This is a genomic window from Pleionea sp. CnH1-48, assembly GCF_024124665.1.
Taxonomy (GTDB): Bacteria; Pseudomonadota; Gammaproteobacteria; order Enterobacterales; family Kangiellaceae; genus JAMXSB01.
The window spans coordinates 1-57,671 of record NZ_JAMXSB010000011.1; the positions used below are offsets into that span (position 1 = coordinate 1).

Genomic DNA, 57,671 nt, shown 5'->3' on the forward strand with positions numbered 1-57,671 from the left:
CAACCTTGCATATGCCTTTTGACTTCCTGATGTCATGCCAATTGCAATAAAACATCCGGTCTTATTGCTGGGCCGAAATGCTACAGAATGGATAGAGTTTTAAAAAGGAAAATATGTAAATAATTTATAATAAATCCACATAGGAGATATATCTGCGAGCAGCTGTCGACAAACTGAGATATACCACTTAGTAGTAGTTATCTTATTGATTAATCGGTCACTTTTTCAAGCGCTTCTGCAACGTGCTATCAATTATCCCACGAAGTAACGAACGAAAGCCCAACGTGTCGATGAAGAGTCCCGCGAGCAAATACCAGTACCATTCAGGCGTTTCTGCAAGGGCCTTAAAGCCTTCTTTAACATACGGCTGCATATCTGGAATAAATGACAATACAAGCGGAACTGTACCAATCACCAGCAAGTATTCATCTTTCCAACCTCGTGTTTTCAATGCAACTAAATCAAGATTGATGTCTGCGGCTTCCTGATTTTCTGCACGTCTGATTTTACTTTGAGATTCAGCCCTTAAAACTGCTAACTGTGTCTCTGTTTTTATTTTCTTGATTTCTTTTTTGTGAGTTAACCATGAGGTCAACGGACCCACAGCCAACTTTAAAACTTCAAATAACATTCCTTTATTTTCTCCTTAAGCTTCCCTAGCTGTTTTATAGTCATGACATGGATAGCAGAGCGATTGCAGGTTATCAGGTTCATCGGTCCCGCCTCGCGATTTCGGTGTGATATGGTCAACGGTTTGCGCTGCTTGTATTCGACTTATTGCGAGGCACATCTGACACAAGTATTTATCACGCGCTAAGATTTCCTTGCGCAACCTTTGCCACGACGAGCCATAACCACGTTGTGAGGATGTTCCCCGTTCGCTCTGCCATTTACCCCAACTAGCAAGGCTTGCGTGTTCCTGACAATATCCATGTCTTTCTATTGTTAATTGTGTGCAGCCTCTTTTGCGACATCCTCTAGGCGCTCTCTGCGGCACTTGTAAACCTCCCTATTGACTGTTAACAGCCCTAACAATCGCGATTTCCTTTTGATTCGTTAATGCTGTTCTATTTACTTCTTTTAATTGGCTCTCTGTTTGCGAAAGCCTCTGATTGATTGCGGCAAGTCTTGCGGCTGTCTCGATAGACATTTCTCGCGTTTCATCAAGCTTAACCACAATCTGATTTAAACGTGCATCGACGTTTCGCGTGTAATAGGTTGTGAAGCCTTGGAGAACCGTGAAGATAATCCCCAAGCATTGACATTAGCCATGCTATTGTTTTAGATTTATTTTTGGTATTCATTATACAAGTTTCTTATGCGCTATTGGTTTATTGAAGGTTATGATGGTCCCCTAAAAGTTTTCGAGAAGAAAGTTAAGTTTGGCTATATTACAGATAATCAAATGAGAGAATTATTGAAGGCGCTTACAGCAAAAGCTAGCTTAGACGATGATGAGATCATCGGCGCGTACTGTAAAAGAAATACAAAGATTGCAAACAACCTGCTTATAGTAACTTGTAACTCATCAGAATCTCACTACACCCTAACTTGCGGCACCAACCCTTTTTTTATGGCAAATGTTATTGAAGGTTAATGCGGAGTCATCTAATAATATTTTTAGAAAAGTAAATAATCTTACTCACATCATAATTGACACTTACGCCTGCTTTGCCTCTCCCTTGGCGCGCCTCTGAGGTTCTGCGAGTTGCCTTCACGATATTCCCTAAATCAAAAACATTATTGACCATGCAACGGATAACATCATTACAAGTCACTTCTAATGACTCGCCTTTTTGATTTGTAATAGTGAAATCATAATAGCCACTAGAGCCGCCAGAGCTGGTTATAGACGCTCTTTCGTTTTCTAACTCTTGTACCCTTAGTGATTCAGGATAGCCGTTAATTGTGTCTGTTCTGAACTATTGTTGGCTGCATGCTCTAACCTGTGCTTTTAAAGCAGTATTTAGACAATATTCAAGGATAGACTGTTCAGATCAAGTTTGAATAATTTATTGAAAACGAAATTCGGAGTTTGTAGAATCGAGGAGAAGCATTAATTGTTGGATCATCTATTTGAACTCTACTAGAGGTCTAGAGTGTCTAACTTAGATTAGTAACCACTTTCAACAAATAAGCTTAATTATATTGGCCGAGAGAATAGAAATTATTTAACTCTGTACAGTTGGGGAGTGAAACACTCCCCTCTTTGCTTACGATAAGTACTGTTTTAAGTACTTATAGTTTGGCGTTAACTTACCTTTATAAACAATCACCGCTCGATATAGCTCTGGGTGGAAATCCAAATCATCAAAGTCTTTGGTTAGATCCAACTGCATCAAGTCAGGCGTATAGTTTTCTAAAATAGAAGAAAAATGCTCTGACGCATCGGCCGATAACTCACAAGGAAGGTTATCAATCGACATAACCGTTACACCATCCCAAGAAATACCATTTTTATATTCATCGGAATCCACATCATAAGTAAATGCAGGCTCATCAATGGTGCTGGCAATTTTTGTACATTCTAAAGAACCGTTAATGTCACAGCTAATATCACCAATCACCCAAGGTAACTGCGCTTTATGTTGCTGCATACGTTGACGATCAAGATGCTTTGGGTATTTCTCTGTCCAATAAGGCGTTTGAATCAAGATATTAAACTTGCCAAGCAGTTGATCAAACGAACTTTCGTACGCATCAACGCCTTTAGCTACAAAATGGTCGAACTCAAAGTCACCACCATCTTTACGCACATTAATATGACGGCTACTCGCCACTGCATACCAACTGCCTTCTGGGATATGCCCCATCATAATCGAATGGATGTCGACCTTTGGCAGTTTAAGCCAACGGCAGACTTCTTCTGAGCCTTTACCGACATTACCAGTACCTACGATGATGACACGCAGTGGTTCGCCTTTTTGTAACTCAAGCTGATCGAAAGACTTCTTGATGTCTTCAATGCCAGAATACTTAACCGTCTGCTTAACTTTCGAGATGTCAGAAACCATCCCTTTTTGCGCCAGTTTTTCACCAACAACATTAAAAGTATCAATCGCACCTGCGATGCCAGCAAAACGACCAAAAGCAATGGTACGAGCGCCACGTTCATTCACAATGGTTTCGTAATCAATCAATGTTGCTTTTTGATCGATGAACTTTTGCAACAATGGCATGTTGTAGTCTTGCCCTTTAATAGTATGAGAAAAGGCAACATGCACTTGCTCGGGCATAATAGAATCAACAGGAGGCTCTTTGATGCCCATAACCAGTTGATATTCTGCTGGAGAATCGACCATAGTCGCACCAGCATCCGCATAGCTCTGGTCATTATGAATACGAATATCACAAGCTTCGACTGCTAAACCAAATCCTTTTTCGTTGAGTCGTTTTACAGCATCGGGCGTCAATGGGGTTCGCTTTTCCCACTGATTTTTATGTTCTTTGCGAACAATCGTTTTTAACATTATCGAGTCCTGAATTAATCTTTAACGGGTGTCTTAACGATGATATTTTGAGCATCATCAACCAGCTTCTTAGTCGCTTCGGATTTACCTAACCGAACACTGCCATCACCTTGAACCCGAAATGGCTCATCGCGATCAGGAAAGTGAGTGGCGTCATAGATCATCACTGCCTGAATAGCGATATCCCGCTGTTCATCAGTGATGGGGGATCCATCAGGCCATTTGCCAATCTCTACCGCTGTCTTCATATTCTGGTAGATTTCGGGCGTCATGGTTTGAATTATTTGCTCAAATTCCATCAATTAACCGTCTCATATTTAGTTTCAGGCGCGGATTATAATGAAAAGCTGGAAAGCGGCGCAAATTAGACGTAGCATTTTGCCTTCATTTTTTAAAATAATTACAAAAACCCTATGAAATTAAAGGCAACTTCTCCTCAGGCTTGGTTAGATGCGGTCATGTCTGATTTCGATGCATTTTTATTGGATCATGCCTCCTGCGAGAAAAAAGCGTCAGGTATGGCGATGTCTATTCTCTCTCATTACCCAGATAAACCACGACTGGTTCGTGCCATGACAGATTTGGCACTCGAAGAAATGAATCACTTTCGTCAGGTTACTCATCTCATTTACGACCGCAGCCTGCAACTGGGCGCAGATAGAAAAGATAACTATATCAATGAGCTACGAGGATTATATCGTCAGGGTAAAGAACATTATGTGGTCGATAGATTACTGCTGGCCGCCATCATAGAAGCCCGTGGGCATGAACGTTTTGGCATGATTGCCGAGGCCCTTCCAGAAGGAAAAATGAAACAGTTCTATCAAGCCATCACACGCTCAGAAGGAAAGCATTTTGAGTTATTTTTAGACTTGGCCACTGACTTTGCTGATCAAAATACCTTGGATGAGAGATTAGAGGAATTATTGCAACAGGAAGCCGAAATTATGCTCAAACAACCTCCCGTTGCCGCACTGCATTAAAAATAGTGCACTTAGGGGGCTACTAACCTTTCGTTGATGGCCAAAGCCCATCAACGAGAGAGCTAGTAACCATCAGAGAACAACACTAGCTGCACACCGCGAGTCGTCCAGGGGCAATGTTTGCCTCCAGCGGTAGGCATGGGCTTATATTTAAGCTCACCATTGTCATTTTTTTCGGTATTCAAGAAGTGGCAAATCTTCTGCACTAACTGACTGGCCGCCACTTGAGTATGCCAACTGCGATAACCACCCTGCCACTTGAGCGAATATTCACGAGGACGAGTCCCGCCCCATCCAGGCACTAAGCCGATATGAGCAAAGCGATCACCCAACTCCTCAACACCTGCTTCAACCAGCAAAAAGTCCAGACGAGAGATAATTGAACTGGCAGAACGACTGTTCCAACAAACCATTGGCAATCGCCCTTCTTTGCCCTCTAAATGCGCTGTTGCCAGGCAGGCAAGATAGGTCCAGCCACTGTTCATTTTGGCTTTTGAGTTAACATCAGCGGTGAGTGCTGCTTTTACCGCCTCACGCACATTCTGCCAGGTGACTTCTCGCTGCGGTACACCAGCAACCAGGAACACTTCGTTAGCGACTTTCACCGCCAACTCACGCTCTTGATAATTCCACTGATAATCCGTCTCAACAGATTCCGCCAGCACACCCGCCCGATATAACACCGGACTGACAATATGACTGTATTCCAGATAACCAGTACGAGGTTTGGGCCAGAAAAACGCCAACAAACGATCATGCCAACCGCTTACCGCATCCCCAACGGGCTTACGCTGGTACATAGGCTGGAAGGGATCTTCATCCACCCACGCCACCAAAGCTCGAATAAATTCATCGTCAGAGGAATCCGCAGTAGGAACATAAGGCGGGTAGATATCTTCACCAATCAGCTCAACACCCGCGTCGTCCAGAATCACAGGAGCATCGCATGGCGTTTCGATATCTGCCTGAATACGCGCCTCGGCAAAGTTAAGATAAACATCTTGTTCCAGATGAGTCAGAGAATCCCAATAATCCAATGCCTGATCCGTTAAGCGCGCACCTTCAAGGGTATCGCCCGTATCACCGCAGGTATAAGGCACCAACCGTAAAACTGCAGGATTCATCTTAAGCATTTCGTCAGAGACTTGACGACAATCTCGATAAGACCAGGGCACCATTAATCGGCAAGCCACTTCAACAGAAAAACGCTGTTTTTCAACCAACAACTGGTGCAGTGGCATGGCCAGATTTTGCAACGGCATCTTTCCTTCGCGCCATGCATAATGGTCATCAAAACGCTTGAACCATACTTTCCAGGCCGCAATAAACAATGCTCTGGGTATTTGATAATTACCAGCATGAGGGAAAGTCATTAACATAGAAAATCTACCATCCTGTTTCTGACACCTTCGAACACCGTATCAGTGCTTATCACCGAATCGAGGCGCATTGTTGTATGTAATTTAAGCTATTGATAACACAATTAATTCTGCTTTGGGTTATGCTGCTAAGCAGGTCATGTCATTAACAATAAGACGAAAATAGCTTTGTTGCAATTTTAACCGCTCGAAATCACCTCTGAGGCCAACTTTTCTGTAATATCAAGCACCTAAATGACGAGATTTATCAGCATTGGTTATTAATCCAACGCATTTAACCTCTCTCTGTCTCAAAAAATGAGATATCAGTATTTTTTGGTCATTCATGGGCATTGATTTAGCCTATAATGCCCCCCACTTATGACTGTCGTACGCTTTAGGCTGTTTATTCCATGCAATTATCACTTTCGCTACCCGATATTACTTTAAAAGCCGGGTTTACTAATCGTTGGCATCACCTGCAAGGCTCAAGTACTTCTCTGGCCATTGCCCAGTTGGCGCAACAGCATTCTGGCCCTGTGGTTGTGCTGTGCAGTCAGAGTAGTCAGGTTCAACGCTTCGAACGTGAAATAGCACAATTCAGCAGTCATACCCAGCAACCAGTGATTACTTTTCCTGACTGGGAAATTCTACCTTACGATTATTTTTCGGCCCATGAGAGCATTGTGTCAGAACGTCTTGAATGTCTGCACCAATTGCCTTCTCTTAAGCAAGGTGTGGTGATCACTTCGCTTTCGACAACAGCCACTCGTTTATCGCCGCGTTCTTTTATTGCGGGCAATATGTTGGTGCTTAAACCCGGCGACCAAATGGATCTCAGTGCAGCACGTTCAGCCTTCGAAGCATCCGGTTACCACTGCGTAAATAAAGTCATGGAGCACGGTGAATTTGCAGTAAGGGGTTCTCTGCTGGATCTGTACCCGATGGGTGCAGACACACCCTATCGAATCGACTTTTTTGATGACGAGATTGAATCCATTCGCTTGTTCGATCCTGAGTCACAACTATCGACCGAAACCATCAATCAAATCGAACTGTTACCTGCACACGAGTTTCCAAATACTGATGAAGCCATTGCACGCTTTCGCCAGAACTTTCGTGGACGCTTCGATGTTGAACTAAAAGATTGTCCGATCTACCAAGATGTTTCTAATGGCTTGTTGCCAGCAGGTATCGAGTTTTATTTACCTTTGTTCAACGATGATACTTGTAGCTTCTTCGACTACCTACCAGAAAATACGTTGTTGCTCACCGTTGGTGAGCTTCAACAAACCCAACAACAATTCTGGCAAGAACTCACCCATCGTTATGAAGAACGACGTGGAGATCGTACCCGTCCACTCTTAACCCCAGAAGAAATTTGTTTAACACCAGAGCAAAGCAATCAACACATCAAACAATTTGCTCGTGTTGATTTAAATGGCAAAGACGAAAAATCATCTCATGCACTGGCAACCTCTTTGTTGCCAGACATTGCCATTAACCACAAATTAAAAGATCCTTTGCAGGATTTACGAAACTACTTACAACAGCAACCTAAGCCCGTTGTAATTTGTGCCGAAAGTGCGGGCCGACGCGAAGTGATTTTAGAACTGTGTCAGCGCCATCAATTAACAATAAAAGTTCATGAACATTGGGCAGACATAGAAACCAGCCAATCTCTATCACTGATTGTTGCACCGATTGACGAAAGTTTTGCTGCTGAACATTTTGTCCTGATCGCCGAGTCGCAGTTATTTGGTCAACACGTACTGCAACGCCGACGACGTAAAAGTAACAAAACCGCTTACGATCCAGATGCGGTTATTCATAGCCTGGCAGAGCTAAAAGAAGGCGATCCGGTGGTACACGTCGAACAAGGTGTTGGGCGTTACCTAGGACTGCAATGTTTAACCGTTGCCGATCAACCCGCCGAATATTTAACGCTCGAATATTCTGGTGGCGATAAGTTGTATGTTCCCGTTCAAAGTTTGCATTTAATCCATCGCTATTCCGGCACCGCAGAAGGTGGTGCCCCTTGGCACAAGCTAGGAAGTGAACAGTGGGAAAAAGCGCGTAAAAAAGCCGCCGAAAAAGTACGTGATGTGGCAGCAGAGTTACTCGACCTTTATGCTAAGCGTGCAGCACGACCTGGCTTCCAATATAAAACACAAGATGATGACTATCTAAAATTTGCCGATAGCTTCCCGTTCGAGTTAACCGATGATCAAGACAACTCGATTCAGGCTATTCAAAAAGATATGGCGGCGTCGACGCCAATGGATCGTCTGGTATGTGGTGATGTGGGCTTCGGTAAAACCGAAGTGGCTATTCGTGCCGCTTTTATTGCCGTCCAAAATGGACGCCAGGTAGCCGTATTGGTACCCACCACTCTGCTCGCCCAACAGCATTACGAAACCTTTAAAGATCGTCTGGCAGAATGGCCGTTTCGCATCGATGTATTATCCCGCTTTAAAACCGCCAAAGAACAAGCCGCTACCTTTGACGATGCCGAAGCAGGCAAAGTCGACATTATTATCGGCACGCACAAACTGATTCAGGGCAATTTAAAGTTTAAGCAACTGGGTCTTGTGATCATTGACGAAGAACACCGTTTTGGCGTTCGTCAAAAAGAACAACTCAAAGCATTGCGTTCTGAAGTGGATATTTTAACTTTAACAGCCACCCCGATTCCGCGAACACTGAATATGTCGTTGTCGGGCATGCGCGATCTGTCAATTATTGCTACGCCTCCTGCGCGTCGACTGGCCATTAAAACCTTTGTACGAGAGTACAACATGCCACTGATCCGCGAAGCCATTCAGCGTGAAACCATGCGTGGCGGTCAGGTGTACTTTTTACATAACAGCGTCGACACTATCGAAAAGCGCGCTCGCGAGCTAGAAGAACTCATGCCAGAGCTCAATATTGGCGTTGCCCATGGTCAAATGCGCGAGCGAGAACTGGAGCAAATCATGCAACAGTTCTACCACCAGCGCTTCCATGTGCTCTTGTGTACCACCATTATCGAAACTGGTATCGATGTTCCTAACGCCAACACCATTATTATGGAACGGGCCGACAAGCTGGGTCTGGCTCAGTTGCACCAGTTAAGAGGACGTGTAGGACGCTCTCACCACCAAGCCTATGCGTACTTACTAACGCCTTCGATCAAAACACTCACCAAAGATGCCAAAAAGCGTCTGGATGCCATTTCATCACTTGAAGATCTGGGCGCGGGCTTCTCGCTCGCTACTCACGATATGGAGATCCGTGGTTGTGGTGAAATACTGGGTGAAGATCAAAGTGGGCAAATGGAAGGCATTGGCTTCAGCCTTTATATGGAAATGCTGGAAAATGCCGTGGAGGCCATCAAAGATGGCAAAGAACCCACCTTACACGACAGCCTGGCCACTCAGACACAAATCGACCTGGGCATCCCGGCTCTCATCCCAGAAGACTACATTCCAGACGTTCATACCCGTTTAACCTTGTATAAAGAGATAGCGAATGCTAAAAAATCTCAAGCACTACGAGATATTCAGGTATCTATGATCGACCGTTTCGGTCTTTTGCCGGATCATGTGAAGCAGTTGGTTGCCATTACAGAACTAAAGCTTAAATTAACACCTCTGGGAATAACACGCCTGACCGCCACCGAAAAAGGGCTCACCTGCGAGTTTAACCCAGACACGGTGGTTGACCCGGCAAAGATCATTCATTTGATACAAAGTAACCCTGCACGCTATCGGTTAGAAAAAGGCACTGTATTAAAAGTGAACCGACCACTGTCTGATGTTGTCGCAAAAGTAAATGAAGTCGAATCTTTGATTGAAACTCTAAGCCGCTAACGGTAGGCTAGCGCAGAGAAAAATCGGAAAGTTAATATATGATCAAGTACTTAGTAAACAAGCACTCATCCAAACTCTGGCTGGCTGCTTTACTTGGAGCCCTTAGCCAGACTGCTACGGCTCAAGAAGACGAGCTACGCTGGTTCGAAGTAGAAGTTATTTTGTTCAAGCAGAAATACGCCAATATGAACGAAGAACTTTGGTCAAAAACGACCCCGCTCTCATTTCCAGAAGCTTTTAAGGATTTTGCGACGGCAGAGTTGTTTCCTGCACCAGAACACACAGCAGCACAAGCAGAGCAGGTAACCACACCTCCTGCAGAACTGGTAGACCCAGTGCCTGTTGCCGAAGAAGAAAAAACGCCGCTCCAATTATTGATCGAAGAACATGCCTTTCAATTGCTGTCAAAAGACGACAAGCAACTGAGCGCGATGTTCAGCGCCCTGCAAAAAAGCTCACGCTACGAGCCTTTAACGCACTTAATGTGGCGACAACCGATGGTGAGCGAAGGCAATGCGCCCTGGATACGACTGGTTGGTGGCAAAGATTTTTCAGAGAGCTTCTCGCCAGACGGACGCTCAACCACAGAGACTCAGCAATACCACAACCTGGGGCTGACCTCTGACAACTTAAATAAATTAATTAACCGCGATAACACTACTGCCGTCGATAACACCAATAGCTTTGGTGTTGACCCAGGCTTCCAAGATCCTGCGAATGAGCAGCAAGAAGCCACTCTTCCTCCCCAATATGTAGCAGTTCCAGAGATAGACGGTTCTATTCAAGTTTACTTAAACCGTTATCTGCACATTAACACTCAACTGTTCTTGCGCATTCCAGGCAAAAAGAAAGTGGATGTTTCTAGCATCAATGCCAGTCTGTCTTCATCACTATTAGACATGACCCAGGATGGCATCATCGATAATGATCTGGAGTCCGGTTTTAACTGGAGTTTTGACCTAAGTGGCAATGAAGAACAGCAGCAAGAAGAACAACAAGCCATTGAGCTTGATCACCTGATTGACTATCCGATGCTGCAATCCAGACGTATACGCAGCAAAGAATATCATTATTTTGATCATCCTCTATTCGGAATGATTATCGAAGTCAGACCTTGGGAAATGGAACCTCCAGCGGAGGAGGCTCCAACCGAAACGTCTGACGATCCTTCAAATGCTCAGCTATCAAGTAATAATACGGGAGAATAACTGATGGCACACATTTGTGTATTAGGTTGCGGCATGGTGGGCAGTGCCATGGCGCGCGATATGGCTAAACAACATAAAGTATCGGCATTTGACCGCGACAAACATGCGCTAGCCAAATTAAAAGAATACGACGGCAACATCCAAACACAAATTACGGATTTGTCAGATAACGATGCCATCGCTGATGCCATCGCCGACGCAGACATGGTGATCTGTGCGGTCCCTGGATTTATGGGTTTTGAAACCCTTAAGCAAATTCTTACTAACAAAAAACCAGTCGTTGATATTTCGTTCTTTCCAGAACGCGCAATGGACCTGGACTATCTGGCTCGTCAAAACGGCGTATTTGCACTGGTAGACTGTGGTGTTGCTCCGGGTATGGATAACATCATTCTGGGCCACCACAACGAGCAGATGACCATCAGTCGTTTTGAATGCCTGGTCGGTGGCTTACCCCGTGATCGCAAATGGCCTTTTGAATACAAAGCCCCCTTCTCTCCAATTGATGTTATCGAAGAATACACTCGCCCTGCGCGTTATGTGGAAGCAGGCCAAGAAGTTATTCGCCCTCCACTGACCGATTGCGAGCTGATTCATTTTGATGGTGTCGGTACGTTAGAATCCTTTAACACAGATGGACTACGCAGCCTCATCGAAACCATGTCACATATTCCTAACATGAAAGAGAAAACACTGCGTTATCCTAATCATGCGGAATACATCAAAGTGTTGGCCGAAACAGGTTTCTTTTCGACAGAGCCGCTGGAAGTAAAAGGTGTTTCAATCGCACCTATCGACTTCACGTCTGCCGTTCTGTTTGACAACTGGAAGCTGAAAAAGAACGACAGCGAATTCACTGTTATGCGTGTGACCATCGAAGGTGACGAAAACGGCAAACAAAAACGTTATGTTTACAATCTGTTTGATGAAACCGACAAAGAAGCCGAAGTTTCATCCATGGCTCGCACGACCGGATACACAGCGACGGCATCGGTTGATTATCTGCTCAACAACGAAATGCCCGAAGCCGGTATTTGCGCACCAGAAAAATTTGGCGCCATTGAAGGTGTATACGATCACGTACTGAATTATCTAAAAGACCGTGGCGTTACCTATCGTAAAGAAGAACAACGTCTTGATGCCAATAAAGGCTAATCGAATAGAAAAGAGAAATTCAATGTCAGAATCCAAAATGTTAAACGAAGATAAACTCAAAGAAGTAAAAGATAACTTTAACTTTTTTGATCGCGATGGCAACGGTGAAATTGATTTAAAAGAGTTCACAGAATTATTAAAAGTACTCTCACCTCAATCAAACGAAGAACAAGCCGAAAAAGGTTTTTCATTAATCGATAGTAATGGTGACGGCCATATCGATTTTGAAGAATTTATCGGTTGGTGGAACACCTGCTGGTGGGAATACTAATTTATCGCTGCTAGCAAACTCAAAAAGCCTGACTCTTCGTCGGGCTTTTTTTTTACCTCAAAGTCCCTTCCCTTTACAGAATAAGATTCTCACTTAGAGATTATCAATCATTGCCTTTTAGTGTTAATAATTGCCATAGTTTTATCTCTCCCTGCTTTTTATAATGTTGGCTACTGAGTTAAAGGAATAGTCGCGTATTTCAAAAACCAGTATCCAATAATCAATGGGATGCTATTGGATATAAAGTTCGAATAAGAATATCCCTGTTGTATATTTTATTTTTTGGGAACATATTGTGAGAAAAATATTGAACTACTTTGCAACCAGCTTAATGCTGGTTCTTTGCATGCCTGCGCTTCACGCATTTAAGGTTAACACCCATGTGTGGATCGCGGACGAGATTATTAAAGACTTAGAAGATGGTAAACTCACCATCTATGTTAATGGTACAGCGAGACATATTCCTGTCTCCCACGCGACCAGAAGTTATATTCTTAACCATCAAGATGAATTTCGTGCAGGCTCATTAGGCCCTGACGCTTTTCCTGATCCGATTGTAGGCCAGCTGCTTATTCATCCTGGCCCTAAAAACCCCCCCACTCATTACAAAACCTGGGGAACCGACGAGTGGTTAAAGCATATTCTAAATAATGCTTCGGTACCGCCAGAAAAATCGTTTGCTTATGGGAACCTGGTTCATGCTGCATCCGATGCTTTTGCTCATACCTATGTCAACCTTTATACCGGTGACATATTCGACGTAGGCGCTCATCTAGGTGTCGATACCGAAGCAGACCGCCGTCACTTCTTGCTCGAGTCTTTCATTGGCAATTACACGCCTAATCTGCCATCGGGCAAAGCTTATCAAAATGCCGTTAATTTTCCGGATACTAAAAAGTACATTCGCGAGCAACGCGACCGCGAGTACCAGCAATGTATTCTAGAAAGTCGTCGAGAAAACTTAAACCTTGACTGCAATCGTTTTGTAGAGCGTTTTGACCTCTCTAAACCAGACTACTTAATGCGCACCTTTTTTTATGATCCTAATAAGATAAAAGAGCTGGTAGCTGCTAATGGCTCATCTTCAGGTATTATTCGTCCCGCGCACATTCAGCAATATGGTGACGCAGCCACAGAAGCTTCTTTAGGTGGACTTCATATTCGTTCAATCTATGATCTTCGCTACCGTATTGAACAAATGATTCAATCTCAAGCATTGCAAGAGATGGATATTCTTATCACTCAAGCCGTTGTTTATTATTGGACGGATATTGAGCTTTCTGACAGTGAAGCCGCCGTTCTTGATGATCTGCATAAGCGCATTAAAAACTTAGAGTATGACTCGGTTGAAGAACTACAACGCATTAAAAATCAGATAGAAGATATCGTTCAAAACTCAACGCTTAAGATTCACAAGCATACAGAGAATGTCACTCGCAAGATTGATCAATTAAACCGTTCGGTATTTTCTCTACATAGCCAAGTATTAGATCTAGAACGTAAAATCCATGATCTTGAAGACAAAATTGACCGCATTAGCTGCCCCAAATGGGATCCAATCTGTAATGCTCTCAATCGCTTAAAAAGAAAGCTTCGCGATGCTAAGTCTAAACATGACCGTGCAATAACCGACTTCTTTAGAAATCGAAACTTATTAACTGAAGCGGTTAAGCAATTGCATGAAACCGTACGGTCGGTTGAATTAGTTCGTCGTAACTTAGATGACGCCGTTGTCGACTTTGCTCAAATACTGATGAAAGACGTTAACCCTATTCGTGCTATGTTGATTAACTGGGCAGAAGGTATTGATGCCGCCATGTTAAGCTACCGCACGGTAGGAATGAACATGATGCAAGAAGCTATGAAGACCAATGGCAATACTCTTCAGCCTCTTCAACAATGGGCTTTTGGTGACTGTAATATCGCCAAACTAATTGGTATTGGAAACGAGTTCAGCAACTCAATATGTAAACTCAATCGCAGCCTGGAAGGTGCGTTTAGAGAAATTCAAGAGTTAATGCCTTATATAAACAATGGAGTTTTGCTAGGTAATGTACAGTCTCGTTTAAACGAAATTAAAGATGCCGAAGTTCGACGCTTAAAAGAGAAACTGATTGAGCAACTGGTCGACTACTCTTTGAAAAAAATCAACCCCGAACTTAAAGAGTTTTTGGAGATCATTCGTCAAGGTGTGAATGACACAACCATTAATACCGAGTTTGGAAAAAGCGGTAACAATCCTGGCTACCTGGTTATCTCCGATATGTCTCAGCGTGTTAAAAAAGAAATGCGCATGACTTCGAGCTACGCCAACTGCCGAGGAAAAAGCAGCTGCTTTAACAAAAACACCTACCCTGTCATTCATAATGCATTGCAATTATCAAAACTCGCATTACTTGATAACAACGGTCTTAACACAGTCTCTGGCTATGTTGGTCGCAATATCATGGGAGAGAACCTAAACACTTTTGACAAAAGCTTACTTATCGGTGCGATCAATAGCATTGATGGAAATCATCACTGGTACGGTAAGGCAACACCACCACTGCCAAGAAAACCCTCTGTTGATGGCCAATCAAGCTTCCGCTATGAGTGGAAAAACAAATACTACGGAGAAGGCAGCGGAAAATTATTTGGTGCATCTTCAAGTGCTCGCCAAACGATTATGTATGCTTTATTTAAAGGCCCATTAAACGAAGGATTATTTGTGCCTAAAGCACTCAATAACTTTAACAACTTGTTATCAACAAAATACAAGTTACAGTTTAATGCGTGTAAAGGCCATCCATTCCAATTGTCTCCAAGTGACAGCTACTGTGACAATGTCCAGGATATTTATGAAGGTGGCAACGGCGGCGGTGATGATGGCGGTTCCGGCGGCGGAAGTGGTGGCGGCCCCATTCTTCCACCATGGGATGACTGCGGCGGTAACACAGGTCGAATCTGTCGATAACCATCTATAAAAAAAGCGGCTCTTGCCGCTTTTTTTATTATTTCTATTTTAAACGACGCTGCCTTAGTCGTCTCATTCCCAGCAACGCTAACAAAAAGATACCCATCGAGCCGCTACTATCTTCCTGCTTCTCAGCTTTCACTTCGATAGATTCGCTTTTTGCCGATTCATTGTTAGAAGCATCCTTCGCAGCAATAGCATAAGTGTAAGTTTCACCATTGCTAACCGCTGAGTCTTTGTAGGTTAAATCAGTCACTGTCTTTAATACCTGATCATTACGATAGATCACATAACTCAAAGTATCATCATCGGTTACTGCTTCCCAGGTTACTTCGATATCCGTTTCGGTCGCTTTTGCCGTTGGCTTAGCAGGTACCGTAGGCGCTGTTGTATCGGCAACAATTTTGTATTGCCCTGTCGTACGAATCACTTTACCGACAATGGAAGTTTCATCAGTTAACTCAATATTAAATGCATAGTCACCAATCGTTAAGGTATCAGCAGAACGAATTTCTAAAGACTCCGTTACCGAACCGTCAGCAGCAACAAATACATCATTTGCTAGACCTTCATGACTCAAACCATCAGCAAGAGTAACCGCAGCTTTAAAACGACGTTCAGCACAACCACTGGTGTCGTTATTGGTCACTTTTACCTGAGTCACTAAAATACGCCCAGAGTGATCGGTTTGTAACGTACCTTCAGTCAACTCAACGGTTGGCTCTCGTGCGATACAATCTTCTTTATCTTTATGAATGATTCGGATCTGAGCAGAGTCACCGCCAGTTTGTAATGCTTCAAACGTTACGCCACGGTCAGCATCATTAAAACTTTCACCTTGCCCCAAGTCTTTAACAAAAACAGACTTACGCCCTTCTAGTCGGTGCAGTGTAAAACGATTATCAAAGCGATCGTCCATACCAAAAGCGCCAACGTCTTTGCGGTAAGAAACATAGTAATCGTCATTTTGCAGTGTTGGTACTTTAATAACCTGATAGCCTTGAACAGATTCTTCTCGCAGATCCGTTTCTGTCGACATAACAAATAACTCAGCACTTTGATTCAGTGTTAACATGTGATCCGAGTGATCATCATACCAACCTAATAAATCTCTGTGAGCGGCATTCATCGGACGATAACCAGACCCCATGTAATCGGTTTTATCACCGTACTCATTGAGAGAACCATCATCTTTCAATGTACTTGCATGACTTGATCCAAGGTTATGGCCTAATTCATGAGCTAGTACATACGCCATAGAACTAATGCGCGTTTCAATCCAGGCGCGACAAGTGTTGCCACATCCAACATGTGCCAACCCAGCCCAACTACAACCCACATTGGGTGGAAAAATATATACTCGGTGACGGTATTGAGAAAGATTAGTGCCACTTTCAGACAGTTTATTGTCGGCTGCATTCGCCCAGTCGCTGTATTTACATTCTTTGTTGGCAGCAATACCTAGCTGTATTGGACCAAAGACATCGGGATTGTTATCCCCATCGACGTCAGTATTAAAACGCGCTTGAAAAAATGAGCTGTGTTCGGTAGCAAGGTTTGCAGACTTATCACTATCCACATTCGAGTACATGGCTTTGATGATTTGATCACGATTAAAGTAAGAGCCCGTTTGTTCATCGGTAAAATCAACCAAAACCACCAAAGCATTGCGCTCATCTAACGCTTTGGCATTGGCTTCCTTTTTGGGTTTAGCCACAGATACTTTTTCAATATCATTTACCTGCAAACGAATAACCGCTGCCTTTTTGGCTACGTCTGATGCATTCCAGTCGCCTTTAATTAGGACTGAATCGCCATTTAAAAACTGGCTGGCCGTTTTTTCGGAAATAATAAGAGGAATCGTTTTTTGCGTGCCACTTTCAATTAGATTCACTTTCAACTGGCTTTTGCCTGCCTCAAAGTGATCTTCGATAAGCACTTCTAACGTACCTTCAAGGGTACTTTCTGCTTTAATAGAAAAAGGAGCAAATAATAAAATAATCAGAAAAACTCGATACATAAGGTATCACCGCAATTAACACTTGATGAAGGTTTATTTAAACAGAATTTATTCAATCGCCCTATTAACGACATCACAAAACGCAGGGTTAATAGTTACATCTATTACTGATGAGGTAGTTCAAGTCAAAGCGAATAAGGGATTAAAAACGCGAGAAGTCTCATAATCAATGCTAAAATAGCGATCTATATATAAGAACTGACTGAACAACTATGTCTCCTGATGAAATCCAGCAAGCGCAAACCTTAATGAGCAATGGTGAGCTTCAAGCGCTGTATGATCTATTGCGTCCTTTTATAGAACAAAACGAACCTAATGCCTTATTGTTTTATTCCAGTTTTACGTTAGATGACTGGAACGAAAGCGATGAAGTTTTTATGCAGCGCAGTTTTAGTAATTTGCAACAGGCGTCCAAGGCAGGATTGGCAGAAGCTTCTTATCAACTTGCTGCCCATTATCTGTATGGTGAAGACACTTTCGATTTACAGCAAGCAACACACTATTTTGAAAACGCCATAGAACAGCATCATCCATTAGCAGAATTTACTTATGGTTATAGTCTTTACTACGGTTTAAATGGATTAACAGCGGATCAAGAAAGAGGATTACGCCTGTTAAAAAGCGCTTCTTCGCAAGGCGTCGAAGGCGCTGATGATGTACTTGCAGATATTAAAGCCAGTTAATTTTTCTTGAGAGCTTCAGTGCAGAGAAAGCAGCTTTTATCGCGGCGCAAAGAGTAGTGCCGCTTCAGGCTTCTTCCCACAGACATTGTTCGTGATGAAGCACTAATAAGTCCGCAGCGCTTCTTACCCACTTCTCCATGCGTTGCTGTTCTTTTAATTGATCCAGATCGATTTCGTCCTTCATTTGATTGGCTCTCAACTGATGTGCTTTATGCAAATACTGTCGAGAAAAAGCACACAGCGCATCGCGAGCATGAGTCACTTGAGGTTTTACCAAAACATCAACTGGCAAATCACCGGTAATTACCCAACCGCATTTCACTTCACTATCTTGAAAAGTCACATGCCACACAGCAAGTACAGGTGGCAAGATACGCGACTGAGCGGCACTGACTTTTAACAGCGACCAGCCTCGTTGAGAACAGGCAGACACAACGTCTCTTAATTGTTGTTGTGTCCAATCGTCGAGCGCATCCCACTCAATATCTAAATGTCGACACGCATAAAATTCGTAAGCAGATTGTGATTGCATTGATAGCTTTCTCTATAATTATTCCGCTCAATGCAACCTTATCCAGTTAGGTACTCACACAAAGGTGGTATACGACTCAGGTACAGCGATTGTTACCGACCATTTTAACGTATGGCGGTCAATTGTTGCTGAAAGCGGTGGATCTTCTTTATGTATATCTCTGCTGAATATTCCAACTTTTTGCGCTCGTCGTCTGTGAGTTCCCTCACAACTTTTGCGGGTGATCCCATTGCCAACACGCCAGAAGGTATTTCTTTGCCCTCCGGAACCAAAGAATTAGCACCTAGCAACGAATATTCGCCAATATGGGCACCATTGAGTACCACCGAATTGATACCAATTAAACTGTAGTCACCCAATGTACACCCATGCAACATCACCTTATGACCAATAGTGACTCCCTCACCCACATCTAATACATAACCAGGATCAGTATGCAGTACCGAGCCGTCTTGCACGTTACTTCGGTTGCCAACAACAATGCGATCCGTATCTCCACGCAATACTGCATTAAACCAGATACTGCATTCTGAACCGATTTCTACCTGCCCAATCACATCGGCACTTTCGGCAATAAAGGTGTTTTCTGTACTGATAACAGGGCGATGTTCACCCAACTGATAAATCATAAGTCGCTGACCTCACTGTAATTTTTTGTAATCTCTATTATTTAACACGTTTTATGCAGATTTCCTACGCCGAAAATATAAATCTCAAATAGCATCTCAAAACTCAGAAAGCGGAAGGCAGGCCTCCTCGCAATCCCTTGCGTTTAACAAGGCATTTAGTGATCGCAACCAAAATCAGCAGGGATTCTGAAGCCCTTGTTAAGTCGTCGGAACGCCAGTGAGAAAGCCCCCTGTTCAATCTTCATTCATAAGCTTTCATGCAACGCAACATGAATCTCATACCCCTTACTCATCTGACCAGAAAGATAAGACTTTATCTTCTAAATAGCGGAGAAATGGCGCTATTTGCCGACATATTGGAACTTGAAATCGCATTTTTCAAAAAATTTAACTAGCGTTATAGGAGTTCCGGTGGTAAGGTTGCGCCACCTCAAAACAGGGGGGCTATTTGGTATGAAATTTATACAGAACAGATTGATGATAGATACTCATCCTATTTCTACCCACTTATTCACTACGCCAGACTTGGCTGACGGTCTCCCCTTCCCTTATTTACACCAGTCTGTGTACTCACATTGAACATTTTTTAGAGAGGTCAACTTTATGGATTTTCTTAAGGAACTGGGCATTGAGCCGGTTAATTCAGGTGCTTGTTGGGGCGTTAACGAATGGTCAACGACTACCGATCAAGGCATCATCGAATCAATTAACCCTGCTAACGGTGAGCTAATCGCCAAGGTTCATGCTGCATCCCAAGAAGATTACGACAAGATCATGGCTAAGGCAGAAGAAGCCTTTGTTGAGTGGAAAACCGTTCCTGCCCCTCTACGTGGCGAGCTGGTTCGCAAAATGGGCGAAGCCCTGCGCGAGCACAAAGATGCTTTAGGTAGCTTGGTTACCTACGAAATGGGTAAGAGTAAAGCTGAAGGTGACGGTGAAGTACAAGAGATGATCGACATGGCTGACTTTGCCGTTGGTCAATCACGCATGTTGTACGGTAACACAATGCACTCAGAGCGCCCTCAACACCGTATGTACGAGCAGTGGCATCCACTAGGCATCGTTGGTGTTATCTCTGCATTTAACTTCCCAGTGGCTGTTTGGTCATGGAATGCTTTCATCGCTGCTATTTGCGGTAACATCACTGTATGGAAGCCTTCTCCAAAAACTCCTTTAACAGCAGTTGCGGTTCAAAACATCTGTAACAAGGTAATGGAAGCAGAAGGCTACAAGCCAATCTTCTACACCTTTGTTGATTCTGCTGATAACAAATTAGCCGAAGCCTTTATTACTGATACACGCGTTAAAAAGATGTCATTCACTGGCTCTAGCGTTGTCGGTAAAATGGTAGGCGTTAAAGTGGCTGAGCGCATGGGCAAATGCTTACTTGAGCTTGCTGGTAACAACGCACTTATCGTTGACGAAAGCGCTAAACTTGAGCACGCGATTCCAGCGGTTGCATTTGGTGCGGTAGGTACAGCAGGTCAGCGTTGTACAACAACACGTCGTTTGATCGTTCACGAAAGCATCGCCGACAAAGTGGTTTCTACTTTGGTTGACGCTTACAAGCAAATCAAAATCGGTGATCCTCTAGACACTAACAACTTGATGGGTCCATTGATTGATCAAGTTGCTGTTGATAACTTCAAAGCGTCTGTTGCTGCTGCAAAAGAGCAAGGCGGCGAAGTACTGTTCGGCGGAAACGCTATTGAAGGCAACGGTTTCTATGTTGAACCAACCATCATTCGTGCACAAAACGATTGGCCAGTGGTTCAAAACGAAACCTTTGCTCCTATCCTTTATGTAATGACTTACAAAACTATCGAAGAAGCAATTGAGCTGAACAATTCTGTTCGTCAGGGCTTGTCTTCTGCCATCTTCACTATGAACGTTCAAAACGCAGAGAAGTTCCTTTCTTATGCTGGTAGTGACTGTGGTATCGCTAACGTTAACATCGGTACTTCTGGTGCAGAAATTGGCGGAGCATTCGGTGGTGAGAAAGACACAGGTGGTGGTCGCGAAGCAGGCTCTGACTCTTGGAAAGCTTACATGCGCCGTCAAACCAACACTATTTTCTGGGGTGATCAGCCTACTTTGGCTCAGGGCATTAAATTCGATCTTTAATTCCGTGCATCTCAGCTTGGGGCCAGCTGTTTGGCCCCGCTCTGTATTCCAATTTTAGGGAGACGATATATGGCAGTATTTAATCTGCGAGCTTACGACGACCACGAACAGGTTGTTTTTTGTAGCGATAAAGAATCTGGCTTAAAAGCTGTAATCTCTGTACACAGTACCGCTTTAGGTCCTGCTGTTGGTGGTTGCCGCATGTGGGAATATAACTCAGACGAAGGTGCGTTAATCGACGCACTACGTTTGTCTCGTGGTATGACCTACAAAAATGCAATGGCCGGTTTGAACATGGGTGGTGGTAAATCCGTTATCATCGGTAATCCACGCACCATGAAATCAGAAGCTTTATTTGAAGCTTTTGGTCGCTTTGTTGACAGCCTTAAAGGTCGTTATATCACCGCAGAAGATGTTGGTATCAACCCTGACGACATGGCCTTGGTTCACAAAGAGACTCCACACGTTTTGGGTCTTGAAGGTAAAAGTGGCGATCCTTCTCCAGTAACCGCTTACGGCGTTTATAAAGGTATTAAAGCAGCGGTTAAGTACCGTTTAGGTCGTGACGATCTGGATGGAATTAAAATTGCTGTTCAGGGCGTTGGTCACGTAGGTTATTACCTGTGCGAACATTTAGCAAACGAAGGCGCTAAATTGTTTGTTACCGACATCAATAAAGAATCTGTTGATAAAGTTGTATCTAACCTTGGCGGCATTGCTGTTGATAAAGATGCGATCTACAGCCAAGAAGTTGATGTTTATGCACCTTGTGCATTAGGCGCAACGATCAATGACGTAACGATTCCAAAGATTCAGGCAAAAGTTATCGCAGGTGCGGCCAATAACCAGTTGGCAGAAGATCGCCACGGTGACGAGCTGAAAAAGCGCGGTATTCTTTATGCACCTGATTACGTCATTAACGCGGGTGGTATCATCAATGTTTCTTTTGAAGAGAACTACAACCGCGATCAAGCATTAGTAAAAGTTGACGAAATCTACAATACGTTAGAAGAAGTTTTTGCTACTGCGGATAAAGAGAATAAGACTACGAATGTTGTTGCAGATGAGATTGCGCGACGTCGTGTTGAGGAAGGTCGTAAGTAATTTTTTTTGCTTATGAGTTTCTTTTGAAAAAGGCGGGTTATCCCGCCTTTTTTTATGTTTGTTTTTTGGTTTATTAGTTTTCCTTTGATTCCTTACTTTCTTAGAAGTGCAGATTTCGCCTTTATGTCCTGTTCGGGTATGCGGTGAGCATACTTTACCAAGAAGGGTAAGAGCTCCTTAGATCCCATTTTGTATTACAAAATAGGGGCACGCTGCGCTCGGCATTTGTTCTGTTGGGGTTTTAACCTTCAAGTATACCTGCAAACTCTACATCGACTTTTTGCTCTTGTATGTGCCAAGGAAGTTTCGGTCTCGTTTTGTGTTTTAGTTTCGTGTTCTATCTTATTTTGAAGTTATAAGACTTGCTGCTTGCCGCATTATTAGCAGCAAGCAATTAGGAGAAAGAATTAGATAGCTTTTCTCTCCGATTGTTCTCGGTATTGAACGAGATCTTCGATACTGAGTACTGGGATTTTATGTTGTTGAGCAAATTGAGTGATTTGTGGCAGTTTTGCCATGGTGCCATCTTCGTTGGCGAGTTCGCATAAGACACCTGCGGGTTCGAGTCCGGCCAGTTCCATTAGGTCGACGGTGCCTTCGGTATGGCCTCTTCGTGCCAGGACACCACCAGGTGTGGCTCTTAGTGGGAAGACATGGCCGGGTCGCGCCAGGTGCTCGGGTTTTGCATTAGGAGCAATGGCGGTTTTGATGGTGGTGACTCGGTCGGCAGCGGATACACCGGTTGTGACGCCCTCTTTCGCTTCGATAGAAACAGTGAAAGCGGTTCCATAGCGGCTGTTGTTGTCACTGACCATCGGTGGCAGTTGGAGTTTACGTAAGCGTTCGTCGCTCATACATAAGCAGACAATGCCGCTGCATTCACGAATGAGCATGGCCATCTGTTTGTCGGTGATGTGTTGTGCAGAAAAAATCAGATCGCCTTCGTTTTCACGATCTTCATCGTCCACTAACAAGACACAGTTACCTGCACGCAAGGCTTCAAGCGCACGTTCGACTCGTTGAGTTGAATTTCCAAAAGGATTTAATAAAGACTGATTCATGGTTTTACCTCTTTGTTGTTCACCAGAATCAGGGCATAGAGGAGTACAGATAAGCACGCAGAGGCGCTCATCTGTCGAACGACAGTTGAGTTGAACCCTCACCAATGAGAGTCTCAAGTGATCGCTTTATTCTCTCCCATCCGGACTGTAACCGTCGGCTCTGGAGTTTAACCAGATCTGCTGACCCTGTTGTGGCAACAGGCGCTCGCGGGCTTATTTAGGTTTTGTCTAAAATCACCGCCGGTGGGGAATTTCGCCCCGCCCTGAGAATAAATAAAGTTTTTTGTTGCGGTTTTGGCCGCGGGGGAATAGTCGCAGATTTTTGGTGGTTTTACAATGATCTGGTTTATTAGTAGTTTTTTGTTAAGGGTGTAGTTATCTTTCTGTGCTTTCCTGCTTTTACGATATGTCAGGTTTCGCCTGATGGCGACTTCCTTTACCAAGAGCTGTAAAGGAAGCAAAGAGCCCTAGGTCGCTGCGCTGGCAATTGTTCAGTTGGAATTTTATGATTTGAGTATGTTTTGCAATTCCGAAGTGAATTCTTGATCTTATCTGTGCCAGGGAAAATTCGATCTTGTTTTGTATTTTAGTTTCGTTCTCTTTCTTAACTTTGAACTAACAGACGACTCCTTTTGTGACTAGATGAGAACGGAGTGAAGACTTAGACCGCACTGGCTTGCTGCACGGACGCAGCAAGAGTCTTATCCGCACAAGGAAGTGCGTATAAGACGGTCAGTCGAAGGACTAAGGCTTTACGGAGTGGTGCCGATAGGCCTCATCTTTGGAGCATGGCCCTTTTTTGTCCCTTTTGTGGGCTTACAAAAGGGACTCGCCTAGCAAGGCGAAATCTGTGGGTTGAATCAAATTAGGATTTTTCGTTTAGAATGATAAATTAATTGAGAAAATATTCTTTTACTCTTCTGCTCTTTTGAAAGTACAAATTTCGCCTAGTGGCGAGCATACTTTACCAAGAGCGATAAAGTAGCCAAAGCGCCCTAAGTCGCTGCGCTCGGCAATTGCTCATCTGGGATTTTATGGTTCGAGTATGTCTTTCAGTTTTGAAGTGATTTCTTGATCTTGTCTGTGCCAGGGAAGATTCGATCTCGTTTTGTGTTTTCGTTTCATTCTCTATCTTAGCTCGAGGCTTTCAGACGACTCCATCGTGACTGGATGAGAGCGTAGTAAAGACTTAGACCGCACTGACTTGCTGCACGGACGCAGCAAGAGTCTTATCCGCACAAGGAAGTGCGTATAAGACGGTCAGTCGAAGGACTAAGACTTTACGGAGCGGTGCCGGAGGCCTCATCTTTGGAACACCGCCCTTTTTGGTCCCTTTTGTGGGCTTACAAAAGGGACTCGCCCGACAAGGCGAGATCTGCGCGTAGAATCAAGTTATAATATTTCGTGAAAAGTAATCTAAAAAATAACTAACTCACAACAATACTCATCTATCTTTAAAAAGAAAGACGATTAAACTAAAATCACTCCTAACAAAAAACCAATACTTATTCTCATGGACGTCAATCAAATCAAACAATGTCTACAAGCCGATCCCTTCCGAATGGAAGTATTAAAATACGCAGCGAGTCTAAACTTAAACGACTGGTGTATCGGTGCAGGCTTTGTTCGTAATTTAGTTTGGGATCATTATCACGGCTTTACTCAGACTACATCACTAAATGATATTGATGTTATCTATTTTGACTCAACCAATATTGCTCCAGAATACGATAAGCTTTTGGAGGAAAAACTCAATGACATGACATCTTTGCCCTGGTCGGTAAAAAACCAGGCACGCATGCATCTCAAGCATCAGCATACGCCTTATCAATCAACACTGGATGCGATGAGTTATTGGGTAGAATGCGAAACCGCGATAGGAGCTCGGTTCAGTTCAAAAGGAGAGTTAGAGATTATTTCTCCTTTTGAGCTCGCTTCATTATCTGACCATACTATCACTATGAATCAGCGTTTTGCTCAACCCAAAGTATTCCGTCAGCGGATTGAGCAGAAGCAATGGCTTTCTATTTGGCCAAAGTTGGTGATTAACGAATAATTTCTGTCACTACTTCAGTTTTAACAGAGTTAGCAATAAAGCACTGTTCATGAGATTGATGATGCATTTTTTCCAGCTGTTCATCCGTGGGTTGTTTGTCTCCAGAAAAAATGACTTTAGGGCGCAGAGTGACTTTGGTCATACTCACCTTTCCACTTTCATCTTTCCCCATAAGGCCAATGGCTTCGTCAGTGTACTCTTCGATAACAAATTTTCGTTTAGCAGCAATGCTTAAAAAGAACAACATGTGACAACTGGATAAAGATGCAACAAAGGCTTCTTCTGGGTCTATATTGTCTTCGACCGAGTAAGGCAGAGGAACAACATCTGGAGAAGACGATGCTTTAACTGTTGCTCCACCATCAAACTGCCACTCATGTCCACGACTGTATTGGTTATCAACAAAGGCTTCTTCTTCGGCTCGTTGCCAACGGATGGTAGCAATATGTTCAGACATGATGTATTCCTGGTAGGTAATCGGTAACTGTCATTTATCATCAGACAGTGGCCAACGATAAACGCTTGAATGGAACAAACACATCCTCTATATTACTGCGTTTTATTGTATTGTAAATATCACTAATGGAATTTGAACGTTTAGAATTTGATGTAAAGCAAAAACGAAGAGATGCTATTTTTGTTGGCATGATGCTTCTGTCTCCCACTCTTTTTGTATTATTTGGTCAGCTTTTTTACGGCTTAGAGAATGTTTATTCCAGCATTATTGTTTCCGTGGTTATAGGTGCTCTTTTAGTCTTGGTGTTTCAGCCTGACATCAAAGAGAAACGTTGTGATCGCCTAATCATCACATCGGATTCCATTGTGTTTATCAATCATCAAGTAGAAACGAAGCGTTATTTTAAACACCTCAACATTATCGATATCAGGGAATTATCGAGTACCACTGAGCTATTTCTGCATTTTGAAAATGAAAAAGTAATTGAACTGGTAGGCTATTCCGATATGGACCAAATAACAGAGCGGATCTTAGCTTTTTCGAACAAGGAACGTACAAATGTGTGGAGAAACCCTTCTCCAGATAAGGCAACTCCATAAATAATATATCCATTATTTAACTGCGGTTTTAGAGGAATAAAGTTAGCGTTAAATAGCCCCCTTTTGTTATCTCAAGTAATAGATATATCCACGACACTCTCGTATCATGGGTGCAGTCAGAACATAGGAGTGATGGAGTCGTTTCGGACAAGTTGCAGGAGCAAATAATACCCAAAGGATATACTTGATAAGGCTTCTTCCGCGTTCTGCCTGATTTAATATTTATAGCAATTTCAATCACTGCAAGTGAGTTTATTTCGTCACTTTTTATTAACTTAATATTTTTTAATTAATAGGATACTCGGAGAATACGATGCGTATACGCCGCAATTCTTTGCTGCCTGTCAGTCCATTGCTTTTACTGCTAGGCACGCAAGCTCATGCTTCCCAAGTTCTGATATCTGATGATTTTGAATCTGGTTACGGAAACTGGAGCAACACAACATTGAGTGATAGCCACCAATGGACATTAACAACCAATGGAACTCCTTCGTCTGGAACGGGACCATCAGGTGGTGGAAACAACAGCACTTATTTTTTATATCTGGAAACCTCTTCTGGTTCTGCTCATAGTCCAGGGAACTCTGCCATACTAGAAAGCTCGACCCTTTCGGGTAGTAATATTCAATTAAGTTTTCAGGCTCATGCCTACGGTAGCGATATCGGTACTTTATCCGTAGATGTTCTGGTTGATGGTAATTGGATAACCGATGTATGGACCCTGACTGGCCAACAACAAACCAGCAATGCAGCACCTTATAACACTTACAATGTCGATCTGAGCGCTCATGCGTTAACCAAGATTCGCTTTAGAGCCGTTGCTGCTGGCGGATTTCGTGGCGACATTGCTCTTGATAACATTGTTGTAAGTAGCACTCCCTCTGGCCCATTGCCTCCTTACTTTAACGACAGTGCACTCGTAAAAACAGCCGCTCATCAAAACTATCCTTACAGTGGCAGTATCGCAGCTGACGCCACCGATCCTAATGGCGATGCTCTGACTTTTAGAAAGATATCAGGACCTGATTGGCTTCAAGTTAATTCCGATGGAACTTTATCTGGAACACCTACATCATCGGATGTTGGCGACAACCGCTTTGTCGTTGAAACCTCGGACGGTACATTTAGCGCACCAGCCACTCTCGATATTTTTGTTCATGATGCCACTGTTCCGATTGTGATCAGTGAAGCAAATTTCGAAACGGATACTTCGGGTTGGATTAATGTGACAACCGGAGACAACAAAAACTGGACACGAGACTCAGGGGGAACCACCTCACAAGGAACAGGTCCAGCGACAGGTGCTGATAACAGCGAATATTATATGTATTTAGAGACCTCTTCAGGTTTTGCTTACGCCAATGGAGACTCTGCAATACTAGAAAGCCCAGAATTGAACGGCAACGATTTGTCTTTAACTTTTCAGTATCACATGTATGGAAGCAATATTGGTTCCCTTGCTGTTGATGTATTTAGCGGCGGGATCTGGTTGAACGATATTTGGAAAGCTTCTGGTCAACAACATGGCAGCAATGCCTCTCCTTATAAAAATGCAGAAGTCGACCTCAGTAACTTTATCGTCGATAAGGTACGACTAAGAGCCACAGCCGCAGGAGGCTATCGCGGAGATATTGCAGTCGATAACATAAGAGTTTCTCGTGCCAATATTGATACGAATGACCTCGACAGTGATGGCATTCCTAACGATCAAGATTTATGTCAAAACACTCCCCCAGGAGAACCCGTTAATTCTGAAGGTTGTTCACTATCGCAAATTGACACCGATAACGATGGTGTTGTCGATAGTCTCGATGCGTTCCCAAATGATCCTAACGAATGGCTAGATACCGATGGTGACGGCATCGGCAACAACACAGATACCGACGACGATAATGATACCGTTTTGGATGTTGATGATGCCTTTCCATTGAATCCACTGGAGTCGGTTGATACCGATGGCGACGGAACAGGAAACAATGCAGACACCGATGATGATAACGACAATGTTCCAGACAATGATGATGACTTCCCTTTAGATCCGTCTGAGCATGTTGACACGGATCAAGATGGTATCGGTAACAATGCTGATACGGATGATGACAACGATGGCGTTGCGGATAACGAAGATGCCCTACCACTAAATCCCAACGAAAGTGTAGATACCGACAACGACGGCATCGGTAACAATGCCGATACCGATGATGATAACGACGGTGTTGCCGACAATCTGGATGCCTTTCCGCTCGATCCTTCAGAGAATCTGGATTCTGATCACGATGGTATTGGTAACAATGCCGATATGGATGACGACAACGATGGCGTTGCCGATGTTGATGATGCTTTTCCTTTCGACAGCACAGAATCAGTCGATACAGATAGTGACGGTATTGGAAACAACGCCGACACCGACGATGACAACGACGGTGTTGAAGACGCCTTGGATGCGTTTCCATTGGATAACAATGAGTCCTTAGATACAGACAACGATGGCGTTGGTAACAACACTGACCTCGATGACGATAACGACGGCTTAAGCGACGATGATGAAATCAATCGTTATCAAACCAATCCATTACTGGCAGACTCTGATAGCGATGGAATGCCCGATGGCTGGGAAGTACAACATCGACTAAAAGCAACAACCAATGATGCTGCAGAAGATCCTGATCAAGATGGTATTACGAACCTGGATGAATACCAGATGGATACCGATCCATCTCCACCGGTTGTCTTTGAGACCTTACCTGCCGATCAAAGTGTTGACGTATCATCAAGCGATGCAATCGTCATCACATTATCCGAAGACATTGCAGCAGATAGCGTGAATGCTTCAAGTTTGTACATCAACGATGGAGTGCAAGATGTGGCAGGAACCATCAGCGTTGATAAAGCAAAAATTACCTTTACGCCTGATCAGCTATTACAAAGTAATCAGCTTTATACCGCCGTGTTAACTCAAGATATTGCAGATCTTGCGGGTAATTCTCTTTTGCAAAACTATCAATGGACATTTACCACACAGAGTAGTTATAAAATGTCTGGTAGCATCAACTTTTCTGGTGCTGGACTAGAAGGCGTTTCGCTAGCCATCACAGGACAAGCTTCTACTAATGGCACATCAGATAGCCAGGGTGAGTTTAGTATCGATAAACTTGAGCCAGGACAATACACCATTACCCCATCAAAGTTGGGATACATGTTTACTCCGGCAAGCATCAATATCGAAGTTGCCGATCAAAACATTGCCGATCTTAGTTTTGAAGCTGTAACTATTCCTGTGATTCATGTTCCCGCCGACTTCGCAACGATTCAGTCAGCAATTGACTCTGCGACAGAAGGTGCCACAATTCTGGTACAAGACGGTAGTTATCACGAAAACTTGGTGATTAACAAAACCGTTAGTATCGAGTCTCAAAACGGTTATGCCTCAACAGAAATCATTGCCGCCAATAATAACACTCACGTTATTTCTATCTCTGCACCTCATGTAAAGATTAAAGGCTTTGATATTTCTGGTGCTCATGTCTACTACAAAGCCGGAATCTATTTTGGCGCTGGTGCCGATTATGGCCAAGCTCTGGACAATCGCTGTGGTTATGATGATGCTCATCGTAATTATATCGGTATTTCTATTCGCGGCAGTCATCACGTTCGCGCTGACAATAATATCTGTAACCACTGGGGATTATTCGGTATCTATGTAGACATCAGTACAGGAACACAAATTACCAATAACAGCGTTGCCGATCATAGTATGGAAGGGATTAGTCTGGATGAGTGTCAAAACTGTCTAGTGTCTGGCAATACCGTCACACGTTCACGAACAGGCATTAGACTCAGAAGTTCATCAGATACCATCATCAGCAACAACAACAGCAGCTCCAATACCGAAAATGGTATTCACCTGATAAATACACAGGATGGCAATAAAGTCGTAAATAACATAACGGAGTCAAATCCTGAAGTGGGTATTTATGTTGAGTCGACTGGAGCCACAGAGGTTGAAGGCAACACAGTAAAATCCAATGACATTAGTGGCATCGTTATGTATAAATCGAGCAATTGTCTGGTTAAAGAAAATACCGTCGAGCGTAATGACGACTACGGCATTTATATTAACAACTCAGATAATTGTAATGTTCTAGAGAACAGTACGCTTCGTAACGGTGCGGCTGGAATCAAACTTAACTTTGCTGATGGCAATCAACTGATTGGCAACGACAACAGAGCTTACGAAAGAATTGGAATAGAACTGTATCAGTCAAACAACAACCTGTTAAAAAGCAATAAGGTGACAGCGCCCATAACAGGGCTAGCTTATAACGCACTTTACTTGCTTAAATCTTTCAATAACCTGATTTATCTTAATCACCTTGAAGGAAGCAGTAATGGCGCTTCAGTCATTTCAAACAACGGTTCAGTTAACTTATGGCAATCACCCTCTGAGCTGGCTTATTTATTCGGTGGGCAATCTTTCACTGGATTCTTAGGAAACTACTACGGAGAACATGCTCTAACCGATAGCAATGGTGATGGTGTTACTGATAACAGCAAAGATCTTCCTGGCGATGAGCCGGACGATACAGTCGCTTTATCATCTCCTCCATCTGAGTATCAAGAAAGCGAGTAAGCAATCAGCAACAGACACTCTCTTAATTGAGAGTGTCTTTTTTACTCAACGAAAGCACAAATACTCTCAAAACTCCTACTACATTTTTTGACTTCTAAAAGTATTATTAGCCAGATACCTTCCGTAAAAGATACAATCAGTTAAAACATAAAAAGTGGCTATATAAAATGATAAGAATCAATAGTCTTAACACGCTACTTCAATACATGCAAAAATCTGAACTATCTGTAGAATGGAGAGTTACTTCTGATATCGGTCCCGACTGGATAGGCAGCACTCGAGAGATCTATTTTTACCTAGGTAGCGAAAAATTAGACGAAACGGAGTTTCATGATCAGCTTAAAAGCGCGTTAATAAAAGTAGCCAATATCCCCCCTTCCAGCGAAAAGCATGTAATCGATGGTGAGGGTGATGTGACAATCGAAGACGGTTTTCTGAAAATCAAATTTTGGTGGAGCAAAGCAATCCCATATCAACACTCCGATGAGAGTGGTAGCGGAGAAGGAGTTTTATTCAAGATATAGTTAGAAAACTTAACTTTGTTTAACCAATCCAGTCTTCCTTTTAACCAAGAACAAAAATTGCAATAAGAGATTTCAAATATTCTGCTTCTCCTGCATTTTTCTCAATCGACAATAGTTTGCTATGATTTATAAAAAATAAATAAGAGGAAGTCCCTATGGAAAGTATTGATTTTGAGAAACTCATGAACCAAGCTATCGAGCTGTCGATGGCCTATGCTCCTAAGCTGGTTCTGGCATTAATCACACTGTTGGTCGGTTTTTGGATCATCGGAAAGATATCTAAAGGCGTCGAAAAGGTCCTCACCTTCCAAAAAGTTGAACCCACTCTTGTTCACTTTTTGCGCAACCTTGTCAGTGTTGTCCTCAAAGTCCTTTTGGCGATCAGTGTTGCCTCTATGATAGGCATAGCGACCTCATCCTTTATCGCCATGTTAGGTGCAGCAGGTTTAGCCATTGGTCTGGCCTTGCAAGGCAGTTTGTCTAACTTTGCTGGCGGTGTACTTATTCTCTTCTTCAAACCCTTTAAGGTCAACGATGTTATTGAAGCGCAAGGTTATCTAGGTCGAGTCAAAGAAATTCAGATTTTTAATACCATTTTGACAACGTTAGATAATCAGCGAATTATTATACCCAATGGTGCGCTGTCGAATGGCTCTATCAAGAATGTGTTTGCCGAGCCTACCCGCCGAGTGGATCTGACTTTTGGCATCAGCTACGACGATGATATTCTTAGAGCTAAATCCATTCTAAAAGATGTGATTGATGATCAGGAGTTTGTGTTAGATGATCACGATAAAGAAATTTATGTATCAGAACACGCCGATAGCTCAGTCAATATATTGGTAAGAATTTGGACGAAATCAGAAACCTACTGGGATGTTTACTTCGGCATGTACGAAAAAGTGAAACTGGCCTTTGATAAAGAAGGCGTTACCATCCCTTATCCTCAGCGCGATGTACATATTCATCAAACAGGCCCTGCGGCTTAAGTATCATTGTGAGAGGGGCTTCTTCGTAGACACGACTAAGAAGCTAACACATAATTACACAGACCCTATTTATTAATAGGGTCTTTCTCTACAGCAAGAATGCATCGATCATGGTGATCGAAATATAACAAGTTACCGCTCGTTTCAAATGCCAATAGTGTATCATTTCCACCACCAATTATTGGCAGCTCAAGGTCATCCAATCGAACCAAGAGTGAATCCACATGGCAAACGAAAGCTTCTCCAGAATAATGTCCGGCGTCAGGAATAACTAAAACTCTCTGACTTTCAATAGCTAATGCTTCTCCGTAAACCGCAATAATAATTTCTCTATCGCTTCTCTCTCTATCAACCTCACCCAAACTTCTTTTATCTGGATACAAATTAATAATGTCGTAAATATGATCGAGCGAAAAGTCAGACCAACCGAGAATGATGGCTCTCGAACGAGGGCAAAATTTATGTAAGAATCTTAAACTCTCTGCTTTATCAATACTCATCAAAGTGCAACTTTCTCGAACGCTTATTCAACCCGAAACGCTCCAATGGTTTCTGCCAGCCGCTCTGTCTGCCCTTTTAATCCTTCACAAGATTGCGAAACACCTTCCATTTCATTTGAGATCCCAGCCGAGATATCTCTTAATTGCACCGTATTCTGCGTAACATTCGCTGTCACTTCTGCTTGCTGTTCTGATGCATTGGCAATTTGTAAATTAATCGCGCGTAACTCTTCCATTCCTGAACCAATTTGACGGATGGATTCGCTTACTTCTCGCGTATTAGAAACCACAATATTTGATTGCTCAGTTCCTCGATTCATACCCGCCACCGCAGCAGAGGTTCCTGATTGTAATAAGTCGATGGTTTTAGCAATTTCTTCTGTTGATATTTGAGTGCGACTCGCCAAACTGCGCACTTCATCTGCAACTACTGCAAACCCACGTCCCGACTCACCCGCACGAGCCGCTTCTATGGCAGCGTTCAATGCCAACAAATTCGTTTGCTCAGCAATGCTCTTAATGACCTCAGTTACCTTACCGATGTTCTCAACTTCTTTTGCTAACTGTTGAATATCAGTGGACGCCTGACCAATCACACTAGACAGCTCTTCTATGGACCCCATCGTTGAACTCAAACTTTGTAGGCTGGATTGAGACACTACCATGAGGTTTTGACTCTGCTCCGAGGCATTGCTGGAGCTATTCGACACTTCCGCAATAGTCGCACTTAACTCTTCTGATGCTGTTGCCACCTGCTCAGAACTATTAAGTTGTTCTTGCGCATTACCCGTAGTTGCGCGGGCCGATAGTGTAAGTTGCTCTGTGGTGGAGGCAACCAGCGAATTGGCCGTTTGTATTTCTTCAACCAGTCCTCGAATGCCTGCTCGCATCAATTCAATGTCGTCAGCGATATCACATAACTCGTCGGAGCCTTCTAGCTGTAACGCTTCCGTTAGATCCCCTTTTGCAATTAGTCCTGCCTTAGTGCGAATATAACTGACACTCTCGGTTAAATTTTTCAGGGTTAAGAAAGCAAAGGCCAACACCATAACAAAAACCACCAGACTCACCATCATATTCACCGCTCGACTGGTCGACAGCTGGCTTTGTGTTTTTGCAAGATTGCGAGAAAATCCCTGAGCAACCGCCGCTTCTAACTGAGCTAACTCCGTGAGTAATCCTTGCCCCTGCGACAATACCTGTGCGGTAGAAACGTTCAGGCTGTCGCTATCCATCATATCTTTGCGAATAGTATTCAAAAAACCATCTAACGCCTGATTCACGCTCGAAGCAGACTGCTGCAATTCTTTGCGGGTGTTTTCATCTTTGCTAAAAACAAACTGCATCACGGCATTCATATTACGTTTGCGCGCCAGAATCGATTCGTAGAAAGAACGCATACGCAAAAACGACTCTGGAGTAAACTGACCTTTTTGAGTGACGTTCACTGCAACGGTACTTAATCGACTCACATCTTCATAAACATGGGGCAACAGGTTGGTAGCCATCAGGCTCAGATAGTGAGTATCCAGTTGAGAATCCAGCACCAGCCCAGAATCTTGAGCCACTTTTTCCATCAAAAAGAAATGCTGAGAGATAAGCTCACTGTGCCCATCAAAACGTTTCATCGCATCTTGCGTCTGCATAGACGACAAGGCATCCCACTCCGCCTGCAAACGATTAAGCTCAGACCCATAGTTCGTTCCCCAGTCAGTCTCACCAAAGGACTTAAGCTGATTAAAGAGTGACTGGATCTCGCTGCTGAGATTGCTGATGTTTGCAGATAGAGAGTTATCACCATTCAGCTGACGACTCACACTGTCTCGGTGAGCAGCCAACTTAAATGGCAATCTCTGTATTTGCTCAACCAGAGCAAAACCTTGCTCTTCCAATGCTAATTGAGATAGTTTTTCGGAGTGTAGAACCCATACCTGTGGCAACATCACAAACATGGGTACGGCAATCATAAAAATTAATATTAAAAATCTGGTCTTATACTTCAAATGACTGATCAGAGAAAACACCTTAGCTCACCTTGTTTATTGTTCATTTTGTCCTCAATAACCAAGCTAAGTATAGACAAAACCAGACAATTTCCAGTGATACTAAGGGTGCATTAACGCTGATTTTCGGACTTATTGATTTTTAACATCAAAGAAGATACCGTTTTATGCCTCTTTAGTGAGATATTTATTTGGCTCCAGAAGCGACATCCACAAACAAAGCCGGGTCCAGACGTTGCTCAAACCAATTAATGCGCCAATCCAGATGCGGCCCGGTTGCCCTGCCACTCTTGCCAATGCGCGCAATAAGCTGTCCCTGTTTTACCTGCTGTCCATCTTCTACCTCGATCTTATCCAGGTGAATGTAAGTGGATGACAACCCATAACCATGATCCAGTATCAAGGTGGCCCCCGAATAAAACATATCATCGTGACTCAAACTGACAACACCATCAATGGGAGCATAGACTGGCGTCCCCACAGGAGCAGCAATATCTAATCCAAAATGCGGACGCTTTGGTTTTCCGTTCAACACTCTTTGACTGCCATAGACACCACTGATACGTCCTTTAGATGGCAACACAAACTCTTGCTCAAACGCCAGTAGCTCAGAACGCGTTGCTCGCGCTGCACGGATCAAACTTGCTTCAGACCGAATACGTTGCAAAACCTCTGGCTTTCTAGGCGACACTTTAGACGGTGGCAAACCATCAATCCGCTCAATTTTCCACTCTCGAGGAGCAATGTCTAATGCAACCCGACGTTGCTTGCCCTGGTAATGAATATCAAAGTGAGTTTTGGCGCCAAAGTCACGGCCAAAACCAATCACAAATCGACCTTTTTTATTAACATCCACGTGATGCTTTAAGAACGAAATTTGCGCACCAGGTCTGGTTTGCCCTATCAGGTAACCACCTTGTTTGAGTTCTTGTTTAACCACCTTAAAAGGCAGCGAAGCCTCGGTCACATCTTCAGCCCAAGCCATCATGGTCATGCCAAGAGCAACAAAACACAACGCGCGACCCAACCAATTTTTGAGTAAAACAGTTACATTCATCAAAACATCCTATTTAGGTGTGTAGATTTTTATCAGTCTCTATCTTTTTATGTTGTTTACTTTCTCGGTACATTAAATAAAGACCGCTGAGTATGATAATGGTTGCACCAATCCAAACATTGGCAACTGGCAGTTCAGACCAAATCCAGTAAGCCATCAGGGCTCCCCAGATAAGCGCAGTATAATCCAGTGGGGCCAGCACCGAAGCAGGAGCATAAACAAAAGCTCGTGTAATAAAATATTGCCCTAACGCCCCCGTAAAACCTAAGCCCAACAAATAAGGCCAATGATCAAACACGATGGGACGCCAATCCGTTATAGCCAACAAGCCACAGCCAACAGACAGCGACACCAGAAAATAAAAAATCATGGAAAAATCAGACTCGGTCTCCGTCATTTTCTTAAGCATAATAACGACAATACTGTAACCGACAACAGACAGCAGGCATGCCACTGTGCCCAAAGTAAAAATAGGACCATCACCTGGATTAAGAGCGATAAAAACGCCTACTAGTCCAACCACAATCGATGCCCAACGATGAATGCCGACTTTTTCGTTCAGCCAAAATATCGACAGTACAGCAACCAATAGTGGTGCAGAGAAAAATATCGCATAAGCATTAGCAACGGTTAACTCTCTTAACCCAATCACCACACAAACAAAAAACAGCACACTCAAACCGCCACGCATTAAATGCAATGACAGACGTTGTGTTTTGAGCTCTTTCCAGGCGTCTTTAGACATAATCCACAACAATACAAAAGGCAGCGACATCAGGCCGCGAAAAAAGGCCACCTGATAAGAAGAATAATGAGCACTCAACCATTTGATAAGAATATCCATAAACGAAAAAAAGAACACGGCAACGACCATTAAGATCATACCTTTAGCAACATTTTCGTTCGAGTTTTCAGTCATCTGAGATGATCCTGTTGTTGAAATAAATGGTTACAAACAAAAGTCGATAAGTTGATGGGGCTCTTTCATAATCTGCTGTATGACTATTGCCCCCACTAAGTTCTCTTGCCAATGACAGTTCGGTTTGTTTATATCAGCCTGCTTGCGGTATTGTCACTTTTTTCGAACACATTATTGGCCAACAACGACTTTATTACCCAGGCCGTTAATAATCCTGCACGTCCAGAGAGTGACCTAAAGCGGGATAGCCACCGCAAACCAGCACAAGTTTTAAGCTTCTTTAAAGTACGTCCAGGAATGACCGTCGTTGACATATTTTCGGGCGGAGGTTACTACACCGAACTCCTATCTTACGCTGTCGGTCCTAAAGGTAAAGTGATTGCTCATAACAATCAAGCCTATGAAGACTATGTCAAAAAAATGGTTGCCCTGCGTTACAAAGATAAGCGTCTACCCAATGTGGCTCGAGTCATTGCCGAGGCCAACGAGCTGGTACTCCCCAATAACTCCGCCGACATGATGTTTATGGTGTTGGCTTACCATGATATTTACTATCGCCCCAAAGATGGTAACTGGCCAACCATCGAGCGCGATGACTTTTTACAACGCATGTATCAGAGTCTTAAGCCCGGCGGAACGCTGGCTGTCATTGATCACAAAGCAGCCCCCGGTAGCCCACGCTCAACAGGGCATACATTGCATAGAATTGATCCAGCCATTGTGATTAAAGAACTTAACAAAATTGGCTTTAAACTGGTCGACGAATCAGACATTCTGGCAAACCCTAAAGATGATCACCAACGCCACATGTATGCGCCCGGCCTGAGAGGCCAAACGGATCGTTTTGTTTTGAAATTTATTAAGCCGCTGACACTGGACAATCAACTGGCTAACGAAACTCCCTTTCCCTGATTAAAGCAAAAGAATCCAGATAAAAAAAATCCCGCAAACGCGGGATTTTTTTTACTGAACTCAAGCAGACTAAAACTACTGAGTAGCTTCTCTTTGGCTGATAAAGTCTAGCGCCAAATCAATACGTTTTAACGCTCGCTCTTTGCCAATCCATTTAAGGGTAATATCAAGGTTAGGCGACATGCCACTGCCTGTTACCGCAACGCGTAACGGCATACCGACTTTACCCATACCGACCTGCAAAGCTTCCGCTGTATCATCAATAGCTTGCTGAAGCGGCGCTTCTGACCAATCATCAAGCACTGCTAAGCGTTCTTTAATTTGCTGTAATGGCTCTTTAGCAACTGGGCGCAAATGTTTTTTTGCTGCTTTTTCGTCAAACCCCTGGAAGTCTTCATAAAAATAACGAATGGAGGCTACCATTTCTTTTAACGTTTTGACTCGATCAGCAAACACCGGAAGTAACTCGGTAACAACAGGTCCGTTAGTCACGTCTAACTTTTGCTCATTAAGATGCCACTCTAAGTGAGACAAGACTTCGTCAGCGGGCAGCTCTTTCATGTAGTGCTGATTTAGCCAGTTTAGCTTTTCCGTATTAAATGCAGAGGCTGCTTTGTTAATATTCTGGATATCAAACAACTCAATCATCTGCTCTACCGAGAAGACTTCTTGATCGCCATGGGACCAACCTAGTCGAACCAGATAATTAAGCACCGCCTGTGGTAAGTAGCCATCATCACGGTATTGCATCACACTCACTGCACCATGACGCTTTGATAACTTTTTACCGTCATCACCTAGTATCATTGCAACGTGAGCATAAGTCGGAACCTTTGCACCCAAAGCTTCAAAAATATTAATCTGACGAGGTGTATTGTTGACATGATCATCTCCGCGAATCACCTCAGTGATGCCCATATCCCAATCATCAACAACAACGGTAAAATTATAAGTGGGTGTGCCATCGGTACGAGCAATGATCAAATCGTCTAACTCTTCGTTGTTGATTGAGATCTCGCCTTTTACCGCATCATCCCAAACCACAGCGCCAGTCTCTGGATTTTTAAAACGAATCACATGAGGCTGAGACATGTCACGCTCATCTGCGGCTAGTTTTCGGCAACAACCGTCATATCGAGGCTTTTCTTTGTTCGCCATTTGTTGCTCTCGCAACTCATCCAATCGCTCTCGTGAACAGAAGCATGGATAGGCTTTGTCTTCATCCAACAGCTGCTGAATGACTTCTTTATAGCGGTCAAAGCGCTGAGTCTGGTAATAAGGGCCTAAATCATGTTCAAGTTGCAACCATTTCATACCATCCAAAATCGCTTGAACGGCTTCATCAGTGGAACGCTCTCGATCAGTGTCTTCAATACGTAATACAAACTGACCGTTATTTTTTTTTGCGTGTAACCAACTGTACAAAGCGGTTCGCGCGCCACCAACGTGAAGATATCCTGTTGGACTGGGTGCAAATCGAGTAATGACTGACATATCGTTTTTTCTTCCTGCAATAAAGTTGCGCACATTCTACCAAGCCCACGAAGCATCTCAAAAAATTTATTTGTCGTTTTTTGACAGCGCCTGCTGTTATACAAAGGCTCTTATTAAAGTTTCAATTAAGATAGCTCAAGTGATAGCAAAATGACGCAGGAATGAACGAACATTGGCCCTTTTTACATCAAATTGGACTAAATTCGCTCAGACTGTAAAAAAAGTGAAAAAAGTTATTGACCGATGGCCGATGCTTCCCTACAATTCGCCTCGTTCTTACGGAGTGGGCGCTTAGCTCAGTTGGGAGAGCATCGCCCTTACAAGGCGAGGGTCACTGGTTCAAGTCCAGTAGCGCCCACCACTCCATCTCTTTTCTTTTATTACATCCCTCGTAATCTCTATATTCAATATATCCAAACACAACTCCGCTATCCGTTTATCTATTGACTTATAAACTATTCATTTTGCCTTTTCTGTTGTCGGTTCACATTTGCCTGACAAAATAAGTTTCTCTTTAACCCACTTTAAAATACCTAATTAAGATGCTCAAAATTAGCGCAGATAGGTGAGCTAAATGTATAAATTTAAAGCGTTTTTCTTCTTTTTTAATGAAATGCACTATTTTTTCAAATAATGGTTGACCGCCCTGCAAAGCTTCTCTACAATTCGCCTCGTTCTTACGGAGTGGGCGCTTAGCTCAGTTGGGAGAGCATCGCCCTTACAAGGCGAGGGTCACTGGTTCAAGTCCAGTAGCGCCCACCACTCCAACTCTTTTCTTTTGTCTTTGCTTACCAAAATTCTCTTTCAAATCAACTTCTTGACAAATGTTTCTCGTGTTAGGATAGGCTTATCTAAACACAACGCTTGCCGCTCTTGCGTTGCTACAGCATAGAAGCCATAACATGAATAAAAAACGCTCATTGTTTCAAAACAAAAAGAAGCGTCCTCTGATGCTCCGTCTTATCCTCTGGTTATTTTCAACGACATTTATTCTTATTTCCGGCATTGTTGTTTTTGCTTATTACCAACTGAATGCCAGCTTGGCGACCTACGATGGTGAGCTGGCAGTGGCGCATTTATCAGCGCCCGTTACCATTCAGCGTGACACTCTGGGCGTGCCCACTCTCGAAGCTCAAACCCCTCTCGATCTCGTTTATTCTTTAGGATTTATCCATGCTCAGGAACGCTTTTTCCAGATGGATATGCTGCGCCGTAGCGCTGCGGGTGAATTATCGGAATTAGTCGGCAAAAGTACGCTCGATTACGATATGAAATTACGCCCTCATCGTTTTCGTCATCGCGCACAAACCCTTTTGCAACAGTTGCCTCCTCAAGACCTCGAATTGCTGGAGCGCTATACACTTGGCGTCAATGATGGTTTGCAGCAATTAGGCAGCAAGCCCTTTGAATATTGGCTGCTAAGCCTGGACCCGGCAACTCAATTTGAATCTCAACGCCCCGCCCTTTGGCAACCAGAAGACACCATTCTCACGGTGTATGCCATGTACTTAAGTCTGCAAGACTCCAGTGTTGAGAGAGAGAAAGTGCTACAACAAGCATTCAATAACCTTCCAGCGCAATTATTTAACTTTTTGGTACCTCAAGGCACAGCGTTTGATGCACCTATTGACGATACTCAGCTCAGTTTGCCCACCATACCGCCATTAAGTCAGTCATTTGCCAATACACAAGAGACCGTTTCGATGAGCCAGGAATGGGGCTTAGCGAATCGTAAGCACGGCAGTAACAATATGATCATTGCAGGTGCTCGTAGTTACAATGGCAAAGCCGTATTGGCTGGCGATATGCACCTTAGCCTGGGCGTGCCCAACATCTGGTACAAAGCGGTCATTGATTATCCTACAGACTCTTTTGAACAGGTTGTGGGCGTGACACTGCCAGGCGCACCTTTTATGGTAGCTGGCTCTAACGGACATATTGCCTGGGCTTTTACTAACAGCTATGGCGACTACTCTGATGTATTCGAGTTAACTCTCGATCGACAAAATCCCAGTCGCTATCAATACGAAGGACAATGGCATGAGTTCGTCACTCATGAAGAAACCATTCGTATCAAAGGACAGCCTGCTCGCAATATCACTGTCAAAGAATCTCTGTTTGGTCCTGTATTAGAGCAGACCGCCGACAAAGCCTGGTCGTTTATGTGGGTCGCTCATGCCCCACAAGCCGTTAATATGCATATAAAAGAGATGATCCATGCCCAGAATGTAGAACAAGCCATCGAAGTGGCTAATCGTTCTGCTATGCCAGCGCAGAATATGCTGGTTGGAGACAGCAACGGTAATATCGGCTGGACCATCATAGGCCCTCTACCTCAACAAAGCCTTCTGGCCGCGAATCCCTTTGCAAACCTGTTGCATAAAGATGGCGAATTAAAATGGCTAGAACCACAGCACTACCCCAAGGTCATTAACCCGCCACAAGGCGCTTTATGGACCGCCAACAGCCGCGTGGTGGGTGGTAGCGAACTAGCAAAAATCGGTGATGGAGGTTACGCATTAGGCACACGTGCCAAACAGATCCGAGACAACTTGTTGCGCATGTCACAGGCCAACGAAGAAGACCTGCTGAAAGTCCAGCTCGATAGCCGCTCAGAGCTCTATTTGCGCTGGCGTGATCAACTGATATCGCTACTAAAAGAAAAAGATTTTAGCGCCAACCCGTTGCGACGCACTTTTCGTGATCACATTGCCAACTGGAATGGCCATGCCGATGCGGATCAGGTTGGCTACACGCTGATTCGGCAATATCGTACACAGCTTTCTCGTCTGTTACTGGCCGACTGGAGTAAACAATTGAGTGCGGATGCCAAACACTCTCTGGTCTATTATTCGAATCAATATGAGTATTCGTTATGGTTATTGGTAAAGGAACAGCCTTCAGGGTTTTTACCAGAAGGCTTTAGCGACTATAATAGCGTCTTTTTGCGCGCCGTAGATTTGGCCATCGAAAAGCTGCCAGGTGATAAAAAAGATTTTTCGGACTACCGTTGGGGACAGTTCAATCAGTTGAATATTCGCCATCCCTTTACTCAAGGGTTGCCGATACTGGCGAAATATCTGGATTATCCTCGCCACGAAATGCCAGGCGACTATAATGTTCCTCGAGTACAAGGTCCATCGTTTGGCGCTTCGCAACGCATCGTGGTATCTCCAGGTGCCGAAAGCGAAGGCATTTTTCACATGCCGGGGGGACAATCAGGTCATCCGCTCTCCCCCTATTATCGCGCAGGATTTGATGCCTGGCTCAATGGCACTCCACTGCCTTTGATGCCGCGGCAAACACAGCATCAGTTAACATTACTACCGAACACTACAGGAACACCATGAATCAGGTTAATTTAGACGCACTTATCGCTATCGTAGGTGACAAGCAGGTTTTAACCGACGAGTCTGATCGTCAAGAATACGGCAAAGACTGGAGCAAGATATTTACCCCTTCTGCTCAAGCCATAGTGCGCCCAGGCTCCATTGACGAAGTACAAGCAGTCGTCAAATGGGCCATCGAAAACAAGGTCAACCTGGTTCCTTCTGGTGGTCGAACAGGTTTAAGTGGCGGCGCTGTTGCTAACAACGGCGAGATCGTTTTGTCACTGGATCGCATTAATCATATCGACAACTTCAATGCTGTTGACCAAACCGTCACTGTAGGCGCCGGTGTTATCACTGAGCAGCTACAGAATTTTGCTGACGATCAAGGTCTTTACTACCCAGTCGATTTTGCTTCTGCAGGCTCCAGCCAGATTGGCGGCAACATTGCCACCAATGCGGGCGGCATTAAGGTGATCCGCTGGGGTATGACTCGAGATTGGGTCATGGGGCTTAAAGTCATCACCGGTACAGGTGATTTGCTAGAGCTGAACCATGGCTTGGTAAAGAATGCCACTGGCTATGACCTACGTCATTTATTTGTCGGCAGTGAAGGCACTTTAGGGATTATTGTTGAAGCCACCATGAAGCTGACCAATAAGCCAAATGATCTCACTGTGTTTGTATTAGGGCTTGATGAACTGCAAGATGTTTATCCTGTGATGGAAAAATTCCAACAACAACTGTCACTTACCGCTTTTGAGTTCTTCTCTGAAGAAGCATTACAGAAGGTTTTGGCCCATCACGAATTACAACGACCTTTCGAAACTACTTCTAACTACTATGTATTAATTGAATTCGAGAATAGCTCAGAAGAAACCTTGGAAACCGCACTCGGCTGCTTCGAAACCGTAATGGAAGATGGCCATATTCTTGATGGCGTCATCAGCCAGAGCGAAACACAAGCAGAACAGCTATGGCAACTGCGCGAGCGTATCTCGGAGTCTATCAGTCAATACACTCCTTATAAGAACGATGTGTCGGTTGTGCCCTCTCGTGTGAACGAGTTCCTAAGCCAAATCGACGGCATTGTTAAAGAAAAATACCCGCATTTTGAGATCATCTGGTTTGGCCATATCGGCGATGGTAATTTACACCTGAACATTCTGAAACCAGCGGATTTATCCGTTGATGAGTTTGTCACCGAATGCGAAAAAGTGAATGGCCTGATCTTTACTGAAATCCAGCAAATGAAAGGCAGTGTTTCTGCTGAGCATGGTGTTGGATTGACCAAGAAAAACTACCTTCCCTACAGCCGCTCGGAAGCAGAAATTGCCATGATGAAGCAAATCAAAGCTGTCTTTGATCCTCATAACATCATGAACCCAGGAAAAATGTTGTAACATTGTTGGCGTAGCGGCATTGTTACAGTAGAATGCCGCTACTTTTTGTCAGAGCTTACTCGTAATAGTCGACATTACGTACATGGAATACTGAGCCCACCGCGGTATCGCGATCTTCTGTGCCCCGTATTCGAGTTCCCAATAGTTTGACGAACTTCTCTTTTTACTCGCCTGTTGGACACTATGTTTTATACATTTTTAAGTTTATTAGTACTGGTGATTGCGCCTCTGCTTGAGCGATTATCGCGAGGCAAGCAAGCATTCGAACACACCCTGGCGAGCTTTTTGATCGTTGTTTTGGGCGGTATCGTCCTATTTGAAATTATTCCACTTTCCTATTCAAACGCAGGCTGGATTACAATCCCTCTGATCCTGCTTGGCCTAAGTGGCCCTTCCCTTATTGAAAAGCTGTTTCGCAAAGCGGCGGATAGTACTCATCAGGTCACTCTACTGATTGGCATTTGCGGTCTGCTTGTTCACGCCATGATCGATGGCGCCATGCTTAATGAATATGAACATATAGAATCTTCGTCAAAATGGCTGGCGCTGGCCATTCTGATACATCGTGTTCCCGTTGCTTTAATGATTCTGATGCTGTTACGTCCTATCTTTGGTAATAAAGGCGTGTGGATGGGTCTCGCTTCTCTGGGTATCTTTACTTTGTTTGGCTCCGTTTTAGGGCTACAACTAGAAGACACTTTAACCAGCGAAGCGTTTGCCTTAATGCAATCCTTTGTTGCAGGCACTTTACTGCATGTATTAATTCACCAACCTCACAAACATAGCCACGAACATGGCCATGATCACAGCCACTCTCTGGTGCACGAGCTTAAACACTGGGGAAAATATCACGTAGTAGGCATCGTTGCTGCATTAAGTACTCTTGTTTTGCTATCGCAGTTACATAATTAGGGTCTGTTGAATAAGATCGAAAAGCAGGCTCCTGCTTCTTGTTCGTTATTAACCAGAGAATACGTATAGCCGTGCGCTTCTAATACTTCTCGAACGAAAATCAGGCCAATGCCCTGCCCTTTTTGTTTGGTGGTCGTAAAAGGCGTAAATAAACGTCCTTCCATCGCTTCAGCAATCCCTTCACCACTATCGATCACCTTAAGCTGCAACTGTTCACCTAATGGCTGAATTTCGACTCGAATCAATCCGTCATGGTCGATAGCTTCCATGGCATTTTTAAAAATATTAACGACGACTTGCTCCAACAGATTTTGATCACCTAAAACCCGGTCATCATCAATCAATGTTAGTTGCAATTTGATATCACCGGCTTCAAGTTGAGATTGAAACAGTAGCGACATATTGCTAAGCACTTCTCCCAGTTTAAAAGAAGCCAGTTCTGGTGTTGGAATTTTTACCAGAGAAGCATAACGCTGCATAAACTGATTGAGGCTCTGAGTTCGCTCTATGGCAATCCCCAAAGCATCAGTAAAATCGTCTCGATCTTCTGGTTTAATTTGTTCTTGATAATGAAAGCAGGACTGCAACAGCGAGCCCGTTGCGCCAATGGTGTTGTTAATCTCGTGGCACATTACGCGGATCAGCTTATCGTAAGTATCTTTTTGCGAGCGTGTCACCTCTTGAGTTAGCTCAGTGATCAGATAAAAACGACGATGAAAACCTCGCTCCACAAACTGCGCATGTTGTACTCGATAACGGGCTCCCGAGGCATCATTAAAAGTTTGTGTCACGCCCAGTGAGATAGCCGCCATTTTTTCGGCCAGTTCGCCCTGAATGCTGGCAATGCTCGCGCCTTTTACCTTCTCAATTTGACTCGATAAAATAGCCGAGGCGGCAGGATTCAGATCAGAAATAAGACCATCAAAATCGAGAATAACAATACCCATTGGAGTATCTTCAATCAGCTTTTGTAATATGCCTTTTTTCTCTCCTAGTTGTAAACGCTCTTCATAGAGTTGCGACAACATACGATTAAAAAGCACAATCAGATCATCTAAATCTTGCTGTCCCACTTTACTAAAACGAGAACTGTATTCCTTTTCTTTAATAAAGCTTTTTAAGGTATCAATATAATAAAGTGGCTCCGTCATTTTGCGAATAAAATACAGAAACACAAAGAACGAAAGCAATAAAAAAACCTCGGCAAATACTAATAGCAAACGTTGCTCACCGACGATATAGATACAAAAACCGAGTAATGATAAGTGTAGAACAACGTTTGCCAGATAAACTTTGGTTTGAAACCTCATCCATTGATCTCATATTTTTCTAAGCGTCGATAAAGAGCCGAGCGGCTAACCCCCAAAGCATCGGCCACACGGCTGATATTGCCATCATAAGCTTCTAACGCCTGCTTGATCATGGCTTGCTCCATCTCGCTTAAGGTCATTGATCCCACTTCGGGCAAAGCCTCAGTGTCTGAAGTTGACTCACTGGGAACAGGCACCTGAAAATCGGCCAAGCCCAGATGAGTTTTATTAGACATAAGAATGGCTCTTTCGATGGTTTGAGTCAACTCACGAATGTTCCCTGGCCAGGGTTGCTGCTGGAGCCATTGCATGGCCGAAGCCTCAATAGAAAGTGGCTCAAGACCATACAATTGACTCACTCGATTAAGATGATGTTCAACCAGTAAAGGGATATCCGATTTGCGTTCTCGCAGCGGCGGCAAGTGCACTGTGATCAGGTTTAAACGAAAGAGCAAGTCTTCACGAAAAGTGCCTGCAGCAACCATCTCATTTAAATCACAGTTGGTTGCAGAAACCACTCGAACGTTCGCTCTTAAGGTTTTCGAAGAACCAACAGGTTGAAAGGATTGGTCTTGCAATATACGCAATAGTTTAACTTGAGAACTCTTATCAAGATCGCCAATTTCATCCAAAAATATCGTACTCTCATTGGCTAGAGCAAAACGTCCTTCGCGATCCGAGCGAGCATCGGTAAAAGCACCACGAACATGCCCGAACATCTCACTTTCAAACAATGACGAACTGATTCCACCCAAGTTTACTTTAACCATTTCTTTTGCACGTCGAGCGCTATTATTATGCACAGCGTCGGCAATCAACTCTTTGCCCGTTCCACTTTCACCCAGAATTAATACTGAAGCATCAGTATTAGCGACCCGCCCGATAGTCTGCAAAACTTTGGTCAAGCTGGGGTGGCAACCGATGATGCCAGAAAAATCATAGAGTTCATCGAGCTCCTGACGTTGGAGTTCGTCGCGTTGCTGTTCTTTGCACAATGAAAGTGTTGTTTCGAGGGTTCGCACCAAGTGTTCATTGTCCCAGGGCTTGCTCATAAAATCCGCAGCCCCATGCTTCATGCCTTCGACTGCGAGTTCAATGGAGCCCCAGGCAGTTAATAAAATAACGGGCACTTCTGCATTTTGCTGTTTGATGGCCTTAAGTAGGGCCAGCCCTTCTAGCCCACTGGTTGAACGAGAAAAATTCATATCTTGAATCACGCAATGAATGATTTCACTACGTAATATGGCAAGCGCTTCATCGTGAGAAGAAGCTTTAAAGGGACGCATGCCTTGCTGCTTTAATAAAAGCGCTATGGAGGTGGTGACGGAATAATCATCATCAACAACTAAGATATTAAACTGCTTCATATTCATAAGCCATGCAAAGTGGATATTAGAGCCTTTTGGCCTTTAATTTAAATCAAACCTGCAACCAGCAATCGCTGGTCGCAAGCCCTAAAAAGATTATGATAACTATTCGTAATGCAAAGCGTATGCAGGGTCAATGCGAGTAGCCATCTTACTGGGATACAAAGCACAAACAAAAGACAGGCTGAGTATGACCGCTACCGCTATTGCAAAACTCACCCAAAAGCTAAACCAGTCTAACTCAGGGAAGAGTCCTAACAAGGGCACCTGTATCGCCAGCACCAAACCTGCAAGTATACCAAAAGCTGCCAACATCATCAGCTCACCAATGATCTGCTGATGAACACTCATTGCACTTGCCCCAATGGCTCTGCGCAAACCGATTTCCTGTGTACGGCGCGTAATATTTTGCCATAGAACACCAAATAACCCCAGAGCAACCATAATGACAAAGAACAAGGCGACAATTGACAATACAATTAATGGCGTTAGCTCATTCTCGATACTTTGACTGCGTTGAGATTTCAATGTCACAAAACTAAAGTGCCATTCTGGCGCAATGCCTTTTAGTAACGTAGACAAATGCTGTTCGTAGTTTATGTCGGTTCCCTCTTTAACTTTTATGACAATGGCAGAAGGTTGGTGACCTGTCGCGATATCAAAGCGACTGATGACATAAGGAACAGGTTTTGCTAACTCACCATACTGTCTGAACTCTTCAACAATACCGATAATCTTTCGCGGCAAAGTACCTCCGTTAGCATTATCTCCTGGCATCAATTTGTCTAGAGCATCTCCATTGCTAAAATAAGTATCGACAAATAATTGATTAACAATAACAGGTCGATAACCTTGGCCGTTATCTCTTTCATCAAAGGCTCGGCCAGCCAGAAAGTTTACAGACAATGTCTCAAAGGCTTCATCATCTAAAGTATTGGCATTAAATGTAATCAATCGGTCATCAGAACGTGTAGAGCTTTGCCAAACAGAATTGAAAAACAAGGGCTCCTTTACAACCCCTACCGAATCAATGGCCTCCTGACTCTTCAGGGCCGCAATCATTTGGCGCAATGTTTCGCGGTTAGTATCAGTAGACCAACCACCCGATATACCTAACGAAATTTGCCAGTGATCTTGCCACTCATAGCCCAAAGGGACTTGATAGTTTCGGTAATTACTCACCGCTAAAACCGAAATCATCAATACCACAATAAAGGCAATCGCAATCTCTGTGATCATCAGTGCATTATTTCTTTTTCTATTCCATATCAATTTAAGAATATGAGAAAACATGATTACGCGGCTCCTTTCAAAGCAATAACAGGGTTTAACTTAGACATTCGATAAGCAGGATAAATACCACTAAGAGTCCCAAAAAATATCGATAACACCAAGGTAATAACCACAACAGAAGTATTGATCGACAACTCTGCATAGGGAATAAGCCCCAGATATTCAATATATTCCAAGATACCTATACTTATTATCAGGCTCACTGCAGCGCCAATCAGAGTCAGTAATATATTTTCAATCAAAAACTGAATGACCAGATGCCCAGAAGAAGCCCCAAAGGATTTGCGTACACCAATTTCTGTAGAACGCTCCAAAATTCGGCTGACATTTAAGTTGATCATATTGATACTGGGTAACAACATAAACGCAATGGCAATCAAACCTAGCATCAACAATAATTGATCGTCCCCCGTATCAAACGTTCGGCTATTATTGATATCCCGAGCCAGTCGAGAAAACTTTGTATCCGCTGTAGAATAAACAGTCGCATAGACAGTGTCACTGCCTGTAGATGCATAGGGCTCAAAATGATTCTTCAATGCATTGATATACTCACTTTGAATAAACTGTCGTTTATCTTCTGAATCCACATAAATCAGTGCACCCCAGCCTCCCATAAAGTCTGTTTTATAGCTGCTACTGGGAGCTGTCGTATAAGGAACCCAAATATCAGAGTATGCATCTTGTTCTAACAAGCTCACATTATCGACCACACCGACAACCGTAAATACCTTTTCGTCAAACTTGATTTTCTCTCCAATCGCATTCCCATCATTAAAAAGCAATGACTTTGTATGTTGATTAATAACCGCAACACTTCGCCCCTGCTCAAAATCGTCCTGCTGATAAGCACTTCCTTGCTTAAAGTTAAAATCTAATATAGAAAAGTAATCAGCGTCCGTTAAGCGCATTCGGCTTTTTACTTGCTGCCCATCCAGATAAACACTAACCATTCTGGGACTAGAAAATATAGAGACTTTGTCTGCCGATTTTAATGGCTTTACGTATTTATTTAAAAAATAATAACCCGGATCAGAGCTACTTGACTGAGTTCTCTCTTTATTCAGAGCTCTTAAGTAAGAAACCGATAACATATTGTCATGATTTTTTTCTGCATGCCCAGGATATATATAATTTTCTAACAATGTTAAGCCAACCACTAATACTGACATGGTCAACACAATCCCAAACAGGTTGATAAAGGTAAAGAACTTACGCTTTTGAAATACCTTTAGAGCAATAATCAAATAGTTTTTAAACATCCTATTCCCCTTAATGAATCAACTGTCCGTCAAACACACGAATGAGTCGGTCGGTTCTTTTGGCTTCATCATCGTCGTGAGTCACCATAATAATCGTAGTGTTCTCGTTCTTGTTAAGGTCTTCGAGGATCTGCATGATTTCGTCACCCATGTGACTGTCCAGGTTTCCGGTAGGCTCATCTGCAAGTAGCAAACTGGGTTTTCCGGTAATGGCTCGGGCTATCGCTACTCGTTGTTGTTGTCCGCCCGATAACTGTGACGGAAAGTGATGGCTGCGTGCTGATAAGCCTACTTTCTCTAAAGCTTCCAGTGCCAATTCACGACGTTTTTTAGATGATATTTTTCGATACAATAGCGGCAGTTCCACATTATCAATGACTCTTAACTCAGGAATCAGGTGGAACCCTTGAAAGATAAATCCTATTTTTTCGTTACGGATTTTTGCCAGCTGTTTTTCTTTGTATTGCTCAACGTTCTCTTGTTCAAGAGTGATGCTGCCTTCATTAGGCTTGTCGAGTAAACCAATAATATTGAGCAGCGTGCTTTTTCCACAACCTGAAGGGCCCATGATTGAGACAAACTCCCCCGTCTCAACTTCCAGGCTAATATTATGCAGCGCAATGGTTTCAATTTTATCGGTAAAGTATGTTTTGTTTACATTGTTTAGTTTTATCATTGTGTTCACCTAATTAATCGCAAATTCGTTAAGATGTTTAAAGCTCTCGACGTTAGAAATAATGATTTCATCACCAGCGCTTAAGCCCTTAACCACTTGAAAATAGTTTTGATTCGAAGCACCTATCCTGGCCTGTACTTTTTTGACAGTAGAATTTTGAATCACAAAAACTTCATGAGATCCTGCCCCATTAACAAAAGGGCCCTTCTCTACTAGTAAAGTGTCCTTTTCAACACCCGTGATCAGTTCCAGATCCACTCGCTGAGATGCTCTCAACAAGGAACTCGAGTTTTGTTCTAACTCAACCCTGAGATTTAAAACGCCTTCTTTATTGGCAGCAATAATGGACACTACCTGGCCTGTCAGATAGTCTTCTCCAATTTGCACTTGCACAGGCATATCATTGCTCAACTGAGGGGAATAAAAATCACTGATACTCGCTTCAATATGAAACTGGCTCATATCAGCAATCTTAATTAAGGTCTCGCCTTCCGATACTGCTGCACCTTCTTGTTGCTTTAACCAGGTCACAGTGCCGTCACGGGGAGCTAAAATCTGGGTGTCATCCAATAAACGCTCTTGCTCTGCCAAAGATTTTTGCAAGATGGATTTTTCTAGCTTAATACCAGCAATTTCTGAGTTGGTGGATGCGGTCAAATCTTTGACCGACTGTTTTATCTGGCGGATTTCGATAGTGGTTCGCTTTACATTCAATCGAGCTTCTTGCATATCATGTTTAGACGTCGCACCAATACCACCGAGTTGTTCTAATCGCTGTAATCGAGTTTTGCGGCTGTCTAAGTCCACCTCTAACAATTCCAGACGACTTTTTTCACGATTGATCTGTTTACGCGCATCTAACTGGCGACTCTCAATATTGTTTTCCTTGAGTGCAATCTGTTCTTTAAGTCGATTAATCTCAAGAGCGACACGGGTGTTATCAAGCGACATCAACAAAGTGCCTTTTGTTACTGACTGTCCGGCATTAACCCAGACTTTATCAACCTGACTGTTGATTTCGGACGCGATGCTTTCTTCGACAAGAGGACGTACAAATCCACTGGTTGAAATTGTCGAGTTGAGATCTCCGGCTTTTACCACAGCGGTCATGATCTCATCCCGATTGATCGATGGCTTGAGTCCTTGCCATACTAAGCTGATTAAAATCGCGATAACAGCCACTGGAATAGCCACTTTGCGTAGACTCTGCCACTGATGTTTGCGCTGTGCTTGGCGACTGATTGGTCGATCCATAGTTTACCTGGCATTCTTATGTTCATTGATGTTGTATTACTAGTTAACACATTTCATGCCAAGTTTTACTTTTAAATAATTTCCTTATTTATCAATAAGATAAAATCATATCCCTGCGATAGCTGAGATCCTTTGTTCGTTATCGAACACAACCCAAAACAGCGAGTGTTCGATATTGAACACCTGGTTCACATAGGCTCAGCGATCTTCATTAAGCACTATGCCATCCATAGCTGCCACATCGTAGGTTGCACTCACCAATCGGCTCCGCAAATCATATAACACTTCTTTTAAGTAGGAATGAATCGCCGTGTCTTTTGGCGACTTACGTTCACAATAAGCATTGTATTGAATAAACTTGTCGATACTCATATAGAGATCCGCCAGATGCTGCGGGCACTGACACTGCACTGATGATTGATGATTCAATAAAGCCTGTATCTGCTGATGATCGAGAAAAGAAGGCTTATGCTTGTTGCGTTGAATGTCCGTTTTTTCTGCAAGCAGAGCCTGTAGTTTAGACAGCACCCCCTCATCAACGTCCGCCATTTCTACTTGAATGCCAGCATTAACCAGGCGCTGATGCCGTTCAGGTTCCAGGTTTGGTGAGTATATGACCACAGGTTTGCCTTTCATCGTGATAAAAATGGAATAAAGCAACTCTTCTATCTCATCATTGATATCACTAAACTCCATCACCAAAGCACTTACAAAGGCCGAAGAATGACTACAAAATTCGGCAACTTCCGAAAGTTTATTAACACTGTGATAGTAAAAGCTCACACGACTTTGAAATAACAGGTGCGACAGATGATCGCCAAATATTAATACCCCTCGCTTATGCTTATCGATGCCAAAGGGCTCCTCTTGTGCGTAAGTAAAAGAAGACAGCTCGGTCATCGAAAGATGGATGACTTCGGAAACAACATAACCTAAGTCAAGAGCCCGCTTAATGAGCTTTAGGCGTTCTACACTGCCTGCGTCATAAATTCTCCGACCATTCTCAGCGCGGTGAGACAGATTGACTTTGTAGCGCGACTCCCATACTCGCAGCGCGTGGGGAGAAATCCCAACGAGTCGAGCGACAGTACCAATAGACAAATTTCGTTCTTTTGTAGACATAGCTTATACATGTTTAACATCTGTGTAACAGGTACTACGCCCGCACTAAACCAATGGAGCAATACTCACGTAAAAAAAGGAAATATATCTGAATGCGAGTTGTTAATGAAAAGCGATGTTAAGCGATATCCCATCCTAGTCTCTGATAATGATGGACTCAGTCAATACACCGAAGCCGTAGCTCGTTACCCCTTGTTGAGTGCTGCAGAAGAACAACAACTGTTTCGCAAACTCACTCAACTACGAGAAGGCCACTCGAATAGCTTAAAATTCCTTTCATGGAATGGAGTCCATCATCTCCACTCAATAGAAGCCGTGGAAGCATTAGCCCATAATATGAATAAACTACCAGAGCTTTCTGACACCTTATTTCAACCGAGCTGTCGAGAGTGTCATTCTATTATTGAATCCATAGAAAATCGAATACAACAAAAAATTAATACCATTGCTTACAGAAACCTACGACTGGTCATTCGCATTGCAAAAGAGCATAACTTTTTAAAGCTTCCGCTGATGGATTTGATTCAAGAAGGTAACATCGGTTTACTCAAAGCCATTGATCGATATGACTTGGACAAAGACACCCGTTTTTCTACCTATGCTTGGTGGTGGATAAAACAAAGCATTACAGCGTATGTTAGACGTCAAGGTAGCCTGGTAAGAAAGTCAGAAAAAGTCGTTGATGATATGCTATTACTGCTGCGCCAATTTCAAACACCAGAAGATTACTCGAACTCAAAAAAACGATCAGAGGCAAAAAAATCACTCGGCTTTTCGGAGGAAAAAATAAACCAATTATTTAAGTGCGCTTTACCAGATCAATCCTTAGACCAGGAAAATCGATATTATTCGACAGGAAGTTTCATTGACACTCTACCATCAAAGACTCGACAGCCAGATGATCTATTAATCACAAAGAAAATGTTAGTGCGACATATCAGTAAATTACCTAAACGATTGCAGGTGTTAGTTATTATGCGCTACGGACTAAAGAGTGGAGAAACTTTATCGTACCGGGAAATATCTACAGTAATAGGATTGAGCACTGAACGAACACGACAGTTAGAAAAAGAAGCACTCTATCTACTCAAAAACTCAATGACACTGAATCATTAGAGGCTGTTGACCTTTCGTCGACGGCCTCTAGTCTCGCTCAAGAAAGAACTTGCTTTCCACGGTGAGTGATCGACCAGCGAATGCCTTTTTTACCAGGAATTTCGACAGCGAGTCCCAGAGAAACCAACAGGTCAAGCTGCTCATGAACTTTTTGAGCACTAATATCAACTTGCAGTTTTGCAAGTGTCGTTTTAACACCATTAACCGAGCGTAATGTAAACTTGGGATGTTCTACTAAGGCTTGCAATACTTGTTGACCTAATTCACTGACCTCGACAGCTTCTGAAGTTTCATCAATGCTATCTTCTTCAGTAAAAGTATCTAATACTGGCGTTACGTTTTGCTCCAAGCCTTTCATATTTGACTCTAATCCCTTAACATCGCCTTCAATTTCTTCGGCTTTCCTTTGTGCCTGACGAACTTCTCGTAACACCTTATCAGAAAGAGATTCAATAAATTGTCGAGAAGAAATAGAAGCCAAAAGACAAAATCCAATAAACACCAGCATGTCTTCAACGGGTGGGTTATCTTTTGTTAAATTGCCAATCAGCTGACTATCACTGATTTTTAAAAACAAAGGCACCAGAAATGCAGCGACCACACCAACAAAAGCGGCAACGGCCCAATCAAAACCATTCCACTTATCTGGTTTCGATAAAACGTAGTTAACGCTTCCTCCTACAACACCAGCGATCAACATGGTCCAAACAAAAATGCCCATAGAAATTCCTAATTTCTTGATTTTATAAAGATTAGCTTAGCAGGTGTCGATGGTCATCGCCATGGTACTTACAGACGACATGCCTGCGAAAAACTAAGGCCTCTCTTAAGACGCCTCTCAAGGCTCCTCTGCAGTACTAAAACGCCGTCGAAATTCTCGCGGCGTTAGCCCCATCACTCGAACAAATATTTTTCTGAAAGCACTTGCATCCTCGTAGCCTAATTGAGAAGCAATGTTTTCAAAAGTTTGAGAGGTTGACTCCAGCAACTCACACGCTACCTGCACACGTAAACGTTGCATATATTGGGTGGGTTTGATTCCTGTTGCTTTTACAAAGCGACGCAAAAACGTTCGCTCTGTTAAAAAACAATGCTCGGCTAGTTGAGCGATGGTAACCGACTGATGAAGATGCTGGCGCATAAAGTGTTGAACTTTAACAATCGCTTCATCACCATGATTCAGCTTGGCATGAAACCGTTGATAGTAACGCTGCTCACGAGCACCAGTATCAACAATTAATAATTGCCCTAGCAGACGCATAATATCCGGGCGAACAAATTGAGCCACCAACTCGAGGCCTAAATCAATCCACGACATCAACCCACCCGCCGTGATGATGTCTTGGTCATTAATCAATATCTGATTAATGTCTAATTCAACTTGAGGAAACTTATTCGCAAATTGTTCGGCAAAGTCCCAATGCGTTGTGACTTTTCGGCCATCTAATAACCCCGTTGCAGCAATAATAAAAGAGCCAGCACAGGCCGAACACAACAAGGTTCCTTGAGCATGATAGCCCAACAGGGTGTTAACCAGCTCAGGCTCAGGTTCGAGATAATACTCATCCTCTACAATGGGAGGAAGCACCAGCACTTGAAGCCCATTAGTACTGTTTTCGTTACTTGAGAGTGTCTGGTGGGACAAAATATGAGTTTCGAACCGGCTGGTAACTGCTTGCTGGGCACACACTTGATTAGCCAACTGGAACATCTCTTTCCAGCCATAGATAGCTGACTGCATCGCTCCGGGATAGTCCAAAACTCCTACAACAATGCTTTTCTCATCCGACGCTTTGGCTTTTGTCACTTTTGCCACCTTTTATGCCAGTTATGACTTTAGTATAGCGTCACCGAATCACCAATAATAGCTTCCGTACCCACAAATAACCCACAAAGGAGACAAACCATGTCTAACACAGCTTTATTAGTGATCGACTTACAAAATGACTACTTCGAGACAGGAAAATGGCCGCTAAAAGGAATTAATCAAGCGACCGATAACGCAGCCAAACTGATTACTGAGTTTCGTCAACGAAATGACCATGTCATACATATTCGCCACGAATTTGAGTCCGATGATGCGCCTTTCTTTGTCGCTGGATCAGAAGGTGCCCAAATTCATTCATTAGTCGCACCGGATAGTAAAGAAACGGTGGTTGTTAAGCATCAAGTGAATGCCTTCTTAAATACCGAATTAAAGTCGGTGCTTGATGCCAAAGGCATCACAAACCTTGTGATCATCGGCGCTATGACACATAACTGCGTCGAAGCAGCCACTCGAGCCGCCTCTGACTTTGGCTATCAGTGTACCGTTATCCATGATGCCTGTGCGACTCACGACCTTGAATTCAATGGGGCTACCGTCGCTGCCGAAGAAGTTCAAACAGCTGTGATGGCAGCGCTAGGTTTTGCTTATGCTACCATCTCTTCAACTCAGGAATTCTTGCAGCAATAAACACAAAAGAAAAACCCTGGTGATAAGCCAGGGTTTTAATTTTACACAGTCGCTTGATGTCGCTTTTATCAGGACGCACTCATTGCGTACCTTTACTTTTTTAGCGGCAGTTCGCTGGGCGATATTTTTTATCTAAAGAACCACCGCGACAATCCCACACCAAACCCACATCTTCTTCGCTAAGCACAAAGAGTATGGTTTTCCCTTCGATTGCTTTGTTGGCAAACAACACTTCGATGCCTTGTTCGTTAACCTGAATGCGAGCTTGAGAAGGTGTTATTAAAGGATCATCCAAACCAATCATTATGTTGCTGTCTGGAAGCAGTCCATGCTGTTGATAAAACTTACTGTACTCCGTTTGCACGGGTTTCACTTCACTAAAGGTAGCTGCAATTTTAGCTCTAACCGTATAGTCATGATAAGCAGGAATAGCAATGGCTGCCAAAATTCCTACAATAGCAATCATAAAAAAGAAGCCCACGACCACAGCGATGACGATAACAACACCACTAGACTTATCGGATGGTCCAGCGGGCTTGCCTTCATTATGGCGACGATTCCAGGTCGTGTCGGTGGTCAATAGCATCACAATAAACTCGATTAATCCCACCAACCATGGAATGCCAGTCC

The 57,671-nt window shown here is 43.4% G+C and carries 46 protein-coding genes, 2 tRNA genes and 1 riboswitch (1 of these 49 running past the window's edge); of the genes, 23 read left to right on the plus strand and 25 right to left on the minus strand.

The genetic code is table 11. From position 1 onward, the window contains the following. Positions 1–217: 217 nt before the first annotated feature. Together NH399_RS17095 and NH399_RS17100 are read right to left on the minus strand one after the other, a co-directional pair. A complete protein-coding gene (locus tag NH399_RS17095) occupies positions 218–631 on the minus strand; it encodes a hypothetical protein (RefSeq protein ID WP_253042241.1) in 414 nt (137 codons plus the stop codon). 15 nt (positions 632–646) lie between these two features. Beyond that, complete coding sequence (locus NH399_RS17100; RefSeq protein WP_253042582.1) at positions 647–790, minus strand: HNH endonuclease; 144 nt, start codon at positions 788–790, stop codon at positions 647–649. Between the two features lie 528 nt (positions 791–1,318). Between NH399_RS17100 and NH399_RS17105 the strand changes: the two genes are divergently transcribed. Further along, positions 1,319–1,597 (plus strand): hypothetical protein, encoded by a 279-nt coding sequence (locus NH399_RS17105; protein ID WP_253042243.1) that lies wholly within the window; start codon positions 1,319–1,321, stop codon positions 1,595–1,597. 616 nt (positions 1,598–2,213) lie between these two features. Here NH399_RS17105 and NH399_RS17110 read toward each other — a convergent pair. Beyond that, positions 2,214–3,470 carry a hypothetical protein gene (locus NH399_RS17110; protein ID WP_253042245.1) on the minus strand — a complete coding sequence of 419 codons (1,257 nt, stop codon included), beginning with the start codon at positions 3,468–3,470 and terminating at the stop codon, positions 2,214–2,216. 14 nt (positions 3,471–3,484) lie between these two features. Then, on the minus strand, positions 3,485–3,769 hold the full coding sequence (locus tag NH399_RS17115; RefSeq protein WP_253042247.1) for a YeaC family protein: 285 nt from the start codon (positions 3,767–3,769) through the stop codon (positions 3,485–3,487). 114 nt (positions 3,770–3,883) lie between these two features. Between NH399_RS17115 and NH399_RS17120 the strand changes: the two genes are divergently transcribed. Next, positions 3,884–4,453 carry a tRNA-(ms[2]io[6]A)-hydroxylase gene (locus NH399_RS17120; protein WP_253042249.1) on the plus strand — a complete coding sequence of 190 codons (570 nt, stop codon included), beginning with the start codon at positions 3,884–3,886 and terminating at the stop codon, positions 4,451–4,453. 62 nt (positions 4,454–4,515) lie between these two features. On the opposite strand, the gene NH399_RS17125 is transcribed toward NH399_RS17120, so the two are convergent. Continuing rightward, positions 4,516–5,832 carry a hypothetical protein gene (locus NH399_RS17125; RefSeq protein ID WP_253042250.1) on the minus strand — a complete coding sequence of 439 codons (1,317 nt, stop codon included), beginning with the start codon at positions 5,830–5,832 and terminating at the stop codon, positions 4,516–4,518. A gap of 392 nt (positions 5,833–6,224) precedes the next feature. Between NH399_RS17125 and mfd the strand changes: the two genes are divergently transcribed. The 5 genes from mfd to NH399_RS17150 all read left to right on the plus strand — a co-directional run bounded on the left by mfd (position 6,225) and on the right by NH399_RS17150 (position 15,249). After that, positions 6,225–9,662 (plus strand): transcription-repair coupling factor, encoded by a 3,438-nt coding sequence (mfd, locus tag NH399_RS17130; protein WP_253042252.1) that lies wholly within the window; start codon positions 6,225–6,227, stop codon positions 9,660–9,662. A gap of 38 nt (positions 9,663–9,700) precedes the next feature. Then, positions 9,701–10,870 (plus strand): CsiV family protein, encoded by a 1,170-nt coding sequence (locus tag NH399_RS17135; protein WP_253042254.1) that lies wholly within the window; start codon positions 9,701–9,703, stop codon positions 10,868–10,870. Positions 10,871–10,873: 3 nt separating this feature from the next. Beyond that, positions 10,874–12,025, plus strand: coding sequence for a saccharopine dehydrogenase family protein (locus NH399_RS17140; RefSeq protein ID WP_253042256.1), 1,152 nt, complete (start codon positions 10,874–10,876; stop codon positions 12,023–12,025). A gap of 22 nt (positions 12,026–12,047) precedes the next feature. Further along, positions 12,048–12,296 (plus strand): EF-hand domain-containing protein, encoded by a 249-nt coding sequence (locus NH399_RS17145; protein ID WP_253042258.1) that lies wholly within the window; start codon positions 12,048–12,050, stop codon positions 12,294–12,296. A 295-nt stretch (positions 12,297–12,591) separates the two neighbouring features. Beyond that, positions 12,592–15,249, plus strand: coding sequence for a zinc dependent phospholipase C family protein (locus NH399_RS17150; RefSeq protein ID WP_253042260.1), 2,658 nt, complete (start codon positions 12,592–12,594; stop codon positions 15,247–15,249). A gap of 43 nt (positions 15,250–15,292) precedes the next feature. Here NH399_RS17150 and NH399_RS17155 read toward each other — a convergent pair whose 3' ends face one another. Beyond that, positions 15,293–17,269, minus strand: coding sequence for a hypothetical protein (locus NH399_RS17155; RefSeq protein ID WP_253042262.1), 1,977 nt, complete (start codon positions 17,267–17,269; stop codon positions 15,293–15,295). Positions 17,270–17,481: 212 nt separating this feature from the next. Here NH399_RS17155 and NH399_RS17160 point away from each other — a divergent pair, with 212 nt between their 5' ends. After that, positions 17,482–17,952 (plus strand): tetratricopeptide repeat protein, encoded by a 471-nt coding sequence (locus tag NH399_RS17160; RefSeq protein ID WP_253042264.1) that lies wholly within the window; start codon positions 17,482–17,484, stop codon positions 17,950–17,952. A gap of 64 nt (positions 17,953–18,016) precedes the next feature. Here NH399_RS17160 and NH399_RS17165 read toward each other — a convergent pair whose 3' ends face one another. Both NH399_RS17165 and NH399_RS17170 read right to left on the minus strand, forming a co-directional pair. Then, the gene (locus NH399_RS17165) at positions 18,017–18,484 is read right to left on the minus strand and encodes a DUF4826 family protein (RefSeq protein ID WP_253042266.1); all 468 of its coding nucleotides are present in this window, start codon (positions 18,482–18,484) and stop codon (positions 18,017–18,019) included. Positions 18,485–18,588: 104 nt separating this feature from the next. After that, complete coding sequence (locus NH399_RS17170) at positions 18,589–19,113, minus strand: gamma carbonic anhydrase family protein (RefSeq protein ID WP_253042268.1); 525 nt, start codon at positions 19,111–19,113, stop codon at positions 18,589–18,591. Positions 19,114–19,716: 603 nt separating this feature from the next. Between NH399_RS17170 and NH399_RS17175 the strand changes: the two genes are divergently transcribed. Together NH399_RS17175 and NH399_RS17180 are read left to right on the plus strand one after the other, a co-directional pair. After that, on the plus strand, positions 19,717–21,237 hold the full coding sequence (locus tag NH399_RS17175; protein ID WP_253042270.1) for an aldehyde dehydrogenase family protein: 1,521 nt from the start codon (positions 19,717–19,719) through the stop codon (positions 21,235–21,237). Positions 21,238–21,306: 69 nt separating this feature from the next. After that, entirely contained in the window at positions 21,307–22,341 is a 1,035-nt protein-coding gene (locus NH399_RS17180; RefSeq protein WP_253042272.1) for a Glu/Leu/Phe/Val dehydrogenase, read from the plus strand. Positions 22,342–22,748: 407 nt separating this feature from the next. On the opposite strand, the gene ribB is transcribed toward NH399_RS17180, so the two are convergent. Beyond that, positions 22,749–23,402: a 3,4-dihydroxy-2-butanone-4-phosphate synthase gene (ribB, locus tag NH399_RS17185; RefSeq protein ID WP_253042273.1), complete on the minus strand. Its 654-nt coding sequence runs from the start codon at positions 23,400–23,402 to the stop codon at positions 22,749–22,751. Positions 23,403–23,526: 124 nt separating this feature from the next. Continuing rightward, positions 23,527–23,677: riboswitch (FMN riboswitch) on the minus strand. 1,238 nt (positions 23,678–24,915) lie between these two features. Here ribB and NH399_RS17190 point away from each other — a divergent pair. Beyond that, entirely contained in the window at positions 24,916–25,458 is a 543-nt protein-coding gene (locus tag NH399_RS17190) for a nucleotidyltransferase family protein (RefSeq protein ID WP_253042275.1), read from the plus strand. Here the strand turns inward: NH399_RS17190 and NH399_RS17195 are convergent. Then, complete coding sequence (locus NH399_RS17195; protein WP_253042277.1) at positions 25,448–25,915, minus strand: OsmC family protein; 468 nt, start codon at positions 25,913–25,915, stop codon at positions 25,448–25,450. The genes NH399_RS17190 and NH399_RS17195 overlap by 11 nt on opposite strands. Positions 25,916–26,040: 125 nt before the next feature. On the opposite strand from NH399_RS17195, the gene NH399_RS17200 reads away from it, so the two are divergent. From NH399_RS17200 to NH399_RS17215, 4 genes are all read left to right on the plus strand, one after another. Continuing rightward, on the plus strand, positions 26,041–26,514 hold the full coding sequence (locus NH399_RS17200; protein WP_253042279.1) for a hypothetical protein: 474 nt from the start codon (positions 26,041–26,043) through the stop codon (positions 26,512–26,514). A 313-nt stretch (positions 26,515–26,827) separates the two neighbouring features. Further along, complete coding sequence (locus NH399_RS17205; RefSeq protein ID WP_253042281.1) at positions 26,828–31,144, plus strand: NosD domain-containing protein; 4,317 nt, start codon at positions 26,828–26,830, stop codon at positions 31,142–31,144. A 167-nt stretch (positions 31,145–31,311) separates the two neighbouring features. Beyond that, entirely contained in the window at positions 31,312–31,668 is a 357-nt protein-coding gene (locus NH399_RS17210; RefSeq protein ID WP_253042283.1) for a hypothetical protein, read from the plus strand. Positions 31,669–31,823: 155 nt separating this feature from the next. Then, the gene (locus NH399_RS17215; RefSeq protein WP_253042285.1) at positions 31,824–32,657 is read left to right on the plus strand and encodes a mechanosensitive ion channel family protein; all 834 of its coding nucleotides are present in this window, start codon (positions 31,824–31,826) and stop codon (positions 32,655–32,657) included. Positions 32,658–32,722: 65 nt separating this feature from the next. On the opposite strand, the gene NH399_RS17220 is transcribed toward NH399_RS17215, so the two are convergent. The 4 genes from NH399_RS17220 to NH399_RS17235 all read right to left on the minus strand — a co-directional run bounded on the left by NH399_RS17220 (position 32,723) and on the right by NH399_RS17235 (position 37,136). Then, complete coding sequence (locus NH399_RS17220) at positions 32,723–33,157, minus strand: hypothetical protein (protein ID WP_253042286.1); 435 nt, start codon at positions 33,155–33,157, stop codon at positions 32,723–32,725. Between the two features lie 23 nt (positions 33,158–33,180). After that, complete coding sequence (locus NH399_RS17225) at positions 33,181–35,124, minus strand: methyl-accepting chemotaxis protein (RefSeq protein WP_253042288.1); 1,944 nt, start codon at positions 35,122–35,124, stop codon at positions 33,181–33,183. Positions 35,125–35,347: 223 nt separating this feature from the next. Beyond that, the gene (locus tag NH399_RS17230) at positions 35,348–36,217 is read right to left on the minus strand and encodes a M23 family metallopeptidase (RefSeq protein WP_253042290.1); all 870 of its coding nucleotides are present in this window, start codon (positions 36,215–36,217) and stop codon (positions 35,348–35,350) included. Between the two features lie 13 nt (positions 36,218–36,230). Continuing rightward, positions 36,231–37,136, minus strand: a complete 906-nt coding sequence (locus tag NH399_RS17235) for a DMT family transporter (protein WP_253042292.1) — start codon at positions 37,134–37,136, stop codon at positions 36,231–36,233. Between the two features lie 111 nt (positions 37,137–37,247). On the opposite strand from NH399_RS17235, the gene NH399_RS17240 reads away from it, so the two are divergent. Further along, positions 37,248–38,048 carry a class I SAM-dependent methyltransferase gene (locus NH399_RS17240; RefSeq protein WP_253042294.1) on the plus strand — a complete coding sequence of 267 codons (801 nt, stop codon included), beginning with the start codon at positions 37,248–37,250 and terminating at the stop codon, positions 38,046–38,048. Between the two features lie 75 nt (positions 38,049–38,123). Here the strand turns inward: NH399_RS17240 and gltX are convergent, their stop codons facing one another. After that, positions 38,124–39,542 carry a glutamate--tRNA ligase gene (gltX, locus tag NH399_RS17245; protein ID WP_253042296.1) on the minus strand — a complete coding sequence of 473 codons (1,419 nt, stop codon included), beginning with the start codon at positions 39,540–39,542 and terminating at the stop codon, positions 38,124–38,126. Between the two features lie 285 nt (positions 39,543–39,827). Here gltX and NH399_RS17250 point away from each other — a divergent pair. The 5 genes from NH399_RS17250 to NH399_RS17270 all read left to right on the plus strand — a co-directional run bounded on the left by NH399_RS17250 (position 39,828) and on the right by NH399_RS17270 (position 45,186). Next, positions 39,828–39,903 (plus strand) — tRNA-Val (locus NH399_RS17250). Positions 39,904–40,228: 325 nt separating this feature from the next. Further along, positions 40,229–40,304 (plus strand) — tRNA-Val (locus NH399_RS17255). A gap of 140 nt (positions 40,305–40,444) precedes the next feature. Then, positions 40,445–42,892, plus strand: a complete 2,448-nt coding sequence (locus NH399_RS17260; protein ID WP_253042298.1) for a penicillin acylase family protein — start codon at positions 40,445–40,447, stop codon at positions 42,890–42,892. Then, on the plus strand, positions 42,889–44,274 hold the full coding sequence (locus NH399_RS17265; protein WP_253042300.1) for an FAD-binding oxidoreductase: 1,386 nt from the start codon (positions 42,889–42,891) through the stop codon (positions 44,272–44,274). The genes NH399_RS17260 and NH399_RS17265 overlap by 4 nt, the downstream gene beginning before the upstream one ends. Positions 44,275–44,457: 183 nt before the next feature. Continuing rightward, entirely contained in the window at positions 44,458–45,186 is a 729-nt protein-coding gene (locus NH399_RS17270) for a hypothetical protein (protein ID WP_253042302.1), read from the plus strand. Here NH399_RS17270 and NH399_RS17275 read toward each other — a convergent pair. The 7 genes from NH399_RS17275 to NH399_RS17305 form a co-directional block, all read right to left on the minus strand. Then, positions 45,183–46,496, minus strand: coding sequence for a PAS domain-containing sensor histidine kinase (locus NH399_RS17275; RefSeq protein WP_253042304.1), 1,314 nt, complete (start codon positions 46,494–46,496; stop codon positions 45,183–45,185). The genes NH399_RS17270 and NH399_RS17275 overlap by 4 nt on opposite strands. Next, complete coding sequence (locus tag NH399_RS17280; RefSeq protein WP_253042306.1) at positions 46,493–47,863, minus strand: sigma-54 dependent transcriptional regulator; 1,371 nt, start codon at positions 47,861–47,863, stop codon at positions 46,493–46,495. The genes NH399_RS17275 and NH399_RS17280 overlap by 4 nt, the downstream gene beginning before the upstream one ends. A gap of 105 nt (positions 47,864–47,968) precedes the next feature. Then, on the minus strand, positions 47,969–49,156 hold the full coding sequence (locus NH399_RS17285) for an ABC transporter permease (protein WP_253042308.1): 1,188 nt from the start codon (positions 49,154–49,156) through the stop codon (positions 47,969–47,971). 2 nt (positions 49,157–49,158) lie between these two features. Beyond that, positions 49,159–50,418, minus strand: a complete 1,260-nt coding sequence (locus NH399_RS17290; protein ID WP_253042310.1) for an ABC transporter permease — start codon at positions 50,416–50,418, stop codon at positions 49,159–49,161. Positions 50,419–50,428: 10 nt separating this feature from the next. After that, the gene (locus NH399_RS17295; protein ID WP_253042311.1) at positions 50,429–51,094 is read right to left on the minus strand and encodes an ABC transporter ATP-binding protein; all 666 of its coding nucleotides are present in this window, start codon (positions 51,092–51,094) and stop codon (positions 50,429–50,431) included. Between the two features lie 9 nt (positions 51,095–51,103). Next, complete coding sequence (locus NH399_RS17300; RefSeq protein WP_253042313.1) at positions 51,104–52,348, minus strand: efflux RND transporter periplasmic adaptor subunit; 1,245 nt, start codon at positions 52,346–52,348, stop codon at positions 51,104–51,106. Positions 52,349–52,546: 198 nt separating this feature from the next. Beyond that, positions 52,547–53,470, minus strand: a complete 924-nt coding sequence (locus tag NH399_RS17305) for a MerR family transcriptional regulator (RefSeq protein ID WP_253042315.1) — start codon at positions 53,468–53,470, stop codon at positions 52,547–52,549. A 105-nt stretch (positions 53,471–53,575) separates the two neighbouring features. On the opposite strand from NH399_RS17305, the gene NH399_RS17310 reads away from it, so the two are divergent. Continuing rightward, positions 53,576–54,586 (plus strand): sigma-70 family RNA polymerase sigma factor, encoded by a 1,011-nt coding sequence (locus NH399_RS17310; protein ID WP_253042317.1) that lies wholly within the window; start codon positions 53,576–53,578, stop codon positions 54,584–54,586. 37 nt (positions 54,587–54,623) lie between these two features. Here NH399_RS17310 and NH399_RS17315 read toward each other — a convergent pair whose 3' ends face one another. Together NH399_RS17315 and NH399_RS17320 are read right to left on the minus strand one after the other, a co-directional pair. Continuing rightward, the gene (locus tag NH399_RS17315; RefSeq protein ID WP_253042319.1) at positions 54,624–55,307 is read right to left on the minus strand and encodes a YEATS-associated helix-containing protein; all 684 of its coding nucleotides are present in this window, start codon (positions 55,305–55,307) and stop codon (positions 54,624–54,626) included. 117 nt (positions 55,308–55,424) lie between these two features. Next, the gene (locus NH399_RS17320; RefSeq protein ID WP_253042321.1) at positions 55,425–56,393 is read right to left on the minus strand and encodes a helix-turn-helix domain-containing protein; all 969 of its coding nucleotides are present in this window, start codon (positions 56,391–56,393) and stop codon (positions 55,425–55,427) included. Positions 56,394–56,492: 99 nt separating this feature from the next. Between NH399_RS17320 and NH399_RS17325 the strand changes: the two genes are divergently transcribed. Beyond that, a complete protein-coding gene (locus NH399_RS17325) occupies positions 56,493–57,041 on the plus strand; it encodes a cysteine hydrolase family protein (RefSeq protein WP_253042323.1) in 549 nt (182 codons plus the stop codon). Between the two features lie 100 nt (positions 57,042–57,141). Here the strand turns inward: NH399_RS17325 and NH399_RS17330 are convergent, their stop codons facing one another. Beyond that, on the minus strand, positions 57,142–57,671 hold the 3' portion of the coding sequence (locus tag NH399_RS17330) for an NINE protein (RefSeq protein WP_253042325.1). 253 nt of this gene lie beyond the right edge of the window; the window shows 530 of its 783 coding nt (coding positions 254–783); its start codon lies beyond the right edge, outside the window; its stop codon occupies positions 57,142–57,144.

Coding starts and splice junctions, on each gene's coding strand:
- NH399_RS17095 (WP_253042241.1), bottom strand. CDS start 631: ATGTTATTTGAAGTTTTAAAGTTGGCTGTGGGTCCGTTGACCTCATGG.
- NH399_RS17100 (WP_253042582.1), bottom strand. CDS start 790: ATGTGCCTCGCAATAAGTCGAATACAAGCAGCGCAAACCGTTGACCAT.
- NH399_RS17105 (WP_253042243.1), top strand. CDS start 1,319: ATGCGCTATTGGTTTATTGAAGGTTATGATGGTCCCCTAAAAGTTTTC.
- NH399_RS17110 (WP_253042245.1), bottom strand. CDS start 3,470: ATGTTAAAAACGATTGTTCGCAAAGAACATAAAAATCAGTGGGAAAAG.
- NH399_RS17115 (WP_253042247.1), bottom strand. CDS start 3,769: ATGGAATTTGAGCAAATAATTCAAACCATGACGCCCGAAATCTACCAG.
- NH399_RS17120 (WP_253042249.1), top strand. CDS start 3,884: ATGAAATTAAAGGCAACTTCTCCTCAGGCTTGGTTAGATGCGGTCATG.
- NH399_RS17125 (WP_253042250.1), bottom strand. CDS start 5,832: ATGTTAATGACTTTCCCTCATGCTGGTAATTATCAAATACCCAGAGCA.
- mfd (WP_253042252.1), top strand. CDS start 6,225: ATGCAATTATCACTTTCGCTACCCGATATTACTTTAAAAGCCGGGTTT.
- NH399_RS17135 (WP_253042254.1), top strand. CDS start 9,701: ATGATCAAGTACTTAGTAAACAAGCACTCATCCAAACTCTGGCTGGCT.
- NH399_RS17140 (WP_253042256.1), top strand. CDS start 10,874: ATGGCACACATTTGTGTATTAGGTTGCGGCATGGTGGGCAGTGCCATG.
- NH399_RS17145 (WP_253042258.1), top strand. CDS start 12,048: ATGTCAGAATCCAAAATGTTAAACGAAGATAAACTCAAAGAAGTAAAA.
- NH399_RS17155 (WP_253042262.1), bottom strand. CDS start 17,269: ATGTATCGAGTTTTTCTGATTATTTTATTATTTGCTCCTTTTTCTATT.
- NH399_RS17160 (WP_253042264.1), top strand. CDS start 17,482: ATGTCTCCTGATGAAATCCAGCAAGCGCAAACCTTAATGAGCAATGGT.
- NH399_RS17165 (WP_253042266.1), bottom strand. CDS start 18,484: ATGCAATCACAATCTGCTTACGAATTTTATGCGTGTCGACATTTAGAT.
- NH399_RS17170 (WP_253042268.1), bottom strand. CDS start 19,113: ATGATTTATCAGTTGGGTGAACATCGCCCTGTTATCAGTACAGAAAAC.
- NH399_RS17175 (WP_253042270.1), top strand. CDS start 19,717: ATGGATTTTCTTAAGGAACTGGGCATTGAGCCGGTTAATTCAGGTGCT.
- NH399_RS17180 (WP_253042272.1), top strand. CDS start 21,307: ATGGCAGTATTTAATCTGCGAGCTTACGACGACCACGAACAGGTTGTT.
- ribB (WP_253042273.1), bottom strand. CDS start 23,402: ATGAATCAGTCTTTATTAAATCCTTTTGGAAATTCAACTCAACGAGTC.
- NH399_RS17190 (WP_253042275.1), top strand. CDS start 24,916: ATGGACGTCAATCAAATCAAACAATGTCTACAAGCCGATCCCTTCCGA.
- NH399_RS17195 (WP_253042277.1), bottom strand. CDS start 25,915: ATGTCTGAACATATTGCTACCATCCGTTGGCAACGAGCCGAAGAAGAA.
- NH399_RS17200 (WP_253042279.1), top strand. CDS start 26,041: ATGGAATTTGAACGTTTAGAATTTGATGTAAAGCAAAAACGAAGAGAT.
- NH399_RS17205 (WP_253042281.1), top strand. CDS start 26,828: ATGCGTATACGCCGCAATTCTTTGCTGCCTGTCAGTCCATTGCTTTTA.
- NH399_RS17210 (WP_253042283.1), top strand. CDS start 31,312: ATGATAAGAATCAATAGTCTTAACACGCTACTTCAATACATGCAAAAA.
- NH399_RS17215 (WP_253042285.1), top strand. CDS start 31,824: ATGGAAAGTATTGATTTTGAGAAACTCATGAACCAAGCTATCGAGCTG.
- NH399_RS17220 (WP_253042286.1), bottom strand. CDS start 33,157: ATGAGTATTGATAAAGCAGAGAGTTTAAGATTCTTACATAAATTTTGC.
- NH399_RS17225 (WP_253042288.1), bottom strand. CDS start 35,124: ATGATTGCCGTACCCATGTTTGTGATGTTGCCACAGGTATGGGTTCTA.
- NH399_RS17230 (WP_253042290.1), bottom strand. CDS start 36,217: ATGAATGTAACTGTTTTACTCAAAAATTGGTTGGGTCGCGCGTTGTGT.
- NH399_RS17235 (WP_253042292.1), bottom strand. CDS start 37,136: ATGACTGAAAACTCGAACGAAAATGTTGCTAAAGGTATGATCTTAATG.
- NH399_RS17240 (WP_253042294.1), top strand. CDS start 37,248: ATGACAGTTCGGTTTGTTTATATCAGCCTGCTTGCGGTATTGTCACTT.
- gltX (WP_253042296.1), bottom strand. CDS start 39,542: ATGTCAGTCATTACTCGATTTGCACCCAGTCCAACAGGATATCTTCAC.
- NH399_RS17260 (WP_253042298.1), top strand. CDS start 40,445: ATGAATAAAAAACGCTCATTGTTTCAAAACAAAAAGAAGCGTCCTCTG.
- NH399_RS17265 (WP_253042300.1), top strand. CDS start 42,889: ATGAATCAGGTTAATTTAGACGCACTTATCGCTATCGTAGGTGACAAG.
- NH399_RS17270 (WP_253042302.1), top strand. CDS start 44,458: ATGTTTTATACATTTTTAAGTTTATTAGTACTGGTGATTGCGCCTCTG.
- NH399_RS17275 (WP_253042304.1), bottom strand. CDS start 46,496: ATGAGGTTTCAAACCAAAGTTTATCTGGCAAACGTTGTTCTACACTTA.
- NH399_RS17280 (WP_253042306.1), bottom strand. CDS start 47,863: ATGAAGCAGTTTAATATCTTAGTTGTTGATGATGATTATTCCGTCACC.
- NH399_RS17285 (WP_253042308.1), bottom strand. CDS start 49,156: ATGTTTTCTCATATTCTTAAATTGATATGGAATAGAAAAAGAAATAAT.
- NH399_RS17290 (WP_253042310.1), bottom strand. CDS start 50,418: ATGTTTAAAAACTATTTGATTATTGCTCTAAAGGTATTTCAAAAGCGT.
- NH399_RS17295 (WP_253042311.1), bottom strand. CDS start 51,094: ATGATAAAACTAAACAATGTAAACAAAACATACTTTACCGATAAAATT.
- NH399_RS17300 (WP_253042313.1), bottom strand. CDS start 52,348: ATGGATCGACCAATCAGTCGCCAAGCACAGCGCAAACATCAGTGGCAG.
- NH399_RS17305 (WP_253042315.1), bottom strand. CDS start 53,470: ATGTCTACAAAAGAACGAAATTTGTCTATTGGTACTGTCGCTCGACTC.
- NH399_RS17310 (WP_253042317.1), top strand. CDS start 53,576: ATGAAAAGCGATGTTAAGCGATATCCCATCCTAGTCTCTGATAATGAT.
- NH399_RS17315 (WP_253042319.1), bottom strand. CDS start 55,307: ATGGGCATTTTTGTTTGGACCATGTTGATCGCTGGTGTTGTAGGAGGA.
- NH399_RS17325 (WP_253042323.1), top strand. CDS start 56,493: ATGTCTAACACAGCTTTATTAGTGATCGACTTACAAAATGACTACTTC.